This window comes from Streptomyces blattellae (genome assembly GCF_009709555.1).
Classification (GTDB): Bacteria; Actinomycetota; Actinomycetes; order Streptomycetales; family Streptomycetaceae; genus Streptomyces; species Streptomyces blattellae.
The window spans coordinates 113928-158940 of the sequence record NZ_WJBG01000114.1; the positions used below are offsets into that span (position 1 = coordinate 113928).

Annotated in this window: 49 protein-coding genes and 1 pseudogene (1 of these 50 running past the window's edge); 30 read left to right on the forward strand and 20 right to left on the reverse strand. The window is 71.2% G+C overall.

Annotated features, from left to right (window positions below; translation table 11 throughout):
• On the reverse strand, positions 1-75 hold the 5' portion of the coding sequence (locus GFH49_RS07865; RefSeq protein WP_155055062.1) for a transposase. Its footprint begins 882 nt before the window's first position; the window shows 75 of its 957 coding nt (coding positions 1-75); it begins with the start codon at positions 73-75; its stop codon lies beyond the left edge, outside the window.
• A gap of 142 nt (positions 76-217) precedes the next feature.
• Here GFH49_RS07865 and GFH49_RS07870 point away from each other — a divergent pair, with 142 nt between their 5' ends.
• The 3 genes from GFH49_RS07870 to GFH49_RS07880 all read left to right on the forward strand — a co-directional run bounded on the left by GFH49_RS07870 (position 218) and on the right by GFH49_RS07880 (position 3155).
• Positions 218-505: a transposase gene (locus tag GFH49_RS07870; RefSeq protein ID WP_155055063.1), complete on the forward strand. Its 288-nt coding sequence runs from the start codon at positions 218-220 to the stop codon at positions 503-505.
• Complete coding sequence (locus tag GFH49_RS07875) at positions 493-1125, forward strand: IS3 family transposase (protein ID WP_196217892.1); 633 nt, start codon at positions 493-495, stop codon at positions 1123-1125. The genes GFH49_RS07870 and GFH49_RS07875 overlap by 13 nt, the downstream gene beginning before the upstream one ends.
• Positions 1126-1520: 395 nt before the next feature.
• Positions 1521-3155, forward strand: a complete 1635-nt coding sequence (locus GFH49_RS07880; RefSeq protein WP_230396204.1) for a hypothetical protein — start codon at positions 1521-1523, stop codon at positions 3153-3155.
• A gap of 82 nt (positions 3156-3237) precedes the next feature.
• On the opposite strand, the gene GFH49_RS07885 is transcribed toward GFH49_RS07880, so the two are convergent.
• Positions 3238-4287, reverse strand: coding sequence for an endonuclease/exonuclease/phosphatase family protein (locus GFH49_RS07885; RefSeq protein WP_155055065.1), 1050 nt, complete (start codon positions 4285-4287; stop codon positions 3238-3240).
• Between the two features lie 380 nt (positions 4288-4667).
• Between GFH49_RS07885 and panB the strand changes: the two genes are divergently transcribed.
• The 3 genes from panB to GFH49_RS07900 all read left to right on the forward strand — a co-directional run bounded on the left by panB (position 4668) and on the right by GFH49_RS07900 (position 7544).
• Positions 4668-5543, forward strand: coding sequence for a 3-methyl-2-oxobutanoate hydroxymethyltransferase (gene panB, locus GFH49_RS07890; RefSeq protein WP_155055066.1), 876 nt, complete (start codon positions 4668-4670; stop codon positions 5541-5543).
• 181 nt (positions 5544-5724) lie between these two features.
• Positions 5725-6738, forward strand: coding sequence for an efflux ABC transporter ATPase subunit, DrrA-related (locus GFH49_RS07895; protein WP_155055067.1), 1014 nt, complete (start codon positions 5725-5727; stop codon positions 6736-6738).
• Positions 6735-7544 carry an ABC transporter permease gene (locus GFH49_RS07900; protein WP_155055068.1) on the forward strand — a complete coding sequence of 270 codons (810 nt, stop codon included), beginning with the start codon at positions 6735-6737 and terminating at the stop codon, positions 7542-7544. The genes GFH49_RS07895 and GFH49_RS07900 overlap by 4 nt, the downstream gene beginning before the upstream one ends.
• Positions 7545-7571: 27 nt before the next feature.
• On the opposite strand, the gene GFH49_RS07905 is transcribed toward GFH49_RS07900, so the two are convergent.
• Positions 7572-10814 (reverse strand): AfsR/SARP family transcriptional regulator, encoded by a 3243-nt coding sequence (locus GFH49_RS07905; protein ID WP_155055069.1) that lies wholly within the window; start codon positions 10812-10814, stop codon positions 7572-7574.
• Between the two features lie 158 nt (positions 10815-10972).
• Here GFH49_RS07905 and GFH49_RS07910 point away from each other — a divergent pair, with 158 nt between their 5' ends.
• Positions 10973-11773 (forward strand): site-2 protease family protein, encoded by an 801-nt coding sequence (locus tag GFH49_RS07910; RefSeq protein WP_155055070.1) that lies wholly within the window; start codon positions 10973-10975, stop codon positions 11771-11773.
• Here GFH49_RS07910 and GFH49_RS07915 read toward each other — a convergent pair.
• The 3 genes from GFH49_RS07915 to GFH49_RS07925 form a co-directional block, all read right to left on the reverse strand.
• Positions 11763-11948 (reverse strand): hypothetical protein, encoded by a 186-nt coding sequence (locus tag GFH49_RS07915; RefSeq protein ID WP_155055071.1) that lies wholly within the window; start codon positions 11946-11948, stop codon positions 11763-11765. The genes GFH49_RS07910 and GFH49_RS07915 overlap by 11 nt on opposite strands.
• Before the next feature lie 241 nt (positions 11949-12189).
• Complete coding sequence (gene npdG / locus GFH49_RS07920; protein WP_155055072.1) at positions 12190-12906, reverse strand: NADPH-dependent F420 reductase; 717 nt, start codon at positions 12904-12906, stop codon at positions 12190-12192.
• Between the two features lie 155 nt (positions 12907-13061).
• Complete coding sequence (locus GFH49_RS07925) at positions 13062-14129, reverse strand: sialidase family protein (protein ID WP_155055073.1); 1068 nt, start codon at positions 14127-14129, stop codon at positions 13062-13064.
• A 137-nt stretch (positions 14130-14266) separates the two neighbouring features.
• Here GFH49_RS07925 and GFH49_RS07930 point away from each other — a divergent pair, with 137 nt between their 5' ends.
• Together GFH49_RS07930 and GFH49_RS07935 are read left to right on the forward strand one after the other, a co-directional pair.
• Complete coding sequence (locus GFH49_RS07930; RefSeq protein WP_155055074.1) at positions 14267-14872, forward strand: hypothetical protein; 606 nt, start codon at positions 14267-14269, stop codon at positions 14870-14872.
• A gap of 84 nt (positions 14873-14956) precedes the next feature.
• A pseudogene (locus GFH49_RS07935) lies at positions 14957-15466 on the forward strand (MFS transporter); the annotation flags it as partial.
• A 14-nt stretch (positions 15467-15480) separates the two neighbouring features.
• On the opposite strand, the gene GFH49_RS39950 reads toward GFH49_RS07935, so the two are convergent.
• A complete protein-coding gene (locus GFH49_RS39950; protein WP_155055075.1) occupies positions 15481-15711 on the reverse strand; it encodes a hypothetical protein in 231 nt (76 codons plus the stop codon).
• Positions 15712-15769: 58 nt separating this feature from the next.
• On the opposite strand from GFH49_RS39950, the gene map reads away from it, so the two are divergent.
• Together map and GFH49_RS07950 are read left to right on the forward strand one after the other, a co-directional pair.
• The gene (gene map, locus GFH49_RS07945) at positions 15770-16627 is read left to right on the forward strand and encodes a type I methionyl aminopeptidase (RefSeq protein ID WP_155055076.1); all 858 of its coding nucleotides are present in this window, start codon (positions 15770-15772) and stop codon (positions 16625-16627) included.
• Positions 16628-16766: 139 nt separating this feature from the next.
• Positions 16767-17414, forward strand: coding sequence for a biliverdin-producing heme oxygenase (locus tag GFH49_RS07950; RefSeq protein ID WP_155055077.1), 648 nt, complete (start codon positions 16767-16769; stop codon positions 17412-17414).
• Between the two features lie 45 nt (positions 17415-17459).
• Here the strand turns inward: GFH49_RS07950 and GFH49_RS07955 are convergent, their stop codons facing one another.
• The 3 genes from GFH49_RS07955 to GFH49_RS07965 all read right to left on the reverse strand — a co-directional run bounded on the left by GFH49_RS07955 (position 17460) and on the right by GFH49_RS07965 (position 21198).
• Positions 17460-18104 (reverse strand): PhzF family phenazine biosynthesis protein, encoded by a 645-nt coding sequence (locus GFH49_RS07955; protein WP_155055078.1) that lies wholly within the window; start codon positions 18102-18104, stop codon positions 17460-17462.
• Between the two features lie 98 nt (positions 18105-18202).
• Positions 18203-19699 carry an HtaA domain-containing protein gene (locus GFH49_RS07960; protein ID WP_155055079.1) on the reverse strand — a complete coding sequence of 499 codons (1497 nt, stop codon included), beginning with the start codon at positions 19697-19699 and terminating at the stop codon, positions 18203-18205.
• Between the two features lie 38 nt (positions 19700-19737).
• Positions 19738-21198 carry an HtaA domain-containing protein gene (locus GFH49_RS07965; protein ID WP_155055080.1) on the reverse strand — a complete coding sequence of 487 codons (1461 nt, stop codon included), beginning with the start codon at positions 21196-21198 and terminating at the stop codon, positions 19738-19740.
• A gap of 161 nt (positions 21199-21359) precedes the next feature.
• Between GFH49_RS07965 and GFH49_RS07970 the strand changes: the two genes are divergently transcribed.
• The 6 genes from GFH49_RS07970 to GFH49_RS07995 all read left to right on the forward strand — a co-directional run bounded on the left by GFH49_RS07970 (position 21360) and on the right by GFH49_RS07995 (position 27931).
• Positions 21360-22445: a FecCD family ABC transporter permease gene (locus tag GFH49_RS07970; protein WP_155055081.1), complete on the forward strand. Its 1086-nt coding sequence runs from the start codon at positions 21360-21362 to the stop codon at positions 22443-22445.
• A 197-nt stretch (positions 22446-22642) separates the two neighbouring features.
• A complete protein-coding gene (locus tag GFH49_RS07975) occupies positions 22643-23464 on the forward strand; it encodes a heme ABC transporter ATP-binding protein (protein WP_155055082.1) in 822 nt (273 codons plus the stop codon).
• Positions 23465-23652: 188 nt separating this feature from the next.
• Positions 23653-24807, forward strand: a complete 1155-nt coding sequence (gene efeO, locus GFH49_RS07980) for an iron uptake system protein EfeO (protein WP_155055083.1) — start codon at positions 23653-23655, stop codon at positions 24805-24807.
• A gap of 12 nt (positions 24808-24819) precedes the next feature.
• Positions 24820-26073 carry an iron uptake transporter deferrochelatase/peroxidase subunit gene (gene efeB / locus GFH49_RS07985; RefSeq protein ID WP_155055084.1) on the forward strand — a complete coding sequence of 418 codons (1254 nt, stop codon included), beginning with the start codon at positions 24820-24822 and terminating at the stop codon, positions 26071-26073.
• Between the two features lie 3 nt (positions 26074-26076).
• Complete coding sequence (efeU, locus tag GFH49_RS07990) at positions 26077-26976, forward strand: iron uptake transporter permease EfeU (protein ID WP_155055085.1); 900 nt, start codon at positions 26077-26079, stop codon at positions 26974-26976.
• Positions 26909-27931 (forward strand): SCO2278 family lipoprotein, encoded by a 1023-nt coding sequence (locus tag GFH49_RS07995; RefSeq protein WP_155055086.1) that lies wholly within the window; start codon positions 26909-26911, stop codon positions 27929-27931. The genes efeU and GFH49_RS07995 overlap by 68 nt, the downstream gene beginning before the upstream one ends.
• A 201-nt stretch (positions 27932-28132) precedes the next feature.
• Here GFH49_RS07995 and GFH49_RS08000 read toward each other — a convergent pair whose 3' ends face one another.
• Entirely contained in the window at positions 28133-28870 is a 738-nt protein-coding gene (locus tag GFH49_RS08000) for a bifunctional DNA primase/polymerase (RefSeq protein ID WP_155055087.1), read from the reverse strand.
• Between the two features lie 146 nt (positions 28871-29016).
• Positions 29017-29640, reverse strand: a complete 624-nt coding sequence (locus GFH49_RS08005) for a TetR/AcrR family transcriptional regulator (protein ID WP_155055088.1) — start codon at positions 29638-29640, stop codon at positions 29017-29019.
• A gap of 110 nt (positions 29641-29750) precedes the next feature.
• Here GFH49_RS08005 and GFH49_RS08010 point away from each other — a divergent pair, with 110 nt between their 5' ends.
• On the forward strand, positions 29751-29948 hold the full coding sequence (locus GFH49_RS08010) for a DUF6243 family protein (RefSeq protein ID WP_155055089.1): 198 nt from the start codon (positions 29751-29753) through the stop codon (positions 29946-29948).
• 228 nt (positions 29949-30176) lie between these two features.
• Here the strand turns inward: GFH49_RS08010 and GFH49_RS08015 are convergent, their stop codons facing one another.
• Positions 30177-31028: a helix-turn-helix domain-containing protein gene (locus GFH49_RS08015; protein ID WP_155055090.1), complete on the reverse strand. Its 852-nt coding sequence runs from the start codon at positions 31026-31028 to the stop codon at positions 30177-30179.
• 17 nt (positions 31029-31045) lie between these two features.
• A complete protein-coding gene (locus GFH49_RS08020; RefSeq protein WP_155055091.1) occupies positions 31046-31798 on the reverse strand; it encodes a DUF6879 family protein in 753 nt (250 codons plus the stop codon).
• A gap of 174 nt (positions 31799-31972) precedes the next feature.
• Here GFH49_RS08020 and GFH49_RS08025 point away from each other — a divergent pair, with 174 nt between their 5' ends.
• From GFH49_RS08025 to GFH49_RS08040, 4 genes are read left to right on the forward strand one after another with little or no spacing between them, the layout of a single operon-like run.
• Positions 31973-32176, forward strand: coding sequence for a hypothetical protein (locus tag GFH49_RS08025; RefSeq protein ID WP_155055092.1), 204 nt, complete (start codon positions 31973-31975; stop codon positions 32174-32176).
• Complete coding sequence (locus GFH49_RS08030; protein ID WP_155055093.1) at positions 32173-32400, forward strand: hypothetical protein; 228 nt, start codon at positions 32173-32175, stop codon at positions 32398-32400. Before GFH49_RS08025 ends, GFH49_RS08030 begins: the two co-directional genes overlap by 4 nt.
• Positions 32397-32582 carry a hypothetical protein gene (locus GFH49_RS08035; RefSeq protein WP_155055094.1) on the forward strand — a complete coding sequence of 62 codons (186 nt, stop codon included), beginning with the start codon at positions 32397-32399 and terminating at the stop codon, positions 32580-32582. Before GFH49_RS08030 ends, GFH49_RS08035 begins: the two co-directional genes overlap by 4 nt.
• A complete protein-coding gene (locus GFH49_RS08040; RefSeq protein ID WP_155055095.1) occupies positions 32579-32788 on the forward strand; it encodes a hypothetical protein in 210 nt (69 codons plus the stop codon). The genes GFH49_RS08035 and GFH49_RS08040 overlap by 4 nt, the downstream gene beginning before the upstream one ends.
• Positions 32789-32832: 44 nt before the next feature.
• Here the strand turns inward: GFH49_RS08040 and GFH49_RS08045 are convergent, their stop codons facing one another.
• The 3 genes from GFH49_RS08045 to GFH49_RS08055 are packed head-to-tail and all read right to left on the reverse strand — an operon-like array spanning position 32833 to position 36456.
• On the reverse strand, positions 32833-33828 hold the full coding sequence (locus GFH49_RS08045; protein WP_155055096.1) for a small ribosomal subunit Rsm22 family protein: 996 nt from the start codon (positions 33826-33828) through the stop codon (positions 32833-32835).
• A gap of 49 nt (positions 33829-33877) precedes the next feature.
• Positions 33878-35149, reverse strand: a complete 1272-nt coding sequence (locus GFH49_RS08050; protein WP_155055097.1) for a serine hydrolase domain-containing protein — start codon at positions 35147-35149, stop codon at positions 33878-33880.
• Entirely contained in the window at positions 35101-36456 is a 1356-nt protein-coding gene (locus GFH49_RS08055) for a Bcr/CflA family efflux MFS transporter (protein WP_155055098.1), read from the reverse strand. Before GFH49_RS08055 ends, GFH49_RS08050 begins: the two co-directional genes overlap by 49 nt.
• An 85-nt stretch (positions 36457-36541) precedes the next feature.
• Between GFH49_RS08055 and GFH49_RS08060 the strand changes: the two genes are divergently transcribed.
• The gene (locus GFH49_RS08060; RefSeq protein WP_155055099.1) at positions 36542-37573 is read left to right on the forward strand and encodes a Gfo/Idh/MocA family protein; all 1032 of its coding nucleotides are present in this window, start codon (positions 36542-36544) and stop codon (positions 37571-37573) included.
• 389 nt (positions 37574-37962) lie between these two features.
• On the opposite strand, the gene GFH49_RS08065 is transcribed toward GFH49_RS08060, so the two are convergent.
• On the reverse strand, positions 37963-38289 hold the full coding sequence (locus tag GFH49_RS08065) for a nuclear transport factor 2-like protein (protein WP_155055100.1): 327 nt from the start codon (positions 38287-38289) through the stop codon (positions 37963-37965).
• Between the two features lie 129 nt (positions 38290-38418).
• Between GFH49_RS08065 and GFH49_RS08070 the strand changes: the two genes are divergently transcribed.
• The 5 genes from GFH49_RS08070 to GFH49_RS08090 all read left to right on the forward strand — a co-directional run bounded on the left by GFH49_RS08070 (position 38419) and on the right by GFH49_RS08090 (position 42925).
• Positions 38419-38805 (forward strand): MazG-like family protein, encoded by a 387-nt coding sequence (locus GFH49_RS08070; RefSeq protein ID WP_155055101.1) that lies wholly within the window; start codon positions 38419-38421, stop codon positions 38803-38805.
• Positions 38806-38949: 144 nt separating this feature from the next.
• Positions 38950-39513: a dihydrofolate reductase family protein gene (locus tag GFH49_RS08075; RefSeq protein WP_155055102.1), complete on the forward strand. Its 564-nt coding sequence runs from the start codon at positions 38950-38952 to the stop codon at positions 39511-39513.
• Between the two features lie 138 nt (positions 39514-39651).
• Positions 39652-40629: a MarR family winged helix-turn-helix transcriptional regulator gene (locus GFH49_RS08080; RefSeq protein WP_155055103.1), complete on the forward strand. Its 978-nt coding sequence runs from the start codon at positions 39652-39654 to the stop codon at positions 40627-40629.
• A gap of 101 nt (positions 40630-40730) precedes the next feature.
• Complete coding sequence (locus tag GFH49_RS08085; RefSeq protein ID WP_155055104.1) at positions 40731-41801, forward strand: cupin domain-containing protein; 1071 nt, start codon at positions 40731-40733, stop codon at positions 41799-41801.
• Between the two features lie 194 nt (positions 41802-41995).
• On the forward strand, positions 41996-42925 hold the full coding sequence (locus tag GFH49_RS08090) for a fumarylacetoacetate hydrolase family protein (protein ID WP_155055105.1): 930 nt from the start codon (positions 41996-41998) through the stop codon (positions 42923-42925).
• A 39-nt stretch (positions 42926-42964) separates the two neighbouring features.
• Here the strand turns inward: GFH49_RS08090 and GFH49_RS08095 are convergent, their stop codons facing one another.
• A complete protein-coding gene (locus GFH49_RS08095; RefSeq protein WP_155055106.1) occupies positions 42965-43711 on the reverse strand; it encodes an NADPH-dependent F420 reductase in 747 nt (248 codons plus the stop codon).
• Here GFH49_RS08095 and GFH49_RS08100 point away from each other — a divergent pair.
• Positions 43710-44096, forward strand: coding sequence for a hypothetical protein (locus GFH49_RS08100; RefSeq protein WP_196217893.1), 387 nt, complete (start codon positions 43710-43712; stop codon positions 44094-44096). The two genes, GFH49_RS08095 and GFH49_RS08100, sit on opposite strands and share 2 nt — an antisense overlap.
• A gap of 240 nt (positions 44097-44336) precedes the next feature.
• Positions 44337-44459 carry a hypothetical protein gene (locus tag GFH49_RS40930; RefSeq protein WP_268867474.1) on the forward strand — a complete coding sequence of 41 codons (123 nt, stop codon included), beginning with the start codon at positions 44337-44339 and terminating at the stop codon, positions 44457-44459.
• A gap of 25 nt (positions 44460-44484) precedes the next feature.
• Here GFH49_RS40930 and GFH49_RS08110 read toward each other — a convergent pair.
• Positions 44485-45013 (reverse strand): flavin reductase family protein (locus tag GFH49_RS08110; protein ID WP_230396205.1); only part of this gene is annotated, 529 nt, incomplete at its 5' end.

The following is a 45013-nucleotide window of genomic DNA, read 5'->3' on the forward strand; positions in this document are numbered from 1 at the left end:
ACCGTCCTCGCACCGCTCGACCCGTATGACGGACACCCCGTCGAGGCCGAGCAGCAACGTCGTATCGTTGACCAAGCCCGTGGCTCCCCAGTGATCCTTCTGCGTAGAGAACAGAAATGATCACCCAGGACCACGGGCGTCCTGCATCCAAGGCCGACAACCACCTGTCTCTCCCCTCGTAGCGTGAAGACCGTGACTGCAGGGGAAGTTGGGAGTCATGGCGGAGAAGCGACGGAAGTTCGATCCAGAGTTCCGTGAGGGTGCCGTGCGGATCGTCACGGAGACCGGCAAGACGATCGCCGAGGTCGCCGAGAACCTGGGGATCAACGAGACCACCCTGGCGAGCTGGGTCTCCCGTGCCCGTCGGGCAGGGACCGCACCGGCTGGTGGGAGCGACGAGCTGGAGCGTCTGCGGCGGGAGAACGCCCAGCTCAAGCGGGACAACAAGGAACTGGTCATGGAGCGTGATGTCCTCAAACGCTGCATGGTCCTGTGGGTGAAGTAGCCGTGGCGGACCCGGCGTCCGTCGTCGGGGTGATCAGCGACTTCAGGACCGAGCACGGCATTTCGCACCGTGTCTCCTGCCGCGCCCTGGGTGTGAGTGAGTCGTGGTTCTACAAGCACCGCACCCATCGGCCCACCCGGCGTGAGCTGCGCAGACAGCATCTGATCGAGGCAGTGAAGGAGGAGTTCGACGACTCCGGCGGCACCTACGGCTCGCCGAAGATCTGGATCAGGCTGGTGAGGCAGGGCTGGCAGGTCTCGGTGAACACCATCGCGAAGATCATGGCCGGGCTGGGCCTGGTCGCGCGGAAGGTGCGCAGACGGCGGGGATTGACCCGACCGGGGAAGCGGCCGGCCGCGCCGGACTTCGTGCGCCGCGACTTCACCGCCGAGGCACCCGACCTGGTCTGGTGCGGGGACAAGCCAGTCCCCTGTATCCGGCAGAGCCGGTTCGACGACCAGCGCCCGACCAGCAGGACGGTGATGGTCGCGCCGCCGCTCTTGAGAAGGAGACCGATGACCGGCGTCAGCTTCGCCTCGGCGGCCGGGGCCATATACCGGACGGGAGACTTCCTCTTCCGTCCGTTCGGGACCCCTCCCCGGCCATGTGCCGCACTATAGGGATCTGTGAATCTGTGAGGGAGCAAAGTCTCCTGCCCGTAGGGCAGTTGGGGGAGTGAGTCGGTATGAGTGGGTCCGAAGAGTCGTCGGGGGTCGGTGGGACGGGAGAGGGATCGGACCAGCCTGCGTCCACCCCACCCGAGCCGCCGTCGCCGTCCAAGCCCCTGTCGCCACCCGAACCGCCATCGCCGCCCAAGCCCTCGTCACCGCCGGAATTCCCGTCACCGCCCGAACCCCTGTCGGCGCCCGAACCCCCGTCGGCGCCCCCGCCTCCGCCCAAGCCCTCGTCGCCGCCCGAACCTCCATCGTCACCCCCGCCCCCGCCGGAACCTCCATCGTCACCCCCGCCCCCGCCCGACCCCCCGTCGTCGTCCCCGCTCCCTCCCCCGCCCCCGATGCCCGATGGTCCGCCCACCGTGCAGTCGCCGGTCTCCGAGTGGCTGACCTACACGCTGCCGGAGGAGCCGGAGGATGTCGTGCCCGCGGATCGGTGGCGTTCTGCGGCGGCCGGGCTGTTCAACCTCACCGGGCTCGGGCTGGGGTACGCGCTGCTGCAGCGCTGGCCGCAGGCCGCCCTGTGCTGGGTCGCGACCAGCCTGCTGCTGGTGGCCGCGCTGCCCGCGGACCCTGACGGGCTGCCGGGCGCGGTGGTGTGGGGGTACATCCTCTTTCTGGTGCTGGCCGCGGCCCACGCGGCGTGGCTCGCGCGCCGTGCGCGGCTGACGTTGCCGTGGCGGTCGACGGTCGCCGCCGGGGTCGGTCTCGTGCTGCTCGTCGTGCCGGTCGGTGGGGCGGTGGGGTACGAGGCGGCGCGGGAAGAGGCGTACCAGCAGATGTTGCTGGACCGGCTCGACGAGACGGACCGGCTGGTCACCACGGCCTCGCGGCGGGACAGCTTCGCCGAGGCCAAGGACGACTACGAGCGGGCGATGAAGGACTACCGTGCGCTCGGCGACGACCACCCCGGCAGCCGGGCCGCTCAGCGCATCCCCGACCGCCTCGGCCGGTTCTACGACACGGTCGCCGCGCCGTACCGCGAGAAGGAGTACTGCGAGGCCCTGGAACCGCTGCGGTATCTGTGGAAGCTGCCGGACACGATGGGCAGCGAGCGGCTCGGCTCCCTCGCCGACTGGCCCGAGGAGCCCCTGGCCACCTCGCTCTACGAGTGCGGCATCGCGAACCTCGGCTCCGGCGCCGTGTCCGCAGCGGACGCGAACGGCGGCGCGCTGGCCGAACTGCTCGGTACGTTCCCCGACTCGGCGCAGGCCGCCAAGGTCGAACCGGCCGTGAGCGCGGAGATCTCGGAACAGTCCAGGGCCCTGAACGGCGACGACCCCTGCCCGGCCGGCGAGGAATTGCAGGCCATCAGCCAGACCATGGTCGACCTGCCCGCGGGCAGCCCCGGTGACGCGCTGCGCTCGGACGCCGCCGACGCGGTGGAGTCCGCCGCCTACGCCTGCGGGGTGGACGAGTTCGAGGACGACAAGTTCGCCGCGGCGGCCGAGACGCTCAACGACTTCGCCGACACGTACGAGGACAACCAGAACGCCGACCGTGCCCGGCAGATCGCCATCGCCGCGGAGATCGCCGCGGAACGGCCCGCAGCGGGCCGGAAGTTGCCGCCGTCCCGCAGCCCGGGCGGCTCCAGGATGACCTTGGAGATAAGCAACGACTCCCCGACCGCGGTCGAGTTCCTCTACACCGGCCCCGTCACCGGCAGGATCTACATCCCGGCGTGCACCGGCTGCACCGAGTACTCCAGCGAGTCGGAGGCCGCAGGCGCCGCCTGCGGGGACAGCAGCATCGACTACCCGACCAACTACCTCGACCTGCCCGCCGGCGACTACCACACCCTCGTCAAGTACGCCGACGCAGGCGCGGAGGACGTGGAGAACCTGGCCGACGGGATGCGCATCGATCCCGGTTACACGTACACCAACTGCACCTATGTCGTGAGCGAGAGCAGTTACCCGGGGTTCCCGGAACTCCCGGAGCTGGAGCCGATCGAGCCCATCGAGCCGAACGTCTGACGCACCACCGGAACCGCGGCGGCACCGTCCCCAGCAGGGTGGGTCCGATCCTCGGGCCCACCCCGCCCGGTGTCCCTCCCGGTTACGACGACGTGCCGACCTGCACCCGCGCAGCCACCGGCAAGTGGTCGCTCCCGGTCTCCGGCAGCGTCCACGAGGTCATCGGCTCGACGCCCTTGACCATGATCTGGTCGATCCGCGCCATCGGGAACGACGCCGGCCAGCTGAACCCGAACCCGCTGCCCGCCGCGCCCTGTGTGGAGCGCATCTGGGAGGTGACGGCGTTCAGCGCGCGGTCGTTCATCGTGCCGTTGAGGTCGCCGAGCAGCACCACCCGCGGCAGCTTCTCGTCGGCGATGGCCTCACCGAGGGCGTCGGCGCTCTTGTCGCGCTGCCGGGCGGTGAACCCGGCCTCCAGCTTCACCCGCACCGACGGGAGGTGGGCGACGTACACCGCGACCTGTCCGGCGGGCGCGGCCACGGTGGCGCGCATCGCGCGCGTCCAGCCCAGCTTGATGTCGACGGGCTGGACACCGGTGAGCGGGTACTTGCTCCACAGCCCGACGGTGCCTTCCACGGCGTGGTACTTGTACGTCGACGCCAGCGCGTCCTCGTACGTCGGCACCGCCGCCCCCGTCAGCTCCTCCAGGGCCAGCACGTCGGCGCCGGAGGCGGCCACGTCACGGGCGGTGCCGGCCGGGTCGGCGTTGTCGGCGTTGACGTTGTGCGTGGCCACCGTGAGGTCGCCGCCGGCGGCGGTCTTGTCGGTGAGCAGGCCGCCGAACAGGTTCAGCCATACGCTCGCCGGGACCAGCACCGCGATCAGCGCGGTCGCCGACTTGCGGACCAGCGCCAGCACGAGCAGCACCGGGATGGACAGCCCCAGCCAGGGCAGGAAGGTCTCGGTGAGGCTGCCGAGGTTGCCGACCGCGTTCGGGATGCGCGAGTGCGCCACCATCACCAGGGCGAGCAGCAGCGCGAGCCCGGCGACGACGAGGCCGCGGCGCCAGATCCGGGGATCGCCGCGCCAGCCGGTGGTCACCCTGCCGAGCAGGCGTCGGAACCGGGAGCTGTGCGACTCGGGCCGCGAGCCGTCGCCGTCCGTCTCCGTCACGTATGCCTGCTGCGCCATACCGTCGCCTCACTACCTGCCGTGCACACCGTCCGTCCCCCTGTCTCCTACAGACACTAGGGGATGATCGGCTCCCTTCCTGCCGTCTTCTGACGGCCGTACGGGCACGAGGACGTACAAGTCGGCGCGGGCAGTTCCGGTGACAGGCGCGGAAAGCGCGCTCTGTGACACAACACGCACGTGTGGGTTACGCGGGTCGCGAACTGACAGGGTGTACGCCGTCGGGGGACCGCGTCGAGGACCGCGTCGACGGTCCGTTCCGGCGCGGCCCCGCCCGTACGTGACACGGTCCTCTAGCCGTCCGGTGGCACGAGGTGCCACCATGGAGGTGGTCCGGGGACGCCGTCAGGGCGCCTCGAGATGACGTAAGGAGCCGTGCCATGACGCAGCTTCCGGCTGCCCAGACCGCTCAGCAGAAACCTTCCGACGGCAGCAAGGCGCTGTACGGGGGCAAGAGCACTCGCCGTATCACCGTTCGCGACATCGCCACCGCCAAGGAGCGCGGCGAGAAGTGGCCCATGCTCACCGCCTACGACGCGATGACCGCGTCCGTCTTCGACGAGGCCGGGATCCCGGTCATGCTCGTCGGCGACTCGGCGGGCAACTGCCACCTCGGGTACGAGACGACCGTGCCCGTCACGCTCGACGAGATGACCATGCTGTCCGCGGCCGTCGTCCGGGGCACCTCCCGCGCCCTCATCGTCGGCGACCTGCCCTTCGGGTCCTACCAGGAGGGTCCGGTGCAGGCGCTGCGCTCGGCGACCCGGCTGGTGAAGGAGGCCGGGGTCGGGGCGGTCAAGCTGGAGGGCGGCGAGCGGTCGCACCGGCAGATCGAGCTGCTGGTCGAGTCCGGGATTCCGGTGATGGCGCACATCGGGCTGACCCCGCAGTCCGTGAACGCCATGGGGTACCGCGTGCAGGGGCGCGGCGAGGAGGCCGCGCACCAGCTGCTGCGGGACGCCAAGGCCGTACAGGACGCCGGGGCGTTCGCGGTGGTGCTGGAGCTGGTGCCGGCGGAACTGGCGGCCGAGGTGACCCGGACGCTGCACATCCCGACCGTCGGGATCGGGGCGGGACCGGAGACGGACGCGCAGGTCCTCGTCTGGACCGACATGCTGGGGCTGACCGGCGGCCGGGTGCCGAAGTTCGTGAAGCAGTACGCGAACCTGCGTGAGGTCATGGGGAACGCGGCGAAGGCGTTCGCGGAGGATGTCGTCGGCGGATCGTTCCCGCTGGAGGAGCACTCCGTCCACTGACCCGAGGAGCCACTGGCCCGAAGAACCACCGGCCCGAAGAGCCACTGCGGCACCACCGAGCAGCCCCGCCGATCTTCCCCCGTCGGCGGGGCTGTGGTGTTCATGGGCGCGTCGGCAATCTGCAGGCCGCTGTCGGCACCCTGTCGGCCGTTTGTCGGTGGGCCGTGACACCGTCACTGCCATGACGCGAATCGACAAGAACGCCACAGTCGCGGTGAGCGTGCGGGGGCTGGTCAAGCACTACGGGGCGACCAAGGCGCTGGACGGCGTCGACCTGGAGGTACGTGAGGGCACCGTGATGGGTGTGCTCGGGCCGAACGGGGCCGGCAAGACCACCCTCGTACGGATACTGTCCACGCTCATCACCCCGGACTCCGGGCAGGCCAGCGTCGCCGGGTACGACGTCGTACGGCAGCCCCGGCAGACGCGGCGGGTGATCGGGCTGACCGGGCAGTACGCCTCCGTGGACGAGAAGCTGTCCGGCTGGGAGAACCTGTACATGATCGGGCGGCTGCTCGACCTGCCGCGGAAGGAGGCCAGGTCGCGCGCCGACGCGCTGCTGGAGCGGTTCTCGCTCACCGAGGCCGCCAAGCGGCCCGCGAACACCTACTCCGGCGGTATGCGGCGGCGGCTCGACCTCGCCGCGTCCATGATCGGGCGGCCCGAGGTGCTGTTCCTCGACGAGCCGACCACCGGGCTGGACCCGCACACCCGCAACGAGGTGTGGGACGAGGTCAAGGCCATGGTCGGCGACGGCGTGACCGTCCTGCTGACCACGCAGTACATGGAGGAGGCCGAGCAGCTCGCCTCCGAGCTGACCGTCGTGGACCACGGGAAGGTCATCGCAGGCGGTGCCATCGACGAGCTGAAGGCCAAGGTCGGCGGGCGGACCCTGCGAGTGCGGCCCACCGATCCGCTGCAGTTGCGGCCGCTCGCCGACATCCTCGACAAGCAGGGCATCACGGGCCTCGCCGCCACGACCGTCGACTCGGAGAGCGGCACCGTGCTCGTCCCGATCCTCAGTGACGAGCAGCTGACCGCGGTGGTCGGCACCGTCACCGCCCGCGGCATCACGCTCAGCTCCATCAGCACCGAACTGCCCAGCCTGGACGAGGTGTTCCTGTCCCTCACCGGCCACCGCGCCAGTGCCCCGCAGGACGCCGTACCCACCGAGCCCGAGGAGGCCGCCGTATGAGCGCCGCCGCAGCCACCGTCACCGACACCCGCATCCCGCTGCGCGGCCACCTGCGCCACACCGGTGCCCTCATGCGCCGCAACCTGCTGTGGATCCGGCAGGACCCGGAGTCGATGATGGACGCCGTGATGATGCCGATCGTCTTCACGCTGCTGTTCGTGTACGTCTTCGGCGGCTCGGTCGGGCAGGCCCTGGGCGGCGGGCATGACGAGTACGTGCAGTACGTCATCCCCGGCATGATCGCGATGATGAGCATGACGCTCTCCCAGGGCGTCGGCACCGGGTTCTGCCAGGACTTCAACTCCGGCGTCATGGACCGCTTCCGGTCCCTGCCGATCGGGCGCGGCTCGGTGCTCATCGCGAAGGTCGCGGTGGAGATCACTCGGATGATATTCGCGATGACCGTGCTGATGATCGTGGCCGTTCTGGTCGGCTTCGACATCGACAACTGGGGCGGCATGTTCGCGTCCGTGGGCCTGTCCGTCGTGTTCGCCTCGTCGATCATGTGGGGGTTCCTCACCCTGGGCGTGATCATGAAGGAGGCGCAGGCCGTGCAGCAGACGGGCTTCCTGATACTGATCCCGCTGCAGTTCGGTTCGTCGATCTTCGCGCCGACGAGCTCCATGCCGGACTGGCTGCAGACCTTCACCGACTACAACCCTCTGTCCACGCTGGCGGACACGGCACGCGGGCTGATGATCGGCGGCCCGGTGGCGCATGACCTGTGGGTCACGGTTGCCTGGTCGGTGGCGATCACGGCGGTGATGGCGCCGGTCGCGATCCACAAGTTCCGCACCAAGAACTGAAAGTTCCGCACCAAGAACTGACCCATCTCACACCAGGGCGGCGGCCTCCTCCGGGGAAAGGCCGCCGCCCTCCGCGTACGCCGTCTCGTACTCCTCGTCGCCGAGCAGTTCACGCAGCGCCGGCTCGGCCCGTTCACGGCAGGTGCGCTCCAGGGCGGACGGGACATGGCGGGGCGGCAGCGCGGCGTCGGCGGCGCCGATGAAGCGCGCTCCGTCGCGGGCCCGGCGGCCACCGTCGAGGCCGGCCAGAGCGACGGCGGCGGTGGTCAGATACCCCGAGCGCATGTGCGGGGCGATGGCCTCGGAGAGCGGGTCCTGGGCATGCTCCAGCGCCTGTCTGACCTTGTCGAGGGCGTCCTCGTGGCAGCCGTCGACCGCGTCCAGCCAGGCCTCCGACCCCAGGATGAAGGCGTCGAAGACGACGAAGTGGGAGATGGCGAACTCCTCCCGCAGCAGCCGGAGGTGCTCGCGCGCCTCCGGGACGCGGTCGGTCATGCCGAGCCAGCCCGCGAGGTGGAGCCGGGCGGCGGGCATGGCCTCGTTGTGGGAGCCGTCGCGCTCGGCGATCACCTCGCGCAGGACGCGTTCGCCGCGCTCGATCTCACCCGCCTCCAGCAGCGCGCTGCCGAGCCGGGCGCGGAGCACGGACGTATGGGCGCGGGCATCGAGCCGTTCGGCGTGTTCGACGGCCGCCTCGAAGTCGACGATGGCGAGGCGGTGGTCGCCCGCGCGCTCGCGGGACTCGGCACGGGCCGAGAGCGCCTCCGCGGTGCCCCAGGCGTCGCCGAGACGCCGGTAGATCGCCAGCGCCTCGTCGGCGTCGCGGGTCGCGTCTCCGGCCCAGTCGCTGCGGTTGGCCAGGAGGTTGGCGCGCATGTGGAGGCCGGCGGCGAGCTCCCACTCGTAGCCGGGAGTGCTTCGGCAGGTGTCGACGCAGGCGTCGATGATCAGGCGCACCCGCTTCATGTCGCCGGTCATCATCACGGCGAAGAACCAGTACATGCCGGGGGTGCGGCAGGTCTGCGGCAGGCCGGGCCGGTAGGTCGAGGCGATGGCCCGGAGTTTCGCCTGTGCCTCGGGCGTCTGCCAGGCGTCCAGTTCGGTGTCCATGCAGGCGAGATGGATCAGGTGGACCCCGCGCCGCGCCTCGTCGAGCACCAGGCCGGTCCAGGGCAGCGGCAGGTCCGTGCAGCGCTGCCACAGCGGCTCGGCCGTGCGCACGAGTGCGGCGAAGGGGTCGGGGCCGAGGTCCTTGACCTCGCGGGACCAGTTGCGGGCCTCGATGCGCAGGTCGCGTATCTGCCAGTACCAGCCCAGCGACAGCACCAGGCACAGCGCCTCCTGCTCGTCGCGGAGGGCGACGGCGTGGCGCAGAGCGGTGCGCAGGTTCTCGTACTCGCGCTCCAGGCGTTCGATGGCGGCGCGCTGCTGCGGGCCGCGCAGCAACGGGTCGGTGGTGCGGGCCAGTTCGCGGTAGTACGTCAGATGCGCGTGCTCGGCGGCGGGGCGCCCGCCGGACTCGTCGAGCCGTTCGCCCGCGTACTCGGCGACGGTCTCCAGGAGCCGGTAGCGCATCTCGCCGCCCTCTCCCGAAGGGGCCGCCACGACAAGGGACTTGTCGACGAGGGAGCCGAGCGCGTCGAGGGCGGCCGGTCCGCAGACGGCCTCGGCGGCGGCGAGGTCGCAGCCGCCCGCGAACACCGACAGCCGGCACAGGACGTCGCGTTCGTCCGCGACGAGCAGGTCCCAGGACCAGTCGACGACGGCCCGCAGGGTCTGCTGACGGGGCAGCACGGTACGGCTGCCGGAGGTGAGCAGCCGGAAGCGGTCGTCGAGCCGGTCGACTATCTGACGCGGCGTCAACATCCGCAGCCTGGCCGCCGCGAGTTCGATGGCGAGGGGCAGCCCGTCGAGCCGGCGGCAGATCTCGGCGGCGGCCCCGGGGTCGTCCTCGATGCGGAAGCCCGGCCTCGCGGCGGTACCCCGGTCCGCGAGCAGCCGCAGCGCGACCGGCTCCGGCAGCGGCTCCACGGGCCGCAGCAACTCCCCCGGCACACCGAGGGGTTCACGGCTGGTGGCCAGCACAGTGAGCCCGGGGCACCGCTCCAGCAACTGCTCCACGAGACGGGCGGCGGCCTCGACGACATGCTCGCAGTTGTCGAGGACGATCAGCATCCGGCGCCTGCCGCAGTGCTCGACGAGCCGCACCAGGGGATCGTCGTGCCGCTCCAGGCCGGCCCGTATCTCCTCCGCCCCGGCCCCGTACAGCACGGTCTCCCGGGCGCCGACCGCGGTGAGCACGGCCTCCGGTACGGCGGCCGGGTCGTCGACGGGCGCCAGCTCGGCCAGCCACACCCCGTCCCGGGCCGCGTGCCGCACCGCCTCGGCGGCCTCCTGCGACAGCCGGGTCTTGCCCGCGCCACCGGGCCCGAGCAGCGTCACCAGCCGGGCGGCGGCGAGGTCCCCGCGGATGGCCTCGATGTCGGCCTCCCGGCCGACGAAGGAGGTGAGCCGGGCCCGGAGATTGCCCAGCGGCCTGCCCGGCTCCTCCTCCGGGCGGAGCAGTTCCCCGTGCAGCGCCCGCAGTTCGGCCCCGGGATCGGACCCGAGCCGGTCCGCGAGCAGTTGTCGTACGTCGTCGTAGGCGGCCAGCGCTTCGGCGGCCCGCCCGGTGTCGCGCAGGGCGCGCATGCGCAGGGCCTGGAGCGGCTCGTCCAGGGGATGGCTGTCGCACAGGGCGGTCAGCTCGGGCAGGGACTGCTCGGCCTGGCCGAGGGCGAGTGCGGCGGCGTGCCGGGCACGGAGGGCGTCAAGACGCCGGGTCTCGCAGCGGGCCGCCTCCGCGGTGCGGTCGGGGAGGTCGGCGAGGGCGGGGCCGCGCCAGAGCGTGAGGGCGTCGTCGAGGACCACGGCCGCCTTGGCGGGGTCGCCGTCGGTGAGGGCGCGCAGGCCGTCGCCGACGAGCCGCTCGAAGCGGTGCAGGTCGATGTCGTCGGCCGCGGCGGCGAGCCGGTACCCGCCCTCCGCGGATTCGACGGCAGCCGCCCCCAGCGCCCTGCGCAGCCGCCCCACCAGCGCCTGCACCGCCCCCGTCGCGTCGGCGGGCGCCTCCCCGTCCCACACCTCGTCGACCAGCACGCTCACCGGCACGGTCCGCCCCGGCCGGAGCGCGAGCACGGTCAGCAGCGCACGCAGCCGCGCCCCGCCGACCGGGACGGTGGTGCCGTCGGTGCGGGTGGCCTGAGTCGTGCCGAGGATGCGATAGCGCACGGTCCCATTGTCCCCGCTGCGTCCCCCGCGCTGCCTCCGGGTTTACACGCGCATGAACTATGAGAAGTCGGAACCCTCGACCGGCCGGGAGACGTTTTCCTCCCGGGCCCGGTACCGTCGGGCAGTCGCAGCCCATCGCAGATTGGCCAGGAAACCCGATGACCACCGCCAGCACCCGCCGCAGTGACCGGCGGATCAGTCCCGTCTTCATCGGGATCACGGCCGTCACGGCGGTCACGGGATGGGCCACCTGGACCGGGTTCGCGGAGCAGCCCGGTGTGGCCGTGTTCCTGTTCGTGACGGCGGCGTGGATCGTCTCCCTCTGTCTGCACGAGTACGCGCACGCGCGCACGGCTCTGCACAGCGGCGACATCTCGGTCGGCGCGAAGGGCTATCTCACGCTCAATCCGCTCAAGTACACGCACGCCCTGCTCAGCATCGTGCTGCCCGTGCTCTTCGTGATCATGGGCGGGATCGGCCTTCCCGGCGGTGCCGTCTTCATCGAGCGCGGGCGGATCCGGGGGCGTTGGCGGCACAGCCTGATCTCCGCGGCCGGTCCGCTGACGAACGTGCTCTTCGCCGCCGTCTGCACCGCGCCCTTCTGGCTCGACGCGCTCGACGGCGTACCGCGCGACTTCCAGTACGCGCTCGCGTTCCTGGCGCTGCTCCAGGTCACGGCCGCGATCCTGAACTTCCTGCCGGTGCCGGGCCTGGACGGCTACGGGGTCATCGAGCCCTGGCTGTCGCACAACGTCAAGCGGCAGGTGGAGCCGTTCGCGCCGTTCGGCCTGCTGTTCGTGTTCGCGCTGCTGTGGGTGCCGGAGATCAACGGCGTGTTTTTCGACGCGGTGGACTCGATCCTCGCGGCCCTGGGGATCACCGACTTCGAGACCTACTGCGGTCAGGAGTTGTACCGCTTCTGGCAGGGCACGAACGAGTTCTGCCAGGTCAGCCCGTGACTTCAGGCCGCCGGGCGGCCCTGCCGCGCCTGAGGTAGTACCAGGCCATGTTGGACGACAGCCCCGCCAGCATCACCCACACGACACCCAGCCAGCTCCCCTGCACGAAGGAGATGACGGCCGCGGCGACGGCGAGGACGCAGACGGTGAGGGCGTAGAGGGCCAGGCGGGGCATCGGGGTCGACTCCTGTCGGGGGACACTGCGGACGGCTGTCGGCTCTAGGGCCTGTTCTGAGTTTCCCCGTCGTCCGTGCGGAGCACGGGCGCAGCGGCGTTCGGTGCGTGGCCTCGGTGTGCGACGGCCCTGGTCATGTGGCGGAGCCACCTGTCCAGGGGCGGCGTGCGGCGAGGGTGCGTGCCGGGCGTCGGGGCGCAGGCGGGGAAACTCAGAACAGGCCCTAGTGTCCCCCATGCACTCATACGTCCGTGACGCGGAGCCCCGCGTGCGCCTTGTAGCGGCGGTTCACGGAGATCAGGTTCGCCACCAGCGACTCGACCTGGTGGGCGTTGCGCAGCCGCCCGGCGAAGATGCCGCGCATGCCGGGGATGCGGCCGGCGAGGGCCTGCACGGTCTCGACGTCGGCCCGCTCCTCCCCCAGCACCATCACATCGGTGTCGATCTCCTCGATCTCCGGATCCTCCAGCAGTACGGCCGACAGATGGTGGAAGGCGGCCGTCACCCGGGAGTCCGGCAGCAGCGCGGCTGCCTGCTCGGCGGCGCTGCCCTCCTCCGGCTTCAGCGCGTAGGCGCCCTTCTTGTCGAAGCCGAGCGGGTTGACGCAGTCGACGACGAGCTTGCCGGCCAGCTCGGCACGCAGGGATTCGAGCGTCTCGCCGTGTCCCTCCCAGGGCACGGCGACGATCACGAGGTCGCTGCGGCGCGCGCACTCGGCGTTGTCGGCGCCCTCGACGCCGTACCCCAGCTCCCCGGCGGCGGCCTGCGCGCGCTCGGCAGCCCGCGAGCCGATGATCACCTTCTGGCCGGCGCGGGCGAGCCGGTAGGCGAGGCCCTTGCCCTGCGGCCCGGTCCCGCCGAGCACACCGACGACGAGCCCGGAGACGTCGGGCAGGTCCCAGGGGTCCTTGGCGGGGGCCTTCGCGGGCTTCTGTGCGGCACTGTCGGTAGAGGTCATGGGCCCGACTTTACTGACGCTCGCCTCAGGCCGACCGCGCCGGTCGTCCCCGGCCCACCCGCTCCTCTGCCGGGGGTCCGGGGATCATCTCCCGGGGCAGTGCAGCGCGTCCTCCCTCGCGGGCCCCACTGGTCAGGTGAGCCGCGTCACGTGGGTCAGGTGAGCCGTGTCACGGGGACGCGGCGGAAGCTGATCGTCTCGTACGGGCCGAAGTCGCCGGTCTCGTAGAGGAGGCCGACGGTGGACGTGTCGACGCGGACCAGGTCGGAGTACCCGGCCGGGAGACCGTCGACGGTGTACGCCGGGCGCCAGGTGGTGCCGCCGTCGGTGGAGGTGCGCAGGGTCATCAGGGCGCGGCCGTGCGCGGGGCCGGAGTACAGGAGCAGGTCGGGGTCGCGGAGCTGGAGGACGCTCGCCTGGCAGACGGGGGCGGTCAGGCCGGCCTGTGGGCGGAACGGCTTCGCCAGGGTCCGGCCGCCGTCCTCGGAGTGGGCGTCGGCGCGGTTGCCGGGTGAGCGGGAGTCGGTGCGGGTGTTGAAGTAGACGCGCCCGTCGGGGAGTTCGGCGGCGGTGGTCTCGTTGGCGTTGAGGTAGTCGGTCGGGCTGTCGTCGACGTAGCCCAGGTACCAGGTCTCGCCTCGGTCGTCGCTGAGCAGGCAGTGGCCGCCGTTGTACCGGGCCTCGTCGCCGGCGTCCGAACCGGTGGGCGGCACGGTGTGGTTGGCGGGGACGACGACCCGGCCGGTGCTCAGCTGGAGGGCGTGGCCGGGCCCGGTGGCGTACCAGCGCCAGCCGGGCTCCTTGACCTGGTGCGTGATCTCCCGGGGCGCCGACCACGTCTCCCCCTCGTCGTCGCTGTGCTGCACCCACACCCGGCGCCCGTCCTCGTCCTTGACCTCGCCGCGCAGGATCGCGCTCTCGGCCGCGTCGGCGGCGGAACGGCACTGGACGAGCAGCACCCGGCCGGTGTCGAGGACGACGGGGGCGGGGTTGCCCGCGAGGTCGCTGCCGTTGCGGCCGACGACCTGCAGCGCCCCCCAGGTGCGGCCGCCGTCCGTCGACCGCTTCAGCACGAGGTCGATGTGCCCGTAGTCGTGCGCGGAGTCGACGCGGCCCTCGCAGAGGGCGAGCAGCGTGCCGGAGGCGGTGGCGACGACCGCGGGGATCCGGTAGCTGGCGTAGCCGTCGTCGCCCGCGCGGAACGGGACGCTGGTCTCTGGCATCGGCGGAACTCCTCGTGACGTGTTCGGCGGTGGTCCGGCCCCTGCCCGTCATGGCGGTCCGGCCCCCCTGCCCATCATGGGCGAATTCGCGGCGAACTCCACATCACGAGTGGCGGGTTGCGGCAGGATGCCGTCGCATGGATGCCGTACGGGTCGCGCTGCTGCGCGAAGTGCTCGCCGGGACAGAGTGGTTGGGCGCCACGCGGCGGTTCGCGGGGGTGCTGCGGGGTTCCGTCGTGTCGCACGGCGGCGGACTGCTGCTGGTCGGCACACCCGGGTACGAGCCCTGGCATCTCGCCGCCCATCTCGTCGACGAGGCCGCGTGGTCGGGCACGCCGGAGCTGTCGCCGACTCTCGTACGGCATGACGCGCGCCCCTCGGATCCGGCGCACCTGGCGGTGGGGCTCGGCCGGCTCGCGGCGGCCCGGCGCGGAGAGACGTTGCTGGTGGTCTCACCGGCCGATTCCTGCCCTCCCCCGACGCTTGAACGGGTCCACGACGCCCGGCGGGCCGGGGCGACGGTGCTGGCGCTCGGCCCCGAGGAGGGCGAGTTGGCGGCGATGGCGCACGAGAGGCTGGCCGTGCCCGAGGCGGCCGAGCTGGACCTGGACACCGTGCAGCACCTGGTGAGCGCGGCGGCCGGGGAGAGTTCGCTGCCGGTGCCGAGGGGCGGGCGGCGCTTGCGGGACCGGCTGTCGAGGCTGGCGGACGAGCTGACCGCGCCGCCCCCCACGCCCTGGTGATGACCGCACCGCCCCCATCCCCTGTCCCCTGTCCTCTGGTAATCCGGTTGCCCGGCCTCCCGGCGTCCCCGACCATGAGCCCCCGTGACCGACGACGCCCCCGACCCTCCTTCCGGCCTTCGCGCACTGTTGCCCGACCTCGCTCCGTGGCGGGCCTCCCGTGACTTCCGGCGGCTGTGGTTCTCGGGGCTGATCTCGAACTTCGGGAGCTTCCTGACGTTCGTCGCGCTGCCGGTGCAGTTGAAGGAGCTGACCGGGTCGGCCGCGGCGGTGGGGGCCATCGGGGCCGTGGAGCTCGTACCGCTGCTGGTCTTCGGGCTGTACGGCGGGGCGCTGGCGGACGCCTGGGACAAGCGGAAGCTGATCATCTGGACGGAGGCCGGGCAGGGTCTGCTCAGCGCGGCCCTGCTGGTCAACGCGCTCCTCCCGGGCCCCGCCGTCTGGCCGCTGTACGTCGTCGCCGCCCTGTCCTCCGCCCTGTTCTCCGTCCAGCGGCCCGCGCTCGACTCCCTCTGGCCCCGGATCGTGGCCCACGAGCAGCTGCCCGCGGCGGCCTCGCTGAACTCCTTCCGCTGGACGCTCGGCGGGGTCGCCCGCCGCGGCACTGGTCAGTCGTCGTCGGTCTGGCCCGCCGGGGTGTCATGCCACTTGGGGTCGGTCTCCCACTCCAGGTTCCGCTCCCGGGCGGTCGCCATCGCGTGCTCGGCCTCCGCGCGGTCGGCATAGGGTCCGAAGCGGTCCTTGGCGGGGCATTCCGGCCCCTCCTCGACCTTCTTGTGCTCCAGGCAGTAGTACCACTCGCCCGGCTTCCCGACGGTCCGCTTCTTGAACAGGGCCATGACCGGCTCCTTTCACCACGGACATGTTCCCCCATGCCCGCCGTCTAGACTCGCTGGCATGTCTGGCCAGTCGCTGCTCGTACCAGGGGAACTGTCCCCCACCCGTTCCGTGCCCGGAAACATCCGCCGCCCCGAGTATGTCGGCAAGCCCGCGCCGACGCCGTACACCGGCCCGGAGGTGCAGACGCCCGAGACGATCGAGGCGATGCGCGTCGCCGGGCGGATCGCCGCGCGGGCGATGGCTCAGGCCGCGAAGCTGATCGCCCCCGGGGTCACCACGGACGAGCTGGACAAGGCGGCGCACGAATACATGTGCGACCACGGCGCCTACCCGTCGACGCTCGGCTACCGCGGCTTCCCCAAGTCCCTGTGCACGTCCCTCAACGAGGTCATCTGCCACGGCATCCCCGACTCCACCGTCCTGCGCGACGGCGACATCATCAACCTCGACGTGACGGCGTACGTCGGCGGGGTGCACGGCGACAACAACGCGACGTACCTGGTCGGCGAGGTCGACGAGGAGAGCCGTCTGCTGGTGGAGCGCACGCGCGAGTCCCTGAACCGCGCGATCAAGGCGGTCAAGCCGGGCCGGCAGATCAACGTCATCGGCCGCGTGATCGAGTCGTACGCGAAACGCTTCGGCTACGGAGTCGTCCGGGACTTCACGGGCCACGGCATTAACTCGTCCTTCCACTCGGGCCTGATCATCCCGCACTACGACAGCCCGCACGCCACCACGCTCATGCAGCCCGGCATGACCTTCACGATCGAGCCGATGCTGACGCTCGGCACGCACGAGTACGACATGTGGGACGACGGCTGGACGGTCGTCACGAAGGACCGCAGGCGGACGGCCCAGTTCGAGCACACGCTGGTGGTGACGGAGACGGGGGCGGAGATCCTGACGCTGCCGTAACCCGCAAGGTGAGACCCGCCCCCTGCTCGGGGCGGGTCTTTTCTTGTACTCTTTTACCGACAGGGCGTCGGAAACTTTCCCGACGAGCAGTCGGAAAGCTGTTGACTTAGGTAAGCCTAACCATAGAAAATCTGGGCCCATGGACTCCTTCTCGACCCTCATCCGCACCGCGTCCCACGAGCAGCACGTGGAGGCGGAGACTTCGACGTTCATGAGCGACCTGCTCGGCGGCAAGCTCGGCGTCGACGCGTACGCGCGCTACACCGAGCAGCTGTGGTTCGTGTACGAGGCACTGGAGACCCGTGCCGAGCGGCTGGCCTCGGACCCGGTGGCCGGCCCCTTCATCCAGCCCGGACTCTTCCGCCTGCCCGCGCTGCAGCGGGACCTGGAGCACCTGCGCGGCCCCGACTGGCGCGCGACCCTGACCGCCCTCCCGGCCACCCAGGCCTACGCGGCCCGCATCGCCGAGTGCGCCGACACCTGGCCGGCGGGCTGCATCGCCCACCACTACACCCGCTACCTCGGCGACCTCTCCGGCGGCCAGATCATCCGCGACAAGGCGGAACGGACCTGGGGCTTCGCGAAGAAGGGCGACGGGGTCCGCTTCTACGTGTTCGAGGAGATCGCCAACCCGGCGGCCTTCAAGCGGGGTTACCGGGAACTGCTGGACGCGGTCCACGCGGACGACCTGGAGAAGCAGCGGATCATCGCGGAGTGCAAGAAGGCGTTCGCACTGAACACGGCGGTGTTCCACGCCCTGGGCGAGGAGTTCCCGCTGAGCGCATAGCACTCACCGCTCACAACTCACCGCTCACAACTCAGCGCTCACAACTCACCGCTCAAGGAACACGCGTCCTCCGACCTCCACCCAGCCTCCCGGCTGCGGAGCGGTGAGTATCTGGGACCCCGCGCCCTGCACGATATTGAGGGCCCTGCCCAGCCGATCCGTAAGAAGCATGGCCGCTGCCCCGGTCGCCTCGTCCTCCTTGATGCCGTCACCGCGACCGGGAAAGCCACGGGCACGGATCCGCCCCGCCGCCTCGTCCTCCCAGGCCCAGGCGTACACCCACTCCCCCGGCGGCGGCACGGGCAACGCATCGACCTCCGCCGCGCTCCCGTACCGACGGAGCGTGCGCGGCGGCGCCCACTCCACCCGCGCCTCGATCCAGCTGAACTCCCCGTCCAGCCGGGCACCCACGACACCGGCGGGCGTGACCAGCTCGGGAACATCGAGCAGCCAGGCCGTACCGACGCACGGATACCCGGCGAAGGGCAACCGAACGCTGGGCGTGTAGATGTCGATGACCCCCCGCTCGGGATCATCCACGAACACGGTCTCACTGAACCCCAGCTTCGCCGCGAACGCCTGCCGCTCCTCCCGCTCCACCATCAGCGAGCCGTCGCGCACGACACCGAGTTCGTTCCCGTACCCGCCCCCGGCACCGCAGAAGACACGCAGCACGTCGTAATCAGTCACGGGGGCATTCAAGCATCACGGCCTGTCCGCAGATGATGGACGTTACGGCGGGAGGCGCCCGGACGGGCCGTCGGCTGACGGACTACTCGGCTGACGGACTACTCGGCTGCGCGACGCCGGCGCATCGTGAACACCACGCTCGCGCCCGCTGCCACGGCCACCGCGGCTGCCGTGCCCAGGGCGGCCACCGGGACGTCCGAGCCGGTGGCGGCGAGGCCGCCGGAGATGCCGCCGGTCGTGGAGCCGGTGCCGCCGGTCGTGGAGCCCGTGCCGCCGGTCGTGGAGCCGGCCGGGTCGGTGGAGGGGGTCGTGGAGGGCGTGGGGTCGTCGGTGGGGAGTTCCGCGTCGTCCGTGAGGGCCACCGAGAGGTCCACCGGGTCGAGTTCCTCGCCGTCCTCGTAGAAGTCGTCGAAGGCCTCCGCGCCCTCGGCGGTGAGCTTCGCGGTGACATCCGACAGGCTGATGACGTCGTTCTCCGCCACCAGGTCCGCTTCGTCGGCCGTCAGATCGGCCAGCACCACGTCCTCCGACTCCTCGCCCAGGCTGGTGACGTCCGCCGTGAGCTCGCCCTTGCCGTCCTCCAGGCTCACCTTGACGTCGGCCAGGGTGAGGTCGAGACCGTAAGTGCCGTTCGCCTCATGGCCCTTGAAGTTCACCGAGCCCTCGAAGGCGGCGCTCAGCGTGTCCGCGTCCGTGTCGTACGTCCCCGTCGCGTCGGTGAAGGTGAACACCCCATTGTCCGCGGCCTGGGTCGCCCCGTCCGACGCCGTGATCTCCCCGTTCGCCACGTTGCCCACCACGTACGTACGGAAGGACTCCTTCACGCCCCACACCAGCGTGCCGTCCGCTATCTCCCCGTCCGCCGGAGGCCCGGCCGGTTCGGACGCCGAGGCGCTCGGCGAGGGAGAGGAGGTCGCGCTCGCCGACGGACTCGGGCTCTGAGTCGGGCTCGCGCTGGCCGAAGGCGTCGGTGTCGGCGAGGAGGACGCGGTGGCGGACGGCGTCGGCGACGGAGTCGTCTTCTGCACCACCGTCAGCGGATCCCCGTCCGCCCCCTCGTAGCTCGCGCTGCCGAAGGTGTCCGCCGCCTCCTTCGTCAGCTTGGTCGACATGTCGGTCATCTCGCGCGTGACGGTGACGGTGGCAAGCGGCACGTCGTCGGTCGTCGCACCGTCCTTCGTCACGTCAGCGGTGATCTCGGCGGCGGCACTGTCGAACTTCACGTCGGACAGCGTCAGGTCGAAGCGGTGCAGATCGGACTTGATCCTCAGGCTGCCCTGGAACGCCAGCTCCACCGCGTTCGTGGTCGAGTCGTACGTCCCCGTACCCCCGGTGAAGGTGAACGCCCCATTGCTCTCGGCCTGCGACGCCCCGTCCGACGCGGTGAAGCCGCCGGCCGCCGCGCCGGTCACGTACGTGCGGTACGACTCCTTGATGCCCCAGGTCAACTCGTATCCGCTGATCGGGACTTCGGCGGCCGAGGCGGCGGGGGCGCCCAGCGTGGCGAGCGCGGTGGCACCCAGCGCGGCGGCCGTGGCCACGGCGGCGGCGAGAGCGGTGGTACGGCGGCGGGGTCTGGCGGGGGTCGAGGTCATGTCCGTGGTTCTCCTTGGATGAGGTGGGGTAAGGGGTTTCAATCGCCGTCCGAGGTGGAGGCGGAGGGGGATTCGGACGCGGTGGCCGTTGCCGCACGGCGCTTGCGGGCGACGACGAGCGTAGCCGCGACGAGGAGCAGCGAACCGACGGTCAGTCCGATCGGCAGTGCCACCGAGCCGTCGTCGCCGTCCGACTCACTCGCCACGGGCTCGGCCTCGGTCGAACGCGGCGACGCCGACCCGGTCTCCGGCGTCGCGCTCACCGTCGGCGTACTGCCCAGATCGGGCAGAGCAGGCAGTTCGGCGTCCGCGGTGAGGGCGACCGCGAGCGAGACGGGGTCCATCTCCGTGCCCGCCCGGTACATCGAGTCGAAGGCTTTCGCGCCCTGGGCGGTGAGCTTCGCCGGCGCCTCGGTCACGGCGACGAGCCCGTCCTTCGCCGTCAAGTCCCTCGCGGTGAACGTGACCAGCGGAGCCTTCTTCGCGGAGTAGTCGTCACTCGCCACGTCGGCGTAGAGCGTGCCCTTGCCGTCGGCGACAGTCGCCCGGACTCCGCTCAGCTTCAGATCGAGTCCGCGCTCCCCCGTGAAATGCAGGGCACCTTCGAAGCCGGCGTCCAACTCGCCGTCCCTGAACGTCCCTTCGCCACCGGGGAAGCGGAAGAGAGCGCCCCCGTCCTCGGCCCCGCCCGACAGCGTCCACCTGCCCTTGGCGATGTCCCCGGTGACGTACTCCCGGAAGGTCCGGCGCACCCCCCAGTCGACGGCGCCGTCCACAAGGGCGCCGTCCGCCGGCTCCGCGGACTTGGTCGCACCCGGAGAACCCGGCGTACGCGACGCACTCGGCGTACGCGAAGGCGTACCCGCGTCCCCCGCGTCCCCCGCCTCCACATCCGCCGACAGACTCACCGGATCGAGCGCGGTCCCTGCCGTGTAGTACCCGGCGAAGGCCTTCGCGCCCTCCGAAGTGAGCGTCGCGGGAAGGTTGTTGAGGACGACCGTGTCGCCGCCGCCCCGCATGTCGATCCCGCCGAGGGAGAGGGAGGCGAAGGGCACCTGACGGGACGTCGTGACCGTCCCGGTGCCCTCCGCCTTGCTGACGACGTCCACGTACAGCGTCCCGGTGGAGCCGGAGACGCGGACGGTGGGCCGGCTGATGGTGAGGTCGAGCTGGTTCACCCCCGCGTCCGTCCGGTGCCCGACGAAGTGGACCCCGCCGGAGAAGGCCGCGGTGAAGGCGCCGGTGCCGCCGTCGTACGTGCCCGTGGCCGAGTGGAACCGGAACTGGCTGTCCCCGACGGTGGCCGCGCCGCCGGTGAGCGAGTAACTCCCCTTGGCGATGGGCCCCGTGACATAGCTCTGGAAGGACGATTTGATGCCCCAGTCGAGCCGCCCGCCCCGCACATCACGGCTCGCGGCGTGCGCGCCGGCCGCCGGCAGCAGGGCACCCAGGACGGCTGCGCAGACCACGGTGATCAGGGCACGAAGGCGCGCGGGCATAAGGGGTCCTCCGGTTACGACAGCCGGTAGCGAGTGGAAGTAAGGCTAACCTAAGCTTTGACCAGTGGAAATGAGAGTGGGCCTTACCTCATCGGCGGCGAGGTCCCGCACGGCGCCCTGAAGTCGGTCGTGGAGCAGCTGTACGAGAAGGAGAATGCGGCATGACCGTACTGGAGAAGACGGAGCAGGAGGCGGCGGCCGAAGTGCCGCCCCGCAGACGGCGCACCACCGGCTGGCTGCTGACCGTCGGCATGGCCGTCGGCCTCCTCGTCCTCGTCCCGGTCGCGGCGGGCATCGGCGCGTACCCGATCCCGGTGGCGGACGTCCTCGCCTCCGTGCAGCACAAAGTCGGGCTCGGGGGCCACGAGTTGGACCGGGTCGCCGAATCGGTGCTGTGGAACGTCCGCTTCCCGCGGATCGTGCTCGCGCTGCTCGTCGGCGCCTCGCTGGGCTGTGCGGGCGCGCTGATGCAGGGCGTGTTCGGCAACCCGCTGGCCGAACCGGGCACGATCGGCGTCTCCGTGGGCGCGGCGGTCGGCGCGGTGGCCTCGATCTCGCTCGGCCTGTCCTTCTTCGGCAACTGGACCCTCCCGGCCATGGCCTTCGCCGCCGGTCTCGGCACCGTACTGCTGGTGTACGGGATGTCGCGGTCGGGCGGCCGTACGGAGGTCGTGACGCTGATCCTCACGGGTATCGCGGTGAACGCGTTCTGCGGGGCGCTGGTCGGACTGTTCATCTTCCTCGCCGACACCGCGGCGGTGAATCAGATCACCTTCTGGCAGCTGGGTTCCCTCTCCCAGGCGACCTGGGAGAGGGTGCTCGCGGTGCTGCCGTGTGCGGCGATCGGTCTGCTGCTGGCGCCGCTGTACTCGCGCCGCCTGGACCTGCTCGCGCTCGGCGACCGGCCCGCGCGGCATCTGGGCGTCGACGTGGAGCGGCTGCGGATCGTACTGATCCTCGTCGTCGCGCTGCTGACGGCGGCGGCGGTGAGCGTCGCCGGAGTCATCGGCTTCGTCGGTCTGGTCGTACCGCATCTGCTGCGGATGGCGGCGGGACCCGGCCACCGCTTCCTGGTGCCGGGCAGTGCGTTGGGGGGTGCGGTGGTGCTGCTGGGGGCGGATCTCGCCGCGCGGACCATGGCGGCGCCGGCGGAGTTGCCGCTGGGGGTCCTGACGGCGCTTCTTGGGAGTCCGTTCTTCTTCTGGCTGCTGCGGAGGACCCGGCGGAAGCAAGGGGGTTGGGCCTGACGAGGGGTCGTATGCCGGCTGCGGCGGTGTGGGGGGGGGGGGGGGCTGGTCGCTCCCCCGCTCTCGGCTTCGCTTGAGCGGGGGGACCCCCATCGCGGCGGCAGCCGCAGATTCAACACAGCCCCGCGCCCCTGGGTGGGCGACCCGCCCCCGTCCGCAATCTCAGCCTTGTTCTCCAACCCCCAAGGACCCCGCCCATGAGACTCCTCCGCCCCCGTCCCACCCCTCCCTCCCCCGCCGAGCCCGGAGACGTTCTCGCCGCGGCCGAAGCGCTCCACGTGCGTCTCGGTTCGCGTGTCGTGCTCCACGGAGTGTCCGTCGCCGCCCGCGCGGGGGAAGTGCTTGCGCTCGTCGGTCCCAACGGTGCCGGTAAGTCCACCCTGTTGGGCGCCCTGGCCGGTGATCTTCCGGTCGCGGAGGGGGGCGTACGGATTCACGGCCGTCCGGCGTCGGAGTGGTCCGCGCCCGAACTGGCGCTGCGTCGGGCCGTGTTGCCGCAGTCGGCGGAGTTGTCGTTCCCGTTCACGGTGGAGGAGGTGGTCCGGATGGGGCGTGCGCCCTGGGCCGCCATCGGAGCCGAGGAGGATGACGCGGCCGTGGCCGAGGCGATGGCCCGGGCCGAGGTGACCGCGTTCGCCGGCCGGCCGTTCTCCGCGCTCAGCGGTGGCGAGCGGGCGCGGGTCGCACTCGCGCGGGTGCTCGCCCAGCGCGCGTCGCTGCTGCTGCTCGACGAGCCGACCGCCGCCCTTGACCTCAAGCACCAGGAACTGGTGCTGCGCCTGTGCCGGGAGCGGGCGCGGGCCGGGGACGCGGTGGTGGTCGTGCTGCACGATCTGGGGCTCGCGGCGGCCTACGCGCACCGGGTCGCGATTCTGCGCGCCGGGAAGGTGGCGGCGGACGGCCCGCCCGACGAGGTGTTCTCGGACCGGCTGCTCTCGGAGGTGTACGACCAGGAGGTCGAGGTGCTGCCGCATCCCCGCACGGGCGCGGTCCTGGTGACCCCGAAGCGCGACTCTTGACCCTTCCTTGACCGTCCCGTGGGGTCCGATTTGAGCCACCGTGATCGCCTCGTGCTCATACACCGTCCATGAGAGCTGAATCACGGTACGGCCGGGTATTACGCAGGTAAGGCTCGGATAAGTTAGGTGAGCCTAGCCATTCTGTGTGAACCCTGTAAGCGATTTCTCGCCACCCTCATGGAGCCTGTATGCGCGCCGCCAGACTCTCCGTCGTCACCGCCGCCACCGCCGTCGCGGCCCTGACCGCCGTCACCGGCTGCACCGAGAAGGGCGGTTCGGGCAGCGGCGACAACGTGATCAACGTGACCGCGACGGACGACAAGTGCGAGGTGTCGAAGAACGAGGTCCCGGCCGGGCACGTCGAGCTCGCCATCGAGAACAAGGGCTCCAAGGTCAACGAGGTCTACATCCTCTTCCCGGACGACCGGGTGGTGACCGAGCGCGAGAACATAGGCCCCGGCACCAAGCAGCGGGTCACCGCCGAAGTGAAGGCGGGCGACTACCAGATCGCCTGCAAGCCCGGCATGAAGGGCGACGGCATCCGCCAGGACATCAAGGTCACCGGTGGCACCGCCGCCAAGCGCGACCCGCGCCTCGACAAGGCCGTCGCCGAGTACCGCAAGTACGTGCAGGCGCAGGCCGACGAGACGGTGCCGCTCGCCGAGACCTTCGCCAAGGCCGTGAAGGACGGCGACATGGAGGCCGCGAAGGCGGCGTACGCGCCCTCCCGTATCGGCTGGGAGCGCACCGAGCCGGTCGCCGAGTCCTTCGGCGACATCGACCCCAAGGTCGACCTGCGCGAGGACGGTCTGGAGGAGGGCCAGGACCTGGAGACGGACTGGACCGGCTGGCACCGTCTGGAGCGCTCGCTCTGGAAGGACGACAAGCTCACCGCCCGCGACTCCGAACTCGCCGACCAGCTCATCACCGACCTGAAGGACTGGCAGAACCGGGTCGGCAAGGCCGAGATCACCCCGACCTCCATGGCCAACGGCGCCAAGGAACTCCTCGACGAGGTCGCCACCGGCAAGGTCACCGGCGAGGAGGAGCGCTACTCCCACACCGACCTGGTCGACTTCAAGGCCAATGTCGAGGGTGCGGAGAAGTCGTACGAGCTGCTGAAGTCCGTCGCCGAGGAGAACGACCCGGCGCTGGTGACGGAGCTGGACAAGCAGTTCGCCGCGCTCAACACGCTGCTCGACCAGTACCGGCCGGACCAGACGTCGTACGACTTCACCTCGTACGACAAGGTCGGCGAGGCCGACCGCAAGGAGCTGTCGGACGCCGTGAACGCGCTCGCCGAGCCCCTCTCCAAGCTGGCCGCCGCAGTCGTCGTGAAGTAGGGGGGCGCCCTCATGACCGAAACTTCGGGATCATCGGGCTCCCCGTCCCGGCGTGCGCTGATCGGCTGGGGCGGTGCCGGGCTCGCGCTCGGTGCCGCCGCGGCCGGCAGTGCGGCGGCGCTGGCCGGCACCGGCAGCGATGTCGACCCGGCCGGTGCCGCGTCGGGCGCGGCGGTCGCCTTTCACGGCACGCACCAGGCGGGCATCGCCACGCCGGTGCAGGACCGGCTGCACTTCGCCGCGTTCGACGTGAAGACCGACGACCGCGCCGAGTTCGTACAGATGCTGAAGGACTGGACGCTGGCCGCGCGGCGGATGACCGCCGGACAGACCGTCGGCGAGGGCGCTTACGGCGGTCTCGCCGAGGCGCCACCGGACGACACCGGTGAGGCGCTGGGCCTCAAGCCGTCACGGCTGACGCTGACGATCGGCTTCGGGCCGTCGCTGTTCGAGAAGTTCGGGCTGGCGGACGCCCGCCCCGAGGCCCTCGTCGACCTGCCGAGGTTCTCCGGCGACAACCTCGACGGCAACCGCAGCGGCGGCGACCTGTGCATCCAGGCCTGCGCGGACGATCCGCAGGTGGCCGTGCACGCCATCCGCAACCTGGCCCGCATCGGCTTCGGCAAGGTCGTCATCCGCTGGTCGCAGCTCGGCTTCGGCAAGACCTCGTCCACGACTCCGGAGGAGCAGACGCCGCGCAACCTCATGGGCTTCAAGGACGGCACCCGCAACATCGCGGGGACGGAGACGGACCGGCTGAAGAAGTTCGTGTGGGTGGACCGGAAGGACGGTCCCGAGTGGATGGCCGGCGGTTCGTATCTCGTCGCCCGGCGCATCCGCATGCACATCGAGACCTGGGACCGGACCTCGCTGCAGGAGCAGGAGGACATCATCGGCCGCGACAAGGGCGAGGGGGCCCCGGTCGGCAAGGCCAAGGAACGGGACGAACCGTTCCTGAAGGCGATGCTGCCCACCGCGCACGTCCGGCTCGCGCACCCCGACTCCAACCACGGGGCGACGATCCTGCGCCGCGGCTACTCCTTCACCGACGGCACGGACGGGCTCGGCCGCCTGGACGCGGGCCTGTTCTTCCTCGCCTACCAGCGGGACGTCCGCGAGGGCTTCATCCCCATCCAGCGCAGCCTGGCGACCGACACGCTCAACGAGTACATCCAGCACGTGGGTTCGGCGGTCTTCGCGATCCCGCCCGGCGTCCGCGACAAGGACGACTGGTGGGGCCGGGCGCTGTTCTCCGAGGAGGCGTAGCCCGTGTTCTCCAACTACCTGATCGGACTGCGCGAGGGCCTGGAGGCCAGCCTCGTCGTCTGCATCCTCATCGCCTACCTGGTGAAGACCGACCGCAGGGACGCGCTGAAGCCGATCTGGCTCGGCATCGGTGTCGCGGTGGCGATCGCGCTGGGCTTCGGCTCCGCGCTCGAATTCGGCTCCCAGGAGCTGACGTTCGAGGCGCAGGAGGCGCTCGGCGGCTCCCTGTCGATCCTCGCGGTGTGCCTGGTGACGTGGATGGTGTTCTGGATGCGGCGCACCGCCCGGCACCTGAAGGCCGAACTGCACGGCAAGCTCGACGCGGCCCTCCAGATGGGCACGGGCGCGCTGGTCGCGACGGCCTTCCTCGCGGTGGGCCGGGAGGGTCTGGAGACGGCCCTGTTCGTGTGGGCGTCGGTGCGCGCGGCCGGTGACGGAACGCCGCGCCCGCTGGTCGGCGTGGCCCTGGGTATCGCCACCGCGATCGTGCTCGGCTGGCTGTTCTACCGGGGCGCGCTGCGGATCAACCTCGCCAGGTTCTTCACCTGGACCGGCGCCATGCTGGTCGTGGTGGCGGCGGGCGTCCTGGCGTACGGCTTCCACGACCTCCAGGAGGCCGACTGGCTGCCGGGCCTGACCGACAAGGCCTTCGACATCAGCGGCACGATCCCGCCGGACAGCTGGTACGGCACTCTCCTCAAGGGCATCTTCAACTTCCAGCCGGACCCGACCGTCCTCCAGGTCACGGTGTGGCTGCTGTACTTGGTCCCGACGCTCGCGCTGTTCTTCGCCCCGGTAGGGTTCGCCTCCGGGAAGGGGAAGGTGAAGCCAGCCGATGAGCAGGGAACGCGGCCTTCGAAAGCAGCGCAGTCTTCGCAGTCTTCGCAGTCTTCGCAGGATTGACCGGAGCGCACTGGTAGCAGCCTCGCTGACCGCTTTGTCGCTGACCGCGAGCGGTTGCGTGGTGGTGCACGGGGAGCGTGAGGTGCTTCCCGCGGCGACGCAGGCCGAAGCCGCCAAGGCGCTCCAGCAGTTCACGACCGCGTACAACGCGGCCGACAAGGCGTACGACAGCTCCCTGGACGCCGGCCATGTGACCGGCGCCCTCAGTGACATCGACGCGGCGCGGCTGAAGGCCGGGCAGGCGGGCAGCCCCGAGGGCAACCCCAACTACTCGCCGCTGGAGCTGACGGACGTGACGTACACGATCGTCGAGAAGGCGGGCTGGCCACGCTGGTTCATCGCCGACGCGGCGGGCAACAAGGGCGGCAGCTCGCGCTGGCTGCTCGTGTTCACCCGCGGCGGGCTCGATGAGCCGTGGGAGGTGGCGTATCTGACGCTGGTCGCCCCCGGCGACGTACCGGAGTTCAAGAAGAACGAGGACGGGCACGCCGAGGCCGTGCCGGTGGACTCCACCGAACTGGCCGCCGCGCCCGGGGAGTTGGCCGAGCAGTACACCACCTACCTCAAGGACGGCGGGGATTCGGTCTTCGCGGCGGGTTCGCACACCAGCGGGTGGCGTACGGAGCGGCAGGAGGAGGCCCAGAAGCCGGGTCTGGCCACCCAGTACATCGACGAGCCGCTGACGGAGGGCGACTACGCGCCGCTGGCGGTGCGCACGAAGGACGGCGGGGCGCTGGTTTTCTTCACCACCCGCCACTACGAGAAGGAGACGGCAGCGGCGGGTACGTCGGTGCCGACGCCCGGCGATGACGTGCTGGCGCTGACGACCGGTGAGATCAAGCAGTCACTGACGATGGAGTTCGTCTCCAACGAGGTGGCGCTGGACCCGAAGGGGCCAGGCCAGGTGTCGATACTCGGCCGGATCCAGGGTCTTACGTCGGCGAAGGGCGAGTAGGCGCGCAGGTCGTCCGAGTGTCGCGGTCCGAGTGTCGCGCGGGTCCGAATGGCGCGCGGGTCCGAGTGTCGCGGTCCGAGTGTCGCGGTCCGAGTGGCGCGCGGGTCCGAGTGTCGCGCGGGTCCGAGTGTCGCGGTCCGAGTGTCGCGGTCCGAGTGGCGCGCGGGTCCGAAGGTCGCGCGGGTCCGAAGGTCGCGCGGGTCAGTGACGCAGGGGCCAGGCCCCGGTCACCTGGTCGGGTTCCTCGCCGGCGTAGCGGGCGCAGGCGTCGGTGAGGACTTCCAGCAGGCTCAGCGGATCGGGGAGCGGGTGCTCGGGGCCGCGCAGCCAGTGCACGGTCTGGCCGTCGTCGCCGGGGAGTTGGGCGGGCGGCACCAGGACGTACGAGCCCCGGCAGTGCCAGCGCAGGCCGGGGTGCTCGTCCATCGTCTCGGGGTGGCAGTCCAGCTCGCACGGCCACCACTCGTCCTCGTCGACGGGGGTGCCGCGGGTGAGGGTGAAGAACAGCAGGCGGCCGTCGTCGCTCTCGGCGACCGGGCCGACCTCGATACCGGCGGCCAGGAGCCGCTCCAGGGCTTCCAGACCCGCCTCCCGGGGGACGTCGAGGACGTCGTGCACCATGCCGGTCGCGGTGATGAAGTTGGCCTGCGGCTGGTGCCGGGCCCAGCGTTCGATCTGCGCGCGGTCGGTGGTCGACTGCGTCTGCCAGGCGAAGGAGACCGGGTGCCGGGCCGGGGTGGGACAGCCGATGCGGTCGCAGGAACAGCGGTAGCCGGCGGCGGGGTGGGCGGCGGGCGCGAGCGGCAGGCCCGCCCCGGCGGCGGCGAGCAGCAGGGCCTCACGGCCGTCGTCGCCGGCCGTCTCCTTCGGGCGGCGTCCGCGCAGCCACTGGGAGAGTCTGCCCTGCCGGCCGGAAAGACCGCCGAACTCCGCGCTCATCTATCGCCTCGCCTCGCTGTGGTAGCGGACAGCATGCCTTATGGTCCCACCATCCTGCGCCCTGGGGGGCCGGAGCTGACATCCGGGGTAGGTGGGACGAGCCGTGTGCGGCTCCCGAATCAGCCCATCAGCTGTTTTGAGGGGATTTACCGGGGCGCGATGCCGTGCAGGGCGTAGTCGACGAGGGTGTCCGTGTACTCGTACGAGATCGGGCCCGTGTACTGGAGCCAGCGCTGGGCGAGCGGCGAGACCCAGAGTTCGAGGGCGATGCGCGGGTCGACGTCCGGGCGGACCTGCCCGGCTTCCTGCGCGGCCCGCACGCGGTCCGCGTACAGGTCGAGCGACGGGGCGAGGAGCTTGGCCACGAAGATCCGGCCCAGCTTCTCGTTGACCACGCCTTCGGCGGCCAGGGCGCGGGACGGGGCCTCGAACCGGGGGTCCTGCAACTCGTCGACGGTGAGCCGCAGCACGGCCTTGAGGTCGGCGGCGAGGTCGCCCGTGTCCGGAATGGCGTACGTCCCCGCCGAGCCCGCCTCCCGCGCCGCCTGTTCGCTCAGATCGAGGAAGGCCTCCAGCAGGACGTCCGCCTTCGACGGCCACCACCGGTAGATCGTCTGCTTGCCGACGCCCGCGCGGGCGGCGATGCCCTCGATGGTGGTCCTGGGGTAACCGACCTCCGCGACGAGTCCGAGCGCGGCGTCGTAGATGGCGCGACGGGACTTCTCGCTGCGGCGGGTGGAGTCGGGGGCGGGGGCGGGGTTCTTGGCCATGGGGCGAATTTACCAGGTTGACAAGACGGTGCGTCTCGCCGGACAGTGGTGAGCATCGATGGCGAGACGATACGTCTCGTGCAATACGTCCATCAGGAGAGGAGTCCGCCATGACGCGAGGCGGAGCCGGAAGCATGCTCGGAGTCGGCGGCACACGGAGGAACCTCGGGCGCGACGCACTGCGCGGCGGCGCACGGGGCGGCCGTACCGGAGGGGCGGTCGACCCTCAGGCCCAGAAGCGGGAGCTGCTGCGCAGGCTCCAGGAGAAACACGAGGAGGGAGGACGCACGGCAGACACCTCGTCGTGAACGCGCATGCCCCCGCCCGGGGGAGATCGTCCCCCCTGTCCGCGGGACCCTCCCCGGTGTCGGGCCGCCGCACTGAAGCGGCCGCCGACGCCGGGGAGGAATCACGATGCGCACGTGGACGAGACGACGTCTGTGCACCTCGACGGCCTCGGCAGCGGGGCAGCGGGCCTGGCCGTCGCAGTCACCGTGCCCTCACGGTGCTCGCCGGCTCGGTCGGCAGACCCAGCGTCAGAGGACGCTGAGGGACCGGCGCGCGTGACTGATCAGGTTCTGGGCATCGGCCCCGAACACGGCCGACTCGCGCAGCGTGCGCCAGGTGCGCAGATACAGCGCGATCGAGTCGGCGTCGTCGATCCACAGCTCGGCATGCCAGACCTCGACCATGACGAGGCGCTCGTCGTGGATCCAGAAGCCGCCGGTCGGAGGAATCTTCAGCGAGGCCGTGAACGGGATGACCCCCAGCCGGACCGTGTCGAGGCCGACCAGACCGGCGAGACGATCGAGCTGTGCGGCGAGCACTGAGGGCGGACAGATCAGCGACCGCAGCGCGGTCTCGCCGATCAGGATCTCGAAGCGCTTGCGGGCGTCGTAGAGGAGCTCCTGCCGCCGCAGCCGGGCACGTACGGCCTCCTCGGTGTCGCGGGGCGATCGCTGGAGCTCGGCGTAGCGATTGAAGATGTGCCGTGCGTAGTCGGCCGTCTGGAGGATGCCCGGCACGGTGACGCTCTCGAAGCCGTGGACGACGGCTGAGCGCTCGTACTCGGCGGCGATCGTCTGCTGCACCGGCTGATGCCCGGCGGCAAGCTGGCGCCGCCAGGAGCGAATGTGGGACTCGAACCCCCGCAGGCGGGCCAGGAGTTCGCTGTATGCCTCCGGCTGGCCGGTCGCCTCCGCCCAGGCCCTCAAGTCGTCCGGCGTCGCGGTCTGCTTGCCGTTCTCCAGCTTGCTGATCTTCGGCTGCGGCCAGCCGAGAAGCTGAGCGAGGCGGGTACCGGTGAGACGTCCGCCCGGCGCGGACATGCGCAGCTCGCGCAGGCGCACTCCGAGCGCCTCGCGCGCTTGCTGATAATCGGTCGTCACCGGTACCCGCTGCCGGCCTACTTGGTTGCCGACGTGGCCGCCGCGAGCTGCTGGAAGGGGACGGCGTGATGCCAGGCGGCGTCACGGAGCATGGCGTAGCGGATCACTTCGGCCGGTTCGGTGATCAGCTCAACGTCGGTCAGCTCGTCAGCCTCGGTGAAGTTGAGCCGGGCGACCAGGCGTGAGTCGAAGATCCAGAAGTCTTCGTTGCCCAGACGCAGGCGCTCGGCGTCCGCGCGGCACAGGGTGCGGATGTCTTCGCCGAACTCGGTGTTCCGTTCGGCGTTGACCATGAGGTAGCACTGACCCGTGGTCGGCGGGTGGTCGACCAGCCGGACACGGGCGACCGTCTTCCCGGCAGCCGTCTGGCTCCTGATGGTGCGGCAGTACCAGGTACTCATGTCCCAGTCGACACGACCCTCGGCGAGGAACTGCGCATAGGTCTCGGTCGACTCGTCGGACGCGTACCGGCGGCGGGTCTCCAGCCGCCAGGCGGTGTGCTCGAAGAGCTCGAACAGCCGGTTGAAGGCGGCGAGATCGATGATGCGAGCCTGGCGGCTCCGGTCCTTCGGTGCCCAGTCCGTGATCAGCTCACGCGGCACCACGACCGCGACCTCGCCGGGGCCGAGGTGCTGAAGCTGGGCGACGTCCTCGGGGTCGGTCAGCGGCGGCCCGTGCACGATCACCTGACCGGTGTCGACGTCCTCGTGAATCGACGGGCAGCCGGTGTCACCGCTGCCGGTGCCGTTGAAGCGGATGTTGCGCGTCATGTGCCCCTCCCTCGTCGGGTTGTCTCCGTAGGTTGATCATTGCGGCGGGGCGTCCGGCCTCGCTATAGCCCCCCTGACGTTGCGTGAGAATCCTCGGGCATAAGTCGTAGCTACCCGAGAATAACGGCGAATATCCGCTAGCAGGTCCAACTACGACTGCCCAACGCTGAGTTCATGACCACTGCACAGAAGTCGGGCGCGACCGAAGCCGTTGAGGCGGTCGAGGTGCTGCGTGGAGCGCTGACGGCGGCGGGGATCGTCCTGCCGTCCCTGGGAGCCGACACGGCCTCCCCTGCCCTGAATCTGATCAGCCTGGGCCGCGTGCGCGCCGACGTCGCGCTCCGGCTCGCCGATGTCCTCCGGCGAGGGTGCGCATGAGCACGTACGCCCCCGCCATCGGTGATCTCGCGTGGGACAACGCCACGCGAAGGGTCGGCAGGGTCGTCGACCACGTGGGCGGCTGCTGGCGGCTCCGGCCGCCCGGCGGTGGTCGCGAGTGGGACGCGCACGGCCCGCTGCGCCACGCGACGGTGACGGTCACGGAGGCACTGTCGTTCGGCGTGGCGCCGGCCAACGCGCGGAGCCGGGGTCAGTGCCCGTGAGCGCGCCGACCGAGGAGGTGACGCTGTCGGCCGAGTGCACGCTCGCCCGGCAGCCGGACTACCTGGACCTGCACGCCGACTGCCGCCAGACCGAGGACGTGCCGATGCCGCACGCGCGCGGCATCCTCCTCGTGCACCGCTGCCGCTGCACGTGCCACCGCCGGGGAGGTGATCCCGCGTGACCACGCCGCTGCATGTCTGCCGTGCCTGCGATGGCCTGATCACCGACCCGGACGACGCGGTCGCCGTCGCCCATGATCTGGGCAACAGCGGACCGGGGTGGACCATCTGGGCCCACCGTGACCACGCCGACGACATCGAGCTGATCGACCCGGTCCTGCTACGGATCATGCTCCGCATCTGGGCCGCGCATCGCCCCGCGATGTAGTCGCCGGAACAGCGCGAAGCCCTGCCACCTCCCCCTGGCCGGGCTTAGTCCCCCGCCTCGGGCGGCCACGCGTCGCCCCAGTGCGCGTCCCGGGCCGCCTTGTACAGGTCGCCGTGGCGCTTGGTGACCGTGGTCCGGTGCAGGGCGGGGTCGGTCTCGCAGAGGTCGAGGAGGACCTGGCCCTTGCGGATCTGCGGTTTGCGTACGACGCGGGAGGGGGCCGGGGTGAGCGGGCGGCGGGTGGCGGCGACGTAGGCGAACTTCTCGTCCTCGTAGGCGAGGGAGCCGCCCTTGACCTGGCGGTGCAGGGAGGAACGGCTGACCCGGGCCGAGAAGTGGCACCAGTCCGTGCCGGGGACGATGGGGCAGGCGGCGCTGTGCGGGCAGGGGGCGGCGATGTGGAAGCCGGCGGTGATGAGGCGGTCGCGGGCCTCGATGACGCGGGTGTAGCCGTCGGGGGTGCCCGGTTCGACGATCACGACGGCCTGGGCGGCGGTGGCGGCGGCGTCGAGGAGGGCGGCGCGGTCGGGGGCGCTGAGTTCGTTGAGGACGTAGGAGACCGTGACGAGATCGGTGCTCTCCATGGTGAGCGCCGCTCCGATTCGAGAGCGGTGCCAACGGGCCGCCCGCAGGGCCGGGTTGGCGGCGGCGATCTCCCGGCCGAGCGTGAGCGCGGGTTCGGCCCAGTCCAGCACGGTGACGCCGCGCTCGCCGGGCCAGGTCGCGGTGACGGCCCAGGTCGCGGCGCCGGTTCCGCCGCCGACGTCGAGGTGGCTGCCGGGTGTCCACTCCGGTACGGCCCGCGCGAACGCCTCCAGCGCGGAGTGGGTCGCCTCGAAGGTCGCGGGCATGCGGTACGCGGCGTAGGCCGCCACGTCGGCGCGATCACGGAGGATGGGGGCGTCGGTGGGGGTGGCGCCGCGGTAGTTCGAGATCAGCCGGTCCACGGCCTGCGCGGCCTGGCGGGGCGGGAGGCCGTCGAGGAGGGTGGCGAGGGTAGCGCGGAGAGTCTCGGCGACGGGGGGAGCGGGGTCGTTCACCCGCCGATTCTACGAGCGCGTCCGGCGCTGGTCCGTACGTCACCCCGTCTCACCCCCGCCGCCCCTGCCCGTCCCGCCCGCGTCCCGTCCTCCAGGGGGCCCCGCCCCCTGGACCCCCGCTCCTCAAACGCCGGAGGGGCTGATTCTCACGGCCCCGCACCGCACGCGCCAGCCTCGTCCCCGCCCTCGCTCTCGGCCCGTTGTCCGGTGTCCGCCTCCGCGGATGCACCGTGTTCGCCAGGAGTACCAGGAACGTGTCCGTCGCCGGGTCGAGGACCAGGGACGTGCCGGTGAAGCCCGTGTGCCCGGCCGCCCCCTCCCCCGCCAGTTCCCCCATGAACCACGGCTGGTTCACCGCGAAGCCCAGTCCGGGCGGGGTCAGCAGCAGTTCCACGAAGTCGGGGCCGAGGATGCGGGCGGGACCGTAGGAGCCGCCCGCCAGCAGCGCACGGCAGAAGACGGCCAGGTCCCGCCCGGTCGAGAACAGGCCGGCGTGCCCGGCCACCCCGCCGAGCGCCCACGCGTTCTCGTCGTGGACGACGCCCCGCAGCATCCCCCGGTCCGCCTTGGCCCACGGCCGCCGCTGGTCCTCCGTGGCGGCGGCGTCGGGGCAGGGGCCGTAGCCCGTCGCCGTCATCCCCAGCGGACGCGTGATGCCGTCGTGGATCAGGACGTCGAGCGTGCGGCCCGTGATGCGTTCGAGCACCTGCTGCAGCAGCAGCGGATTCAGGTCGGAGTAGCAGTACGTGCCGGGCACGCCGACCGGCACCTCCGCCCGCAGCAGCGCCAGCCGTTCGGCGGGGTCGGCGCAGTCGTACAGCGGGAGTTCGGGGCGTAGTCCCGAGGTGTGGGTGAGCAGTTGGCGGACCGTGATGCCGTGTGCGGCCGCCGCCCGGAAGCCGGGCAGGTAGGCGCCCACGCGCGCGTCGATGCCGAGCGTCCCCCGCTCGATCTGCTGCACCGCGGCGACGGCCGTGAACAGCTTGGTCAGGGAGGCGATGTCGAAGGGGGTGCCGATCGTCATCGGGACCCGTTCGGCGGGCGGCAGTTCCACGCCGGTGTCGCTCCCGGCGTCGTAGGCCTCGTACCGTACGGCCCAGCCCGCCGCCTCCTCCACGGCGATGACCGGCCCGCGCCCGGCGACCACGACGGCGCCTGCCGCCCAGGGGCGTTCGCCGGTGGTGAGGTCGCTCACCTCGCGGACGAGATGGCGGAGTTCCCCGGGGTCGAGTCCGGCCCGTTCCGGTGTGCCGCTGCGCAGTCTCGGCGCGCTCAGTTCCCTGCTCCCTCCGAATCCGCACGTCTGTTCCAAGGACGGCACATTCCCATGAAACAGGCCATTGCCACCAGTGCCGCCGCCAGTTGGGCGACGGCCATGGGGACGGCGGTGTCCTCTCCGGCGATGCCGACCAGCGGGGAGGCGATCGCGCCGATGAGGTAGGAGGACGTGCCGAGCAGGGCGGACGCGGCGCCGGCGGCGTGCCGGGTGCGCAGGAGGGCGAGGGCCTGGGTGTTGGGCAGGGTGACGCCCATCGCGGACATCAGCACGAACAGCGCGACGGCCACCGGCGCCAGCCCCACCTCGCCGAACACGTCCAGCGACATCAGCAGCAGCGCGGTGGCGGCGGCGATGACGCCGGCGAGTCCGATGCCCAGCACCTTGTCGAGGTCGACCCGCCCGACCAGCACCTTGCCGTTGATCTGGCCGACGACGACCAGTCCGACCGAGTTGATCCCGAACAGCAGGCTGAAGGTCTGCGGCGAGGCCCCGTAGATCTCCTGAATCACGAAGGGCGAGGCGGATATGTAGGAGAAGAGGGAGGCGAAGGCGAAGCCGCCCGCGATCATGTACCCGGAGAAGGCGCGGTCGGCGAGCAGCCGCCGCATCGAGCGCAGGGCCTCGCCCACCCCGCCGTCGTGCCGTTCGCCGGCCGGCAGCGTCTCCGGCAGCTTCGCCCGGACGACCGCGGCCAGCGCCACCCCCAGGACCGTGAGCACGACGAACACGCCCCGCCAGTCGGTCACCTGCAGGATCTGCCCGCCGATCAGCGGCGCCACGACCGGCGCGACCCCCGAGATCAGCATGAGGGTGGAGAGGAAGCGGGCCATGGCCATGCCGTCGTACAGATCGCGTACGACCGCCCGCGCGATCACGATCCCGGCCGCGCCCGCGAGCCCCTGCGCCAGCCGGAAGGCGACCAGCGCCTCGACGGTGGGCGCCAGCGCGCACAGGGCGGTGGCGACGACGTAGACCGCGAGGCCGATGAGCAGCGGGCGCCGCCGTCCCCACTTGTCGCTCATCGGGCCGACGACCAGCTGCCCGAGCGCCATGCCGGCCAGGCAGGCGGTGAGCGTGAGCTGGACGGTCGCGGCGGGCGCGTGCAGGGAATCGGTGACCTCCGGGAGGGCCGGCAGGTACATGTCCATGGTGAGCGGAGGCGTGGCGGTCAGGCCGCCGAGGATGAGGGTGACGAGCACGCCGGTGCGGCGCACGGCGCGGGCGGCCGGTTCCGGTTTCGATTCCGGTTCGGGTTTCGATTCCGGTTCCGTTTGCTGTTCCGGTACGGCCGCCTGCGTCTCGTTCGATGCTTCCGATATGGGTGCTTTGGATGCCCTGTACTCGGGCATGCGCCCTCCCTCTTTCCGCGATACGGCCCCTATGCTCTCAGTTCGAACACAGTGGCTGGGCTCACATGAACGAGGGCGGGACGGCATGACGGCGGAGAACGTGCGGTGGGGGATCCTGGCGACCGGCGGGATCGCGGCCGCGTTCACGGCGGATCTGGTCGATCTGCCGGACGCGGAGGTGGTGGCGGTGGCCTCGCGCTCCTCGGACTCGGCGAAGGCATTCGCGGAACGGTTCGGGATTCCCCGGGCGTACGGCGACTGGGGCTCCCTCGCGGCCGACGCGGACATCGATGTCGTGTACGTCGCCACCCCGCACTCGGCGCACCGGGCCGCCGCCGGCCTGTGCCTGGAGGCCGGGCGGAGCGTGCTGTGCGAGAAGCCGTTCACGCTGAACGTGCGCGAGGCCGAGGAGCTGATCGCGCTGGCGCGGGCGCGCGGGAGCTTCCTGATGGAGGCCATGTGGATGTACTGCAATCCCGTGATCCGGCGCCTGAAGGCCCTCGTCGAGGACGGCGCGATCGGCGAAGTGCGCACCGTGCAGGCCGACTTCGGGATAGCCGGCCCCTTCCCGCCGTCGCACCGGCTGCGTGACCCCGCGCAGGGCGGCGGCGCGCTGCTCGACCTCGGGGTGTACCCGGTGTCGTTCGCGCAGCTGCTGCTCGGGGAGCCGTCGGACGTCGCGGCGCGAGCGGTGCTCTCGGACGAGGGCGTCGATCTCCAGACGGGAGCACTGCTCTCGTGGGAGAGCGGCGCTCTCGCTTCGGTGCACTGCTCTGTCGTGGGCGGTACGTCCGTCTCCGCGTCGGTCACCGGCTCGCAGGGCCGCATCGACATCCCGTACGGCTTCTTCCACGCCGACCGCTTTCTGCTGCACCGGGACGGCCGTGAACCCGAGGTGTTCGCCCACGACGAGGCCGCCGGCCCGCACAACAGCTTCAAGTACGAGGCCCGCGAGGTGATGCGCGCCCTGCGGGCCGGCGAGACCGAGTCCCCGCTCGTCCCGCTCGACGGCACCCTCGCCGTGATGCGGACGCTCGACGCGATACGTGACCGCATCGGCGTGAGCTACCCCGGCGAGGCCGGCCGGGAAGCCGTACCGGCCGCCACACCGGCCTGAGGCCTGAGGCTGAGAGCCTGAGAGCGCGAGGCCACGTGGACGCTCCGGCGCCTTGCGATCGCGCGCACCCGGCGCCGCTCCTTCTTCCGGCTCGATCGCACCCGGTGCCGCCCCTCTTCCGGCTCGATCGCACCCTGGCGCCCAGGCTTCACAACTTGCACAACCGGAATGTGACAGTCCGCTGCAATGCGGCCGATGGCGGACTTATGCTCGACTCTCCTCCACCAGAGCTTCACAGTTGGAGTGCTCGACTCCCGTCGGCCACAACGAGGGGGAGACGGCAACCGTTCCACGGCACCGGGTGGGGGGCCTCGCGTGGGACCGCGAGGTACGCACCGGGCCGTGGAGCGGCTGCCGCATGGAGCGGGTGAGCGGGTTCCGGTGTCCCCTCACGCCTGGCCGGTCTCGAAGCGCCGGATCTTGCCGCTGTCGTCGACGTCGAACCGCCACCGGGTACGCATCTCGCCCCAGGTGTCGTTGCTGTAGCGGGCGACCAGGGCACGGCCGCCGTCGGACTCGCGGTCGACCTCCATGTGGCCGTGGGAGTCGAAGATCTCCCGGTTGATCCACTCGTCGAGGTCACGGTCCGAACCGTCGTCCGCCATCGTCGCGTCCGGGGCGAGAAGCGCGAGGAAGGCGTCGCGGTCGTGCGCGTTGACGGCGGTGACGAAGTCCCGGACTGCCGGTTCGCTGAGGTTCTTGGGCTGGATCGTCATGACTGCCAGACAAACACCGCTCCCGGAACCGCGCCACCCGAACAGCCGTCCGTGCGGGCCGGGTGGGTGTCCCCGGTGCGGCGGTGGAAACAGGCGCTGCTCGCGGAGCGGCCGTGCCAGGCTGCCCGTATGACTGACCAGTTCGCTGCCACCGAGGCCTCCGCCGGCCCGTCCGGCCCCGCCGACCGCTCTGACCCCGCCGGCCTCTGGACCGGCATCGACGCCCTGTGGAGCTGGCTGGACGAGAACCGGGTACATGGCGGCCAGGAGGGGCTGCTGCTGCAGATGCTGAAACTGTCGGAGGAGGTCGGCGAGGTCGCCCAGGCGGTGATCGGCGCGACCGGTCAGAATCCCCGCAAGGGCACGACCCACACATGGGAGGACGTCGAGTCGGAACTGTGCGATGTGGTCATCACGGCACTGGTCGCGCTGCGCACGCTCACTCCGGACACGCATGAGGTGTTCACCCGGCATCTGGCGAGGGTCAAGCGGCGTTCGCTGGGCGGCACCTCGTGAGCGCTCCGTGAGGCTCCGTGAGCGCTTGCCGAACGCTTCGTGAGCGACCGATCGGCTGATCGGCCGCGGCACGCTCGACCCGGCGATGAGTTCTGCGGCGTCCGGCGGTCGTAATGTCGAACCCGTCACCGAGGAGGGCTTTTGATGCGCAACGTGACCTATTCGATGGGCGTCTCACTTGACGGCTACATCGTCGGGCCGGACGGCCGCTTCGACTGGACGGTGCCCGACGACGAGGTCTTTCGCTTCTGGATCGACGACATCCGACAGGTCGGCGTCCACCTGCTGGGACGACGGCTGTACGAGACGATGCTGTACTGGGAGACCGCCGACCAGGATCCGTCGCTCGACGACGCCCAGTTGGAGTGGACCGCGCTCTGGAAGCCGCTTCCGAAGGTGGTGTTCTCCACCACGCTGTCGGCCGTGCAGGGCAATGCCCGCCTGGCCTCCGGCAGCCTCGCGGAGGAGATCGAGCGGTTGCGGGCCGAGCCGGGTGAGGGCGAGATCGCGATCGGCGGCGCGACGCTCGCCGCCGAGGCGGCCGCGTCGGGTCTGATCGACGAGTACCGGACCATGGTCCACCCGGTGCTGGTCGGCGGTGGCATTCCGTTCTTTCCCCGGCACGAGCGCCGGGTGGATCTCGAACTCGTCGAGACCCGCACCTTCAGCTCAAGGGTCGTGTATCTCCGCTACCGCGTGGCGCGCTAGGGCGCGTTGCGCAGACGAGCGGGGCGCAGGGGTTGACGTGGTCTCAACTTGTCGACCAAAGTATTAACGACACGAACTATTGCTCCGCGGCAGGATACGGTCGTCTCCCGACGACGGCTCGCAGGAAGGAGGGGCGCCATGCCCCGCAGGGCTGCGACGAGGCCGGCCACCCCGCTCGCCCGGCGGCCGTCCCGCCACCCTGCCGCGGACGAGACTGCCGCGGGCGGCGAGAGCCACCCGCCGGACGAAGCGGTCTTCGCCGTGGGAGGTCTGCTGCGCACGGTCCAGCAGGTTCACGACCGGCTGTGGCAGGAGTTGGTGCCCGGCGGGTACACCTCACCGCAGTTCGCCGTACTGCACCGGCTGCGGATGCGTCCGGACATCGACCAGCGCACCCTCGGCGAAGGGCTGAGCCTGGACAAGGCCACCGTCGCCGACCTCGTGGCCCGGATGGACCAGGCGGGGCTGATCGGCCGCGAGCGCGCCGCCGGCGACGCCGGCCGCTACACGCTGCGGCTCACCGGTACGGGCAGGGCCGTATTCACGGGCCTCGCCCCGTGGGTCGCCCAGGTGCAGTTGCGGCTCACCGCGGCCCTGGGTCCGCAGGACACCGGCCGGTTCCTCCGCCTGATGCAGACGGTCACCAGCGTCATCCCCGGCGCCTGGACCCCCACGACGCCCGCGCTGGTGCTGATCGGGCTGCCCGCCGACCCCGCGCACAACCCCGGCTACCTGGTCCGGGTCGCTCAGCAGCGGCACACCCGGTACTGGGCGGATGCCGTGGGAACACGCCTCACCGCCCCTCAGCAGGGCGTGCTCCACCGGCTCGCCCGTGAGCCGGGCATCGACCAGACGACGCTCGCCGAACGCGTGGCTCTGCCCAAGGCACCGGCCGGAGAGATCGTCAAACGGCTGACCGCCCGCGGTGAGGTACAGCGCACACCGGACCCGCACGACGGCCGCCGCAAGCTGCTCACCCTGACCAGCAAGGGGTTCAACGTGCTGTACGAGGTGATGCCCGCGGCCCGGGAAGTCCAGCGCCGCCTGACCCAGGACCTCACGGCGGACGAACGCGACGAGCTGCTCGCCCTGCTCGGACGGTTGAGCAAGGCATAGGGCCGGCACGGGGCGGAACGGGGCGGAACGGGGCGGAACGGCAGGCCCACCCCCCTCGGTAATTAGTAACTACACGAACCCTTCGGGAAAGGAAGTCGGAGATGGCCACACATCGTTTCCACGCGGCTGATGACGCGGCACTGAACGCCTTGTACGAGGACATCGCCGACAAGGACCTCCAGCCCCTGTGGGAACTCAGCGGTCTGCTCACCCCGACCCCGAACGTCCGGGCCGTGCCCCACCGCTGGCTCGGCAAGGAGCTGCGTGAGCTGGGCGAGCGGGCCGGAGAGCTGGTCCCGGTCGACCGGGGCGGCGACCGCCGGGTGCTGTCCTTGAGCAACCCGGGCCTCGGCGGCGCCCCCTACGCCACCGCCACGCTGTGGGGCGCCGTGCAGTACCTCGGCCCCGGTGAGACCGCGCCCGCGCACCGCCACACCCCGGCCGCACTGCGCTTCGTACTGGACGGCGAGGGAGTGTGGACCGCGGTGGACGGAGACCCGCTGCACATGTCCGCCGGGGACCTGATCCTGACCCCGAGCTGGACCTGGCACGAGCACCACAACCCCGGTGACCTGCCGATGACGTGGTTCGACGCGCTCGACCTGCCGCTCGTCGAGGCGCTGGACGCGGTGTTCTTCGAGCCGGGCGACGGGCGTGCGGCTCCCTCGGCGAACGCCGGACTCTCCGCCTCCGAGCGCCGGTTCGGCGGCGGACCCGGTCTGCTGCCCGGCGGCACGTCGGCACCCGCCCCCGCGCACTCCCCGCTGCTGCGCTACCGCTGGGCGGACACCGACCGTGCCCTCACCGGCCGGCTCGGCGAGCCGGGCTCCGAGGCCGCACGGACCGGGCACGCGCACGTGCGGTTCGCCGACCCCACCAGCGGGCGGGACGTGATGCCCACCATGCGGTGCGAGATGCACCGCTATCTGCCCGGGCACACGGCTCCTGCCGAGCGCCGCACCGGCTCGGCGCTGATCGCGGTCTTCCGCGGCGCGGGCGCCGTCGAACTGGACGGCGTCGTGGAGTCCCTGGCTCCCGGTGACCTGATCGCCGTCCCGTCGTGGACGTCCGTACGTATCCGCGCGGACGAGCCGCTGCAGCTGTTCTCGGTCAGCGACGCCCCCGTCCTGGAGGCCCTGGGCCTGTACCGGACAGAGGCCGGCGCCGGCTGAGTGCTGCCGCTCTCCCCGACGACCTGGCCCAGACCTCGACGCACGGCCCCGGCTTCCACCCCGGCCCCGACTTCCGCCCCGGCTTCCGCCCCGGCCCCGGCTTCGGCCCTTGTCCTTGCCCCTGCCCCTGCCCCTGCCCCTGCCCCTGCCCCTGCCCCTGCCCCTGCCACAGTGCCCCCGTTTAGGAGTTCCCCATGCGCATCGCCCGTTTCAACGACGACCGAATCGGCGTGATCGTCGACGGCCGTGTCCTCGACGTCACCGACCAGATCGCCGCTCAGCTCGCCGCGCCGCCGTATCAGGCCTCTCACAGCCTCCCCAGCCTCCCCCGCCTGCTGATCACCTACTTCGCCGCCGTACGGCCGATGCTGGAACAGCTGGTCGCGGAGCTGGGCCCGGACGCGGGCCTGCCGCTGGAGGACGTAAGGCTGCTGGCCCCCCTGGCCGACCCGACGAAGATCGTCGCGGCCCCGGTCAACTACCGCGACCACCAGTCCGAGATGAACGAGGCATCCCACGTGAGTTCGCTCGGTTTCTTCCTCAAGTCGCCGTCCTCGATCCTCGACCCCGGCGGCACCGTCCGCCTGCCGTACACGGACCGGCGCTTCGACCATGAGGCCGAGTTCGCGCTCATCGTCGGCCGCCGCGCCAGCCACGTCACGCCGGAGGAGGCCCTGGGGTACGTCTTCGGCTACACGGGCCTGATGGACATCACCATGCGCGGCGGCGAGGACCGCTCGACCCGCAAGTCCTTCGACACCTTCACCCCGCTGGGGCCGTGGATCGTCACCCCGGACGAACTCGGCTCGCCCGAGGACGTGGACCTGGAGCTGAGCGTCAACGGCGAGCTCCGGCAGAAGGCGAACACCCGGGACCTGATCTGGTCGGCGGCGCGCTTCCTCGCCTACGCCTCCACCGTCACCGTGCTGGAGCCCGGTGACGTGGTCACCACGGGCACCCCCGCCGGAGTCGCCCCGATCGAGGACGGCGACCGCGTCGAACTGACCGTGGAAGGCATCGGCCACCTGTACGTGGACGTGACCGCCGAGGGCTCGGTGCCCTGCCCGACCGGAGGGGCCGGCCGCGGTCCCGTGCCGCCGCCCGCCCCCGGAGACAGCAAATGACCTGCGTCGTGGATTCCCCCGGCTTCCCTTGAGGGAGCGTCAGTCCCGCTGCATGAAGGACAGGTTCTCGGCGCCCCGTACGGCCGCGTCCACCAGTTCCCGGACCCGGTCGGCGGGCACCGCGACGCCAGGCGTTTCGAACATCCAGCGGAAGGTCTCCTCCTGGCTCAGGCCCTCGGGCCGCTCACCGAGGTAGGACATGACATAGACGGGGGTGCCCGGTTCGCTGCGCCAGCTGTCGGCGAGCGTGCCGAAGTCCACCGCGTCGTGGCCGAGCGCGTCCAGCAGCTGCCCGACCTGCGCCTTGGCCGCCCCGTCGTCACCGGCGATGGGCAGGGCGCTGCGGTCGGAGGCGCCGGCGGGGCGGGCGAGGGTGAACAGCTGGCGGGCACCGATGTTGTTGAACCCCTTGACCACATGGGAGTCGACCAGATGGCGCTGCACCAGTTCGCTGGAGGTCGTCTCGCGCGCGTCCAGTGCGGCGATGCGGCCGTCGCGGTCCGGGTAGTAGTTCAGCGTGTCGATCACTGTCTTGCCCGCCAGGGCCCCCGCGGGGAGCTGGTCGTAGGCGTGCAGCGGGATGGTCGCCACCACCAGGTCGCCGGCCTGTGCGGCTTCGGCGGGCGTCGCCGCCCGGGCGCGGTCACCGAGTTCGGCGACGAGATCGGCGAGGGTCTCGGGGCCTCGCGAGTTACTCAGAACGACGTCCAGACCAGCCGCGACGGCGAGCCGGGCGACGGTGCTGCCGATCATCCCGCTGCCGATGAGTCCGAGGGTCTTGGTCATGATTCCGATTCTCCATTCGATTCCTGAAACGAGCGACATCGCCCGGGCGGCCGTGCGGGCCGGGTTGTCGCAGGTGGCCTTCGGACTGTTCCTGCGCAGCACCATCCTGCGCTGCTTCGGCACCGAGGAAGACGCCGTCCTCAGTGCGGTGGACGCACACGGCGAGCAGGTCGCCGACGCCGTACGCGCCCGTCCCGCCGGCGAGGACGACTGGACGGCGCTGCGGGGCGCGATCGACACCGCCATCCGCCACTGCCGCCAGGACCCGGGCGGGCTGGCGAGGACCCGGCTCATACGGGAGACTCCCGCGCTGCGCGCCCGGCAACTGGAGCAGCAGTTCAGATGGCGGCCCCTCCTGGCAGGTCGTGTCCCGCCTCGTGCGTAAGCGACCCTGCTCGACGCGTACCGGTAAGCCGCGCGTCGGCCGGCCGCAGGGGACGCGGCGCCCGCCCCGTGTGCGGCTGACCTGCCGTCAGCGCCAATGGCGGCTCCCAGCCACGTCGATACGGGCGATGACCTCCGCATTCCGCGTACTTGACCGGCTACACCATCGGCGGGACGCCACCGTGGGGCGGGCCCTCGCCGAGCGCACCGGGCAGCGCAGCCGGAGAGTCTGGCTCTGTCGGTGAAGTCGGCCGCCGCGCTGGACTGCCGCAACATCGCCCTCGCCCACTGGACCGCCTCCGACGGCCGCCTCGACCTGGAGGAACTCCTGGACGAGGCGTTCGCCGCCCTCTCCGCGCGCTGACCGACTGGGAGCAAGGGCGCTGCGTTCAGGTGATGTGGGAGTGGGTCCCGATGCGGTGCCACGTCCGGTTGACGTACACCAGCCCGTCACTGGAGGCCAGCGTGTCGAACGACTCCGGCTGCACACTGGATTCGAGGGCTTCGGCCACGATCACCGTCGAGCCGCCGACCTCCATCCGGTCGCGGACGCGGGCGCGGATCCACACCGGAGCCTCCGTGAAAACGGGTTCACCCGTCGCCAGCCGTTCCCAGCGGGTCGTGTCGGCGAACCTGTCGATACCGCTCGTGGCGCCCAGCCGGGCCAGGTCGAGACTGTCGGCGTTCAGCAGGTGAACGACGACCGTCTCCGCCTCCTTGAGCGTGGGCGTGCTGGAGGACAGGGCGGACAAAGAGAACAATATGAGCGGCGGCTCGGCACTGACCGATGACACCGACGTCGCGGTCAGGGCCACGGGGCCGGCGCCGGCGTCGGCCGTGATCAGCGACACGCCACCCGGGTAGAGGCGGAACGCCATCTTGAAGGCATCCGCGGGCAGTACGGGAATCGGCTCGGCC

Excerpts from the sequence above, each read along its gene's own strand:
- GFH49_RS07870 (WP_155055063.1), top strand. The coding sequence starts at position 218 with ATGGCGGAGAAGCGACGGAAGTTCGATCCAGAGTTCCGTGAGGGTGCC.
- GFH49_RS07880 (WP_230396204.1), top strand. The coding sequence starts at position 1,521 with ATGCCCGATGGTCCGCCCACCGTGCAGTCGCCGGTCTCCGAGTGGCTG.
- GFH49_RS07885 (WP_155055065.1), bottom strand. The coding sequence starts at position 4,287 with ATGGCGCAGCAGGCATACGTGACGGAGACGGACGGCGACGGCTCGCGG.
- panB (WP_155055066.1), top strand. The coding sequence starts at position 4,668 with ATGACGCAGCTTCCGGCTGCCCAGACCGCTCAGCAGAAACCTTCCGAC.
- GFH49_RS07895 (WP_155055067.1), top strand. The coding sequence starts at position 5,725 with ATGACGCGAATCGACAAGAACGCCACAGTCGCGGTGAGCGTGCGGGGG.
- GFH49_RS07900 (WP_155055068.1), top strand. The coding sequence starts at position 6,735 with ATGAGCGCCGCCGCAGCCACCGTCACCGACACCCGCATCCCGCTGCGC.
- GFH49_RS07910 (WP_155055070.1), top strand. The coding sequence starts at position 10,973 with ATGACCACCGCCAGCACCCGCCGCAGTGACCGGCGGATCAGTCCCGTC.
- GFH49_RS07915 (WP_155055071.1), bottom strand. The coding sequence starts at position 11,948 with ATGCCCCGCCTGGCCCTCTACGCCCTCACCGTCTGCGTCCTCGCCGTC.
- npdG (WP_155055072.1), bottom strand. The coding sequence starts at position 12,906 with ATGACCTCTACCGACAGTGCCGCACAGAAGCCCGCGAAGGCCCCCGCC.
- GFH49_RS07925 (WP_155055073.1), bottom strand. The coding sequence starts at position 14,129 with ATGCCAGAGACCAGCGTCCCGTTCCGCGCGGGCGACGACGGCTACGCC.
- GFH49_RS07930 (WP_155055074.1), top strand. The coding sequence starts at position 14,267 with ATGGATGCCGTACGGGTCGCGCTGCTGCGCGAAGTGCTCGCCGGGACA.
- GFH49_RS39950 (WP_155055075.1), bottom strand. The coding sequence starts at position 15,711 with ATGGCCCTGTTCAAGAAGCGGACCGTCGGGAAGCCGGGCGAGTGGTAC.
- map (WP_155055076.1), top strand. The coding sequence starts at position 15,770 with ATGTCTGGCCAGTCGCTGCTCGTACCAGGGGAACTGTCCCCCACCCGT.
- GFH49_RS07950 (WP_155055077.1), top strand. The coding sequence starts at position 16,767 with ATGGACTCCTTCTCGACCCTCATCCGCACCGCGTCCCACGAGCAGCAC.
- GFH49_RS07960 (WP_155055079.1), bottom strand. The coding sequence starts at position 19,699 with ATGACCTCGACCCCCGCCAGACCCCGCCGCCGTACCACCGCTCTCGCC.
- GFH49_RS07965 (WP_155055080.1), bottom strand. The coding sequence starts at position 21,198 with ATGCCCGCGCGCCTTCGTGCCCTGATCACCGTGGTCTGCGCAGCCGTC.
- GFH49_RS07970 (WP_155055081.1), top strand. The coding sequence starts at position 21,360 with ATGACCGTACTGGAGAAGACGGAGCAGGAGGCGGCGGCCGAAGTGCCG.
- GFH49_RS07975 (WP_155055082.1), top strand. The coding sequence starts at position 22,643 with ATGAGACTCCTCCGCCCCCGTCCCACCCCTCCCTCCCCCGCCGAGCCC.
- efeO (WP_155055083.1), top strand. The coding sequence starts at position 23,653 with ATGCGCGCCGCCAGACTCTCCGTCGTCACCGCCGCCACCGCCGTCGCG.
- efeB (WP_155055084.1), top strand. The coding sequence starts at position 24,820 with ATGACCGAAACTTCGGGATCATCGGGCTCCCCGTCCCGGCGTGCGCTG.
- GFH49_RS07995 (WP_155055086.1), top strand. The coding sequence starts at position 26,909 with ATGAGCAGGGAACGCGGCCTTCGAAAGCAGCGCAGTCTTCGCAGTCTT.
- GFH49_RS08000 (WP_155055087.1), bottom strand. The coding sequence starts at position 28,870 with ATGAGCGCGGAGTTCGGCGGTCTTTCCGGCCGGCAGGGCAGACTCTCC.
- GFH49_RS08005 (WP_155055088.1), bottom strand. The coding sequence starts at position 29,640 with ATGGCCAAGAACCCCGCCCCCGCCCCCGACTCCACCCGCCGCAGCGAG.
- GFH49_RS08010 (WP_155055089.1), top strand. The coding sequence starts at position 29,751 with ATGACGCGAGGCGGAGCCGGAAGCATGCTCGGAGTCGGCGGCACACGG.
- GFH49_RS08020 (WP_155055091.1), bottom strand. The coding sequence starts at position 31,798 with ATGACGCGCAACATCCGCTTCAACGGCACCGGCAGCGGTGACACCGGC.
- GFH49_RS08025 (WP_155055092.1), top strand. The coding sequence starts at position 31,973 with ATGACCACTGCACAGAAGTCGGGCGCGACCGAAGCCGTTGAGGCGGTC.
- GFH49_RS08030 (WP_155055093.1), top strand. The coding sequence starts at position 32,173 with ATGAGCACGTACGCCCCCGCCATCGGTGATCTCGCGTGGGACAACGCC.
- GFH49_RS08055 (WP_155055098.1), bottom strand. The coding sequence starts at position 36,456 with ATGCCCGAGTACAGGGCATCCAAAGCACCCATATCGGAAGCATCGAAC.
- GFH49_RS08060 (WP_155055099.1), top strand. The coding sequence starts at position 36,542 with ATGACGGCGGAGAACGTGCGGTGGGGGATCCTGGCGACCGGCGGGATC.
- GFH49_RS08065 (WP_155055100.1), bottom strand. The coding sequence starts at position 38,289 with ATGACGATCCAGCCCAAGAACCTCAGCGAACCGGCAGTCCGGGACTTC.
- GFH49_RS08070 (WP_155055101.1), top strand. The coding sequence starts at position 38,419 with ATGACTGACCAGTTCGCTGCCACCGAGGCCTCCGCCGGCCCGTCCGGC.
- GFH49_RS08075 (WP_155055102.1), top strand. The coding sequence starts at position 38,950 with ATGCGCAACGTGACCTATTCGATGGGCGTCTCACTTGACGGCTACATC.
- GFH49_RS08080 (WP_155055103.1), top strand. The coding sequence starts at position 39,652 with ATGCCCCGCAGGGCTGCGACGAGGCCGGCCACCCCGCTCGCCCGGCGG.
- GFH49_RS08085 (WP_155055104.1), top strand. The coding sequence starts at position 40,731 with ATGGCCACACATCGTTTCCACGCGGCTGATGACGCGGCACTGAACGCC.
- GFH49_RS08090 (WP_155055105.1), top strand. The coding sequence starts at position 41,996 with ATGCGCATCGCCCGTTTCAACGACGACCGAATCGGCGTGATCGTCGAC.
- GFH49_RS08100 (WP_196217893.1), top strand. The coding sequence starts at position 43,710 with ATGATTCCGATTCTCCATTCGATTCCTGAAACGAGCGACATCGCCCGG.
- GFH49_RS08095 (WP_155055106.1), bottom strand. The coding sequence starts at position 43,711 with ATGACCAAGACCCTCGGACTCATCGGCAGCGGGATGATCGGCAGCACC.